Source organism: Pseudoduganella buxea (assembly GCF_009720835.1).
In the GTDB taxonomy this organism is placed as follows: domain Bacteria; phylum Pseudomonadota; class Gammaproteobacteria; order Burkholderiales; family Burkholderiaceae_D; genus Rugamonas; species Rugamonas buxea.
In genome coordinates this window covers 55,525-112,612 of sequence record NZ_WNKZ01000004.1, presented here as the reverse complement: position 1 = coordinate 112,612, position 57,088 = coordinate 55,525, and the positions used below count along the sequence as shown (strand labels likewise).

Annotated in this window: 48 protein-coding genes, 1 tRNA gene and 1 pseudogene (2 of these 50 running past the window's edge); 19 read left to right on the top strand and 31 right to left on the bottom strand. The window is 65.7% G+C overall.

The genetic code is table 11. The annotated features are described in order from the left end of the window. Positions 1-3,558, bottom strand: partial view of a DUF3683 domain-containing protein gene (locus GM672_RS02940; RefSeq protein WP_155469022.1) — the 5' portion only. 456 nt of this gene lie to the left of the window's left edge; 3,558 of the gene's 4,014 nt are visible here — the first part of the coding sequence; the start codon lies at positions 3,556-3,558; its stop codon lies off the left edge, out of view. A gap of 238 nt (positions 3,559-3,796) precedes the next feature. Next, the gene (locus GM672_RS02935; protein WP_155469021.1) at positions 3,797-4,291 is read right to left on the bottom strand and encodes a YqaA family protein; all 495 of its coding nucleotides are present in this window, start codon (positions 4,289-4,291) and stop codon (positions 3,797-3,799) included. Positions 4,292-4,519: 228 nt separating this feature from the next. Here GM672_RS02935 and ilvA point away from each other — a divergent pair. The 4 genes and pseudogenes from ilvA to hprK form a co-directional block, all read left to right on the top strand. Beyond that, positions 4,520-6,058: pseudogene (gene ilvA / locus GM672_RS02930) on the top strand (threonine ammonia-lyase, biosynthetic); the annotation flags it as partial. Positions 6,059-6,193: 135 nt separating this feature from the next. After that, the gene (gene queF, locus GM672_RS02925) at positions 6,194-7,027 is read left to right on the top strand and encodes an NADPH-dependent 7-cyano-7-deazaguanine reductase QueF (protein ID WP_155469019.1); all 834 of its coding nucleotides are present in this window, start codon (positions 6,194-6,196) and stop codon (positions 7,025-7,027) included. A gap of 317 nt (positions 7,028-7,344) precedes the next feature. After that, the gene (locus tag GM672_RS02920) at positions 7,345-7,827 is read left to right on the top strand and encodes a PTS sugar transporter subunit IIA (protein ID WP_155469018.1); all 483 of its coding nucleotides are present in this window, start codon (positions 7,345-7,347) and stop codon (positions 7,825-7,827) included. 33 nt (positions 7,828-7,860) lie between these two features. Then, complete coding sequence (hprK, locus tag GM672_RS02915) at positions 7,861-8,796, top strand: HPr(Ser) kinase/phosphatase (RefSeq protein ID WP_107144010.1); 936 nt, start codon at positions 7,861-7,863, stop codon at positions 8,794-8,796. Positions 8,797-9,070: 274 nt separating this feature from the next. Here hprK and GM672_RS02910 read toward each other — a convergent pair whose 3' ends face one another. Both GM672_RS02910 and GM672_RS02905 read right to left on the bottom strand, forming a co-directional pair. Continuing rightward, positions 9,071-9,415 carry a hypothetical protein gene (locus GM672_RS02910; RefSeq protein ID WP_155469017.1) on the bottom strand — a complete coding sequence of 115 codons (345 nt, stop codon included), beginning with the start codon at positions 9,413-9,415 and terminating at the stop codon, positions 9,071-9,073. 7 nt (positions 9,416-9,422) lie between these two features. Then, complete coding sequence (locus GM672_RS02905) at positions 9,423-10,592, bottom strand: DesA family fatty acid desaturase (protein ID WP_155469016.1); 1,170 nt, start codon at positions 10,590-10,592, stop codon at positions 9,423-9,425. 272 nt (positions 10,593-10,864) lie between these two features. Between GM672_RS02905 and GM672_RS02900 the strand changes: the two genes are divergently transcribed. The 3 genes from GM672_RS02900 to rapZ are packed head-to-tail and all read left to right on the top strand — an operon-like array spanning position 10,865 to position 13,473. Further along, positions 10,865-12,259: a cation:proton antiporter gene (locus GM672_RS02900; protein WP_229427722.1), complete on the top strand. Its 1,395-nt coding sequence runs from the start codon at positions 10,865-10,867 to the stop codon at positions 12,257-12,259. A 58-nt stretch (positions 12,260-12,317) separates the two neighbouring features. Beyond that, the gene (locus GM672_RS02895) at positions 12,318-12,557 is read left to right on the top strand and encodes a hypothetical protein (protein ID WP_155469015.1); all 240 of its coding nucleotides are present in this window, start codon (positions 12,318-12,320) and stop codon (positions 12,555-12,557) included. A gap of 52 nt (positions 12,558-12,609) precedes the next feature. Beyond that, on the top strand, positions 12,610-13,473 hold the full coding sequence (rapZ, locus tag GM672_RS02890; RefSeq protein ID WP_155469014.1) for an RNase adapter RapZ: 864 nt from the start codon (positions 12,610-12,612) through the stop codon (positions 13,471-13,473). 10 nt (positions 13,474-13,483) lie between these two features. Here the strand turns inward: rapZ and GM672_RS02885 are convergent, their stop codons facing one another. From GM672_RS02885 to GM672_RS02845, 9 genes are all read right to left on the bottom strand, one after another. Next, positions 13,484-14,467 carry an amidohydrolase family protein gene (locus GM672_RS02885; protein WP_155469013.1) on the bottom strand — a complete coding sequence of 328 codons (984 nt, stop codon included), beginning with the start codon at positions 14,465-14,467 and terminating at the stop codon, positions 13,484-13,486. A 10-nt stretch (positions 14,468-14,477) separates the two neighbouring features. Beyond that, entirely contained in the window at positions 14,478-15,563 is a 1,086-nt protein-coding gene (locus GM672_RS02880; RefSeq protein ID WP_155469012.1) for an enoyl-CoA hydratase/isomerase family protein, read from the bottom strand. Positions 15,564-16,328: 765 nt separating this feature from the next. Next, positions 16,329-16,679, bottom strand: coding sequence for a ribosome hibernation-promoting factor, HPF/YfiA family (hpf, locus tag GM672_RS02875; RefSeq protein ID WP_155469011.1), 351 nt, complete (start codon positions 16,677-16,679; stop codon positions 16,329-16,331). A gap of 83 nt (positions 16,680-16,762) precedes the next feature. Beyond that, positions 16,763-18,235 (bottom strand): RNA polymerase factor sigma-54, encoded by a 1,473-nt coding sequence (locus GM672_RS02870; protein ID WP_155469010.1) that lies wholly within the window; start codon positions 18,233-18,235, stop codon positions 16,763-16,765. A gap of 19 nt (positions 18,236-18,254) precedes the next feature. Beyond that, a complete protein-coding gene (lptB, locus tag GM672_RS02865) occupies positions 18,255-19,025 on the bottom strand; it encodes an LPS export ABC transporter ATP-binding protein (RefSeq protein ID WP_229417525.1) in 771 nt (256 codons plus the stop codon). 2 nt (positions 19,026-19,027) lie between these two features. Continuing rightward, positions 19,028-19,597, bottom strand: a complete 570-nt coding sequence (gene lptA / locus GM672_RS02860) for a lipopolysaccharide transport periplasmic protein LptA (RefSeq protein WP_155469009.1) — start codon at positions 19,595-19,597, stop codon at positions 19,028-19,030. A gap of 9 nt (positions 19,598-19,606) precedes the next feature. Further along, on the bottom strand, positions 19,607-20,209 hold the full coding sequence (lptC, locus tag GM672_RS02855) for an LPS export ABC transporter periplasmic protein LptC (RefSeq protein WP_155469008.1): 603 nt from the start codon (positions 20,207-20,209) through the stop codon (positions 19,607-19,609). A 9-nt stretch (positions 20,210-20,218) separates the two neighbouring features. Then, on the bottom strand, positions 20,219-20,758 hold the full coding sequence (locus tag GM672_RS02850) for a KdsC family phosphatase (RefSeq protein ID WP_229417524.1): 540 nt from the start codon (positions 20,756-20,758) through the stop codon (positions 20,219-20,221). Beyond that, the gene (locus GM672_RS02845; protein ID WP_371867018.1) at positions 20,758-21,780 is read right to left on the bottom strand and encodes a KpsF/GutQ family sugar-phosphate isomerase; all 1,023 of its coding nucleotides are present in this window, start codon (positions 21,778-21,780) and stop codon (positions 20,758-20,760) included. The genes GM672_RS02850 and GM672_RS02845 overlap by 1 nt, the downstream gene beginning before the upstream one ends. A gap of 97 nt (positions 21,781-21,877) precedes the next feature. On the opposite strand from GM672_RS02845, the gene GM672_RS02840 reads away from it, so the two are divergent. After that, positions 21,878-23,857 (top strand): monovalent cation:proton antiporter family protein, encoded by a 1,980-nt coding sequence (locus GM672_RS02840; RefSeq protein ID WP_155469006.1) that lies wholly within the window; start codon positions 21,878-21,880, stop codon positions 23,855-23,857. After that, entirely contained in the window at positions 23,854-24,135 is a 282-nt protein-coding gene (locus tag GM672_RS02835) for a YnfA family protein (RefSeq protein WP_155469005.1), read from the top strand. The genes GM672_RS02840 and GM672_RS02835 overlap by 4 nt, the downstream gene beginning before the upstream one ends. A 48-nt stretch (positions 24,136-24,183) precedes the next feature. Here the strand turns inward: GM672_RS02835 and GM672_RS02830 are convergent, their stop codons facing one another. Beyond that, positions 24,184-25,179, bottom strand: coding sequence for an OmpA family protein (locus tag GM672_RS02830; protein ID WP_155469004.1), 996 nt, complete (start codon positions 25,177-25,179; stop codon positions 24,184-24,186). Between the two features lie 189 nt (positions 25,180-25,368). On the opposite strand from GM672_RS02830, the gene GM672_RS02825 reads away from it, so the two are divergent. From GM672_RS02825 to GM672_RS02815, 3 genes are read left to right on the top strand one after another with little or no spacing between them, the layout of a single operon-like run. Then, positions 25,369-26,472 carry a catalase family protein gene (locus tag GM672_RS02825; RefSeq protein WP_155469003.1) on the top strand — a complete coding sequence of 368 codons (1,104 nt, stop codon included), beginning with the start codon at positions 25,369-25,371 and terminating at the stop codon, positions 26,470-26,472. Positions 26,473-26,491: 19 nt separating this feature from the next. Beyond that, positions 26,492-27,100: a hypothetical protein gene (locus GM672_RS02820; protein WP_155469002.1), complete on the top strand. Its 609-nt coding sequence runs from the start codon at positions 26,492-26,494 to the stop codon at positions 27,098-27,100. Continuing rightward, positions 27,087-28,463, top strand: coding sequence for a Dyp-type peroxidase (locus GM672_RS02815; RefSeq protein WP_155469001.1), 1,377 nt, complete (start codon positions 27,087-27,089; stop codon positions 28,461-28,463). Before GM672_RS02820 ends, GM672_RS02815 begins: the two co-directional genes overlap by 14 nt. On the opposite strand, the gene GM672_RS02810 is transcribed toward GM672_RS02815, so the two are convergent. The 3 genes from GM672_RS02810 to GM672_RS02800 form a co-directional block, all read right to left on the bottom strand. Further along, positions 28,464-29,600 carry a GGDEF domain-containing protein gene (locus GM672_RS02810; protein ID WP_155469000.1) on the bottom strand — a complete coding sequence of 379 codons (1,137 nt, stop codon included), beginning with the start codon at positions 29,598-29,600 and terminating at the stop codon, positions 28,464-28,466. It lies immediately after the preceding gene. Between the two features lie 8 nt (positions 29,601-29,608). Beyond that, positions 29,609-30,460: an MOSC domain-containing protein gene (locus tag GM672_RS02805; RefSeq protein WP_155468999.1), complete on the bottom strand. Its 852-nt coding sequence runs from the start codon at positions 30,458-30,460 to the stop codon at positions 29,609-29,611. A gap of 174 nt (positions 30,461-30,634) precedes the next feature. Then, a complete protein-coding gene (locus GM672_RS02800; RefSeq protein WP_155468998.1) occupies positions 30,635-32,212 on the bottom strand; it encodes an NYN domain-containing protein in 1,578 nt (525 codons plus the stop codon). A 104-nt stretch (positions 32,213-32,316) separates the two neighbouring features. Between GM672_RS02800 and GM672_RS02795 the strand changes: the two genes are divergently transcribed. Next, on the top strand, positions 32,317-32,913 hold the full coding sequence (locus tag GM672_RS02795; RefSeq protein ID WP_229417523.1) for a nuclear transport factor 2 family protein: 597 nt from the start codon (positions 32,317-32,319) through the stop codon (positions 32,911-32,913). Then, positions 32,913-34,154 carry a glycosyltransferase family 4 protein gene (locus GM672_RS02790; protein ID WP_155468997.1) on the top strand — a complete coding sequence of 414 codons (1,242 nt, stop codon included), beginning with the start codon at positions 32,913-32,915 and terminating at the stop codon, positions 34,152-34,154. The genes GM672_RS02795 and GM672_RS02790 overlap by 1 nt, the downstream gene beginning before the upstream one ends. A 57-nt stretch (positions 34,155-34,211) precedes the next feature. On the opposite strand, the gene GM672_RS02785 is transcribed toward GM672_RS02790, so the two are convergent. Both GM672_RS02785 and ychF read right to left on the bottom strand, forming a co-directional pair. Then, on the bottom strand, positions 34,212-39,860 hold the full coding sequence (locus GM672_RS02785; RefSeq protein ID WP_155468996.1) for a type I secretion C-terminal target domain-containing protein: 5,649 nt from the start codon (positions 39,858-39,860) through the stop codon (positions 34,212-34,214). 229 nt (positions 39,861-40,089) lie between these two features. Continuing rightward, positions 40,090-41,181 (bottom strand): redox-regulated ATPase YchF, encoded by a 1,092-nt coding sequence (gene ychF, locus GM672_RS02780; RefSeq protein ID WP_155468995.1) that lies wholly within the window; start codon positions 41,179-41,181, stop codon positions 40,090-40,092. Positions 41,182-41,384: 203 nt separating this feature from the next. On the opposite strand from ychF, the gene GM672_RS02775 reads away from it, so the two are divergent. Next, positions 41,385-42,668, top strand: a complete 1,284-nt coding sequence (locus GM672_RS02775) for a cyclic di-GMP phosphodiesterase (RefSeq protein ID WP_155468994.1) — start codon at positions 41,385-41,387, stop codon at positions 42,666-42,668. Beyond that, positions 42,665-44,317 carry a PAS domain-containing sensor histidine kinase gene (locus GM672_RS02770; protein WP_155468993.1) on the top strand — a complete coding sequence of 551 codons (1,653 nt, stop codon included), beginning with the start codon at positions 42,665-42,667 and terminating at the stop codon, positions 44,315-44,317. Before GM672_RS02775 ends, GM672_RS02770 begins: the two co-directional genes overlap by 4 nt. Positions 44,318-44,349: 32 nt before the next feature. Here the strand turns inward: GM672_RS02770 and pth are convergent, their stop codons facing one another. The 9 genes from pth to GM672_RS02725 all read right to left on the bottom strand — a co-directional run bounded on the left by pth (position 44,350) and on the right by GM672_RS02725 (position 51,331). Next, positions 44,350-44,934 carry an aminoacyl-tRNA hydrolase gene (gene pth, locus GM672_RS02765; RefSeq protein ID WP_155468992.1) on the bottom strand — a complete coding sequence of 195 codons (585 nt, stop codon included), beginning with the start codon at positions 44,932-44,934 and terminating at the stop codon, positions 44,350-44,352. Positions 44,935-44,974: 40 nt separating this feature from the next. Then, on the bottom strand, positions 44,975-45,394 hold the full coding sequence (locus GM672_RS02760) for a YeeE/YedE family protein (RefSeq protein ID WP_155468991.1): 420 nt from the start codon (positions 45,392-45,394) through the stop codon (positions 44,975-44,977). Between the two features lies 1 nt (position 45,395). After that, complete coding sequence (locus GM672_RS02755; protein WP_155468990.1) at positions 45,396-45,830, bottom strand: YeeE/YedE family protein; 435 nt, start codon at positions 45,828-45,830, stop codon at positions 45,396-45,398. A 100-nt stretch (positions 45,831-45,930) separates the two neighbouring features. After that, positions 45,931-46,530: a 50S ribosomal protein L25/general stress protein Ctc gene (locus tag GM672_RS02750; RefSeq protein WP_155468989.1), complete on the bottom strand. Its 600-nt coding sequence runs from the start codon at positions 46,528-46,530 to the stop codon at positions 45,931-45,933. Between the two features lie 175 nt (positions 46,531-46,705). Then, a complete protein-coding gene (locus tag GM672_RS02745) occupies positions 46,706-47,656 on the bottom strand; it encodes a ribose-phosphate pyrophosphokinase (RefSeq protein WP_155468988.1) in 951 nt (316 codons plus the stop codon). A 152-nt stretch (positions 47,657-47,808) separates the two neighbouring features. After that, positions 47,809-47,885 (bottom strand) — tRNA-Gln (locus GM672_RS02740). A 110-nt stretch (positions 47,886-47,995) separates the two neighbouring features. After that, a complete protein-coding gene (gene ispE / locus GM672_RS02735) occupies positions 47,996-48,868 on the bottom strand; it encodes a 4-(cytidine 5'-diphospho)-2-C-methyl-D-erythritol kinase (protein WP_155468987.1) in 873 nt (290 codons plus the stop codon). Beyond that, positions 48,865-49,479, bottom strand: a complete 615-nt coding sequence (locus tag GM672_RS02730; RefSeq protein ID WP_155468986.1) for an outer membrane lipoprotein LolB — start codon at positions 49,477-49,479, stop codon at positions 48,865-48,867. The genes ispE and GM672_RS02730 overlap by 4 nt, the downstream gene beginning before the upstream one ends. A gap of 7 nt (positions 49,480-49,486) precedes the next feature. Further along, on the bottom strand, positions 49,487-51,331 hold the full coding sequence (locus GM672_RS02725) for a tetratricopeptide repeat protein (protein WP_155468985.1): 1,845 nt from the start codon (positions 51,329-51,331) through the stop codon (positions 49,487-49,489). Positions 51,332-51,481: 150 nt separating this feature from the next. Between GM672_RS02725 and mutM the strand changes: the two genes are divergently transcribed. Genes mutM through mutY form a run of 3 tightly spaced genes read left to right on the top strand, consistent with a single transcriptional unit; the run spans position 51,482 to position 55,400 of the window. Further along, entirely contained in the window at positions 51,482-52,315 is an 834-nt protein-coding gene (gene mutM, locus GM672_RS02720; RefSeq protein ID WP_155468984.1) for a bifunctional DNA-formamidopyrimidine glycosylase/DNA-(apurinic or apyrimidinic site) lyase, read from the top strand. 22 nt (positions 52,316-52,337) lie between these two features. Beyond that, on the top strand, positions 52,338-54,260 hold the full coding sequence (locus GM672_RS02715; protein ID WP_155468983.1) for a dynamin family protein: 1,923 nt from the start codon (positions 52,338-52,340) through the stop codon (positions 54,258-54,260). Positions 54,261-54,278: 18 nt separating this feature from the next. Next, on the top strand, positions 54,279-55,400 hold the full coding sequence (mutY, locus tag GM672_RS02710) for an A/G-specific adenine glycosylase (RefSeq protein ID WP_155468982.1): 1,122 nt from the start codon (positions 54,279-54,281) through the stop codon (positions 55,398-55,400). On the opposite strand, the gene GM672_RS02705 is transcribed toward mutY, so the two are convergent. The 3 genes from GM672_RS02705 to aroKB form a co-directional block, all read right to left on the bottom strand. Then, positions 55,397-55,663, bottom strand: coding sequence for a hypothetical protein (locus GM672_RS02705; protein WP_155468981.1), 267 nt, complete (start codon positions 55,661-55,663; stop codon positions 55,397-55,399). The two genes, mutY and GM672_RS02705, sit on opposite strands and share 4 nt — an antisense overlap. 110 nt (positions 55,664-55,773) lie before the next feature. Further along, positions 55,774-56,919 (bottom strand): deoxyguanosinetriphosphate triphosphohydrolase, encoded by a 1,146-nt coding sequence (locus tag GM672_RS02700; protein WP_155468980.1) that lies wholly within the window; start codon positions 56,917-56,919, stop codon positions 55,774-55,776. Next, positions 56,916-57,088 carry the final stretch of a bifunctional shikimate kinase/3-dehydroquinate synthase AroKB gene (gene aroKB, locus GM672_RS02695; protein WP_155469050.1) on the bottom strand. Its footprint extends 1,450 nt past the window's final position, so the window shows 173 of its 1,623 coding nt (coding positions 1,451-1,623); the start codon falls outside the window, past its right edge; it ends in the stop codon at positions 56,916-56,918. Before aroKB ends, GM672_RS02700 begins: the two co-directional genes overlap by 4 nt.

Genomic DNA, 57,088 nt, shown 5'->3' with positions numbered 1-57,088 from the left:
CAGCAGGTATTCATGGATGTCCATGATGCGGCAGCCGGGGAAGATCTTCTCGAACTCGTAGCTCGACAGCTGGTCGTAGCAGGTACCGCAGGACACCAGCACCGTCTTGATGTCCAGGTAGTTCAGGGTATTGGCCATGCGGTGGAACAGGACGCGGTTATCCGTCATCATCTTCTCCGCCTTGTCGTAGTCGCCCGAGCCCCGCTGCGGATAGCCGCAGCACAGGTAACCGGGCGGCAGGACCGTCTGCACGCCCACTTCCCACAACATGGCCTGCGTGGCCAGGCCCACCTGCGAGAACAGCCGCTCCGAACCGCAGCCGGGGAAGTAGAACACCGCCTCCGTGTTGGCGTTGGTCTTCTTCGGATCGCGGATGATCGGGATCATCTTGTTGTCCTCGATGTCGAGCAGCGCCCGCGCTGACTTCTTCGGCAGGTTCCCCGGCATCTTCTTGTTGATGAAGTGGATCACCTGTTCGCGCACGGGCGGCTTGCCCGTCGTTGGCGGCGGTGCCTTGGTCTGCTGGCGCGCCACCTTCTTGAATACCTCGTTGCCCAGGCGCTGCGCCTTGTAGCCCCAGCCGATCATGGTCTGGCGCGCCGCGTTGATGGTGCCCGGGTCGGTCGCGTTCAGGAAGAACATCGATGCCGCCTTGCCCGGATTGAAGCTGCGCTTGTCCATCTTGCGCAGCAGGTTCCGCATGTTCATCGACACGTCGCCGAAGTCGATGTTGACGGGGCATGGCGTCACGCACTTGTGGCACACGGTGCAGTGATCGGCCACGTCCTCGAACTCTTCCCAGTGGCGGATCGAGATGCCGCGGCGGGTCTGTTCTTCGTACAGGAAGGCTTCGATCAGCGAGCCGGTGGCCAGGATCTTGTCGCGCGGCGAGTACAGCATGTTCGCGCGCGGCACGTGGGTCGAGCAGACCGGCTTGCATTTACCGCAGCGCAGGCAGTCCTTGATGCTGTTGGCGATTTCACCGATATCGCTTTGCTGCATGATCAGCGATTCGTGGCCCATCAGGCCGAAGGAAGGGGTATAAGCGTTCGAGAGGTCCGCATCCATGCCGGGCAGGTTCAGCAGCTTGCCCTTGTTGAAGCGCCCTTCCGGATCGACGCGCAGCTTGTAGTCGCGGAATTCGCTGATTTCTTCCTCGGTCAGGAATTCCAGCTTCGTGATGCCGATGCCGTGCTCGCCCGAGATGACGCCATTGAGCGAACGGGCCAGCTTCATGATGCGGGCCACGGCCTGGTGCGCGTCCTGCAGCATCTCGTAATGGTCCGAGTTGACGGGCAGGTTGGTGTGCACATTGCCGTCGCCGGCGTGCATGTGCAGGGCCACGAAGACGCGGCCGCGCAGGATGGTCTTGTGGATGGCCTGGGCTTCGTCCAGCACCAGCTTGAAGGCGGCGCCGTTGAAGATCTGGCGCAGCGGCGCGCGCAGTTCCTGCTTCCAGCTGATGCGCACCGTGCGGTCCTGCACGACGTCGAACAACGTCGCTTGCGGCTGGCTCTGCAGGCGTGCTTCGAAGGCCGGCGCCAGTTCTTGCAGGCCCAGCTGGTACAGCTCCAGGCGCGCCGTGTCGAGCGGCTGGTCCAGGTTGGCCAGGATATAGGTCCAGCGGGCCTGCACCTGTTCGATCAGGGCCAGCGCCTGCTGCGGGCGTTCGCCCAGCATCTCGGCATCGCCCACGCGGTCGTCCGAGGCGTCGTCGCTCTTGCCCACCGGCAGGTTACCGGCCACGAAGAAGTCGCGCAGCGCATCGGCGAACTGCAGCTTGTTCTTCACCGACAGCTCGATATTGATGCGCTCGATGCCGTCCGTGTACTCGCCCATGCGGTTCAGGGGAATGACGACGTCTTCGTTGATCTTGAAGGCGTTGGTGTGCTTGGCGATGGCCGCCGTGCGGGCGCGGTCCAGCCAGAACTTCTTGCGCGCTTCCGCGCTGACGGCAACGAAGCCTTCGCCCACGCGGGTGTTCGCCAGGCGCACCACTTCCGAGGCGGCCATGGCGACGGCATCCTCGTCGTCGCCGACGATGTCGCCGAACAGGGCCATCTTCGGCAGCACGCCGCGCTTGGACTTGGTGGCATAGCCGACGGCGCGCAGGTAGCGCTCGTCCAGGTGTTCCAGGCCGGCCAGGCGCAGGGTGGCGAACTGCTCGCCCTTGGCGGGCAGGCCGTCCAGGTAGTCCTTGATCTCGACGATCGACGGAATGGCGTCGCGGGCCTGGCCGAAGAACTCCAGGCACACGGTGCGCGTGTGCTTCGGCATCTTGTGCAGGATCCAGCGGGCCGACGTGATCAGGCCGTCGCAGCCTTCCTTCTGGATGCCCGGCAGGCCGGCCAGGAACTTGTCCGTGACGTCCTTGCCCAGGCCTTCCTTGCGGAACTTGCGGCCGGCGATCTCCAGGATCTCCGTCTTGAACGGCGCGCCCCTGGCTTCGCCCTTCGCGTTCGGGTGGGTCCACTCCAGCTTGAAGCGGGCCAGCGGCGTGTCGTGGATCTTCGACAGGTTATGGTCCAGGCGCGTCACTTCCAGCCAGTCGCCGTTCGGATCGACCATGCGCCACGAGGCCAGGTTGTCCAGCGCCGTGCCCCACAGCACGGCCTTCTTGCCGCCCGCGTTCATGGCGATATTGCCGCCGATGCAGGAAGCGTGGGCAGACGTGGGGTCGACGGCGAACACGAAGCCGGCCTTCTCGGCCGCTTCCGATACCTTGTTCGTGATGACACCCGCTTCCGAATAGATGGTCGCGTAGTCGCGCTCCAGGCCGGGCAGCACCTTCATCTCGACCTGGCCCAGGGTCAGCAGTTTTTCCGTGTTGATGACGGCCGACATCGGGCTCAATGGAATCGCGCCGCCCGTGTAGCCGGTGCCGCCGCCGCGCGGGATGATGGTCAGTCCCAGCTCGATACAGCCTTTCACGAGGCCCGCCATTTCCTCTTCCGTGTCCGGCACCAGCACGACGAATGGGTACTCGACGCGCCAGTCGGTCGCGTCGGTCACGTGCGAGATGCGGTGCATGCCGTCGAAGCGGATATTGTGCTTGTCCGTGTAGCGGCCCAGCACCTTGGTGGCGCGCTTGCGCAGGTCGTACATCTGGCGGAATTCCTCGCCGAAGTCGGCCACGGCGCGGTTGGCGGCAGCCAGCAGCTTTTCCACCGTTTCGCGGCGCTTGGCAGCATCGCCCCCCGCTTCGTCGGCATCGACCGTCGTGCGGCGCTTGTCCACTTCCGACAGGCGGTGGTGCAGCGCATCGATCAGGGCCTGGCGGCGCTTCGGGTTGTCCAGCAGGTCGTCCTGCAGGTAGGGGTTGCGGCGCACCACCCAGATATCGCCCAGCACTTCATACAGCATGCGGGCGGAGCGGCCCGTCTGGCGCGCGCTGCGCAGCTCGTCCAGCAGCCGCCACGACTCTTCCCCCAACAGGCGAATAACGATTTCGCGGTCGGAAAACGACGTGTAGTTATAGGGGATTTCACGCACCCGGCTGGGTGCATGACCGTCGGGCGATTCGGCGAGGAGGGCCTGGATATGTGCTGGGGCGTTCATTATGCTGACAGACAGAAGACGCTAAGAGGGTTCATTCTAGCGTATTGCGGCGCACAACGCGGCAACAGCCCTAGGTTGGCGCGGGGTTCCGTTAACGTCACTTGTCCAAATATTATTTGGAGGAAATGAAAACTCGTCGATCGGCGTTACGAATTACCGCCTTTGAACAGCGAAAATTCGTGGTAATTGCGAAAAGGCAAAATTAGCTGCACTGCCAACAAGGCGCTTCGGCCTCCCTTCAGCCGCCCAGCATGTGGATCAGTCCCTGCCAGAACCCGTCCGGTACGTACAACAGCGCGGCCGTCATCGTCACGTAGCGCGCCAGCTTGCCGATGGCCATGTAGCCCACGGCCGGCCAGAACGGCAGCTTGAGCCAGCCGCCCAGGGTGCACAGGGGGTCGCCGATGCCGGGCACCCAGGACAGCAGCATGGTCTTGGCGCCATGGCGGGCCAGCCAGCCGAACCAGCGGCTCTCGCGCTCCTTTGCGAACGCCGCCTTGGCGTAATAGCCCATCCAGTAATCGGCAATGCCGCCCAGCGTGTTGCCGCAGGTGGCCACCAGGATGGCGGGCCAGAACATGGCCTCGTTGGCCTTGACGACGGCAAACACGGCCGGCTCGGAGCCCAGCGGCACCAGGGTGGCAGAGACAAAACTGATGATGAAGACGGACGTCAGCCCCACTTCCGGCGCGGCCAGCACGGCCAGCAGCCAGTCGATGACCGACTGGATCATGGCGCAAGGTGGATCGTGTTGGCGATCATGTTGGCAGGCATGGTGCGGAGACGATCATCGGGAACTTTGAAGGCAGCGTGGGGAGTCCATTATAATGAGTTGCACCCAGCACATCCCGCACGAATGAACAGTCCGCGCAGACCCGCACGGCCCTGGCTTCGTGCCCGCCCGGTTACCCGCCGTTGACATGCAGTCTCACACCGGAACGATCCGGCCAAACCGACTTCGAAGACCATGACAATCGACTACCTGAAGAAAATCCTGACCGCGCGCGTCTACGACGTCGCTTCCGAAACGCCGCTGGAATTGGCGCCGACCCTGTCGCAGCGCTACCAGAACCGAATTTATTTCAAGCGCGAGGACGTGCAGGACGTGTTCAGCTTCAAGGTACGGGGCGCCTACAACAAGATGGCCCACCTGTCGGAAGCGCAGCTGAAGCGGGGCGTCATCTGCGCCTCGGCCGGCAACCACGCGCAGGGCGTGGCCCTGTCCGCAGCCAAGCTGGGTTGCCGGGCCGTCATCGCCATGCCGACGACGACGCCGACGGTGAAGATCGACGCCGTCAAGGCGCGCGGCGGCGACAATGTCGAAATCGTGCTGCACGGCGAGTCGTACACGGATGCCTACAACCATGCCTTGATCCTGGAGCAGGAACAGAAGCTGACCTTCGTCCACCCCTTCGACGATCCGGACGTGATCGCCGGCCAGGGCACCATCGGCATGGAAATCCTGCGCCAGCATTCCGGCCCCATCCACGCCATCTTCTGCGCCATCGGCGGCGGCGGCCTGATCTCGGGCGTGGCGGCCTATGTCAAGGCGGTGCGCCCGGACATCAAGATCATCGGCGTGCAGACGCTGGACTCCGACGCCATGGCCCGCAGCCTGAAGGCGGGCGAACGGGTCACCCTGCCGGACGTGGGCTTGTTCTCGGACGGCACCGCCGTGCGCCTGGTCGGCGAGGAAAACTTCCGCCTGGCGCAGCAGTACGTGGACGACATCATCATCGTCGACACGGATGCCATCTGCGCCGCCATCAAGGACGTCTTCACCGACACGCGCTCCATCCTGGAACCGGCCGGGGCCCTGGCCATCGCCGGCGCCAAGGCCTATGTCGAGCGGGCCGAGCTGACGGCCAATCCCATCAAGAACGAAACCCTGGTGACGATCGCCTGCGGCGCCAACATGAACTTCGACCGGCTGCGCTTCGTGGCCGAGCGCGCCGAGCTGGGCGAGTTCCGCGAGGCCGTGTTCGCCGTGACGATGGCCGAGCAGCGCGGCAGCTTCAAGCGCTTCTGCTCGCTCGTCGGCCCCCGCAACGTGACGGAGTTCAACTACCGCATCAGCGACAAGGACGAAGCCCACGTCTTCGTCGGTATCCAGATCGCCGACCGCAACGAGTCGACCGCGCTGGCGCGCCGCTTCGAGGAGCACGACTTCCGCACGCTGGACCTGACCAACGACGAGCTGGCCAAGACCCACCTGCGCCACCTGGTGGGCGGGCGCAGCGCACTGGCGAAGGACGAGCTGCTGTACCGCTTCGAATTCCCGGAACGCCCGGGCGCGCTGATGCGTTTCCTGGACAGCATGGCGCCGAACTGGAACATCTCGCTGTGCCACTACCGCTCGCAAGGCGGCGACGTGGGCCGCATCCTGATCGGCCTGCAGGTCCCCCCGGAAGAGATGGACGAGTTCGCCAACTTCCTCGCCACCCTCGGCTACCGCTACTGGGACGAAACGCAAAACCCCGTCTATAAACTGTTTCTGTAAAAATGGGGACAGACCCCATTTTTCGGGCAATAGTTGCTCATAAATTGGGGTCTGTCCCCATTTTATGAGCAACAGCGGGCGGGGGCGATTTGCGCTACCATGGCGGGCTTTGATGCTGACAACCGCAGGCCCGCCATGACGAATACCGCTGATCAATCTCCCCTGGGGAAAAACTCCGCTTACCGTACGGATTACGCGCCGGAATTGCTGTTCCCTATCGCGCGCCAGGGCAAGCGCGATGAGCTGGGCCTGTCCGGCACCCTGCCCTTCTTTGGCGTGGACGTGTGGAATGCCTACGAGCTGTCGTGGCTGAACATGCGGGGCAAGCCGCAGGTGGCCGTGGCGCGCATTACCGTGCCGGCCGATTCGCCGAACATCATCGAATCGAAGTCCTTCAAGCTGTACCTGAACTCGTTCAACCAGACCCGCCTGGGCGGTCCGGACGCGCTGCGCGAACTGCTGCAGCAGGATTTGTCGGCCGCCGTCGGCGCCAACGTCCACGTCGTACTGACGATGCAGGAAGATTTCGGCACGCTGCAGATGGGCGAGCTGGACGGCCTGCTGCTGGACCGCCTCGATATCGAAGTGGACAGCTATTCTCCCCAGCCGGAACTGCTGAAAGCCAATTTCGACGAACTGCCCGTCGAGGAAACCCTCGTGTCGCACCTGCTGAAATCGAATTGCCTCGTCACGGGCCAGCCGGACTGGGGCAGCGTGCAGATCATTTATTCCGGCCCCCAGATCGACCAGGAAAGCCTGCTGAAATACCTGATCGGTTTCCGCGAGCACAACGAATTCCACGAACAGTGCGTGGAGCGCATCTTCACGGATATTCTGCGCCAGTGCCGTCCCCAGCACCTGACCGTGTATGCCCGCTATACCCGGCGTGGCGGTCTTGATATCAACCCATGGCGCACCAACTGCACCACAGCGGGCCGACCGTCCAATCTGCGCAACGCAAGGCAATAAATTGTGCCCCATCAAAACTTTTGCATGGGCAATGTGCTCAGCCTCAGGTGGATCGGGGTAGGATTGTTGTGAGCACGAAAAAATTGGTTGCAGCTGTAATTGCCGAGCAAAAACCGGCGATCGCGGCGGTTTTAACGTACAAATAGCGCATTTTGGCGATATTGCAATTTTGTTAGTTTGTTTGTTGCTTTAGCACAGCGCCGGAACCCGCCAGTACGCCAGCCGGGCCGAGCAATTTCAAGTTACACGACGGACAAAGAGGCCTATAATTCTGCTCGCCAGTCCCTTTTGTGCGCCGCACCATATCACGTCGCGTTATGAACAACCTGAGTAAAATCCTATCGCCCGAGAACGTCCAGCTGGATCTGGAAGTCTCGAGCAAGAAGCGCGCTTTCGAGCAAGCCGGCCTGATCTTCGAGAACAATTGCGGCATTGCCCGGTCTACCGTGTCGGACAACCTGTTCGCGCGCGAGCGCCTCGGTTCGACCGGCCTGGGCCATGGCGTCGCCGTGCCGCATGGGCGCATCAAGGGCTCGAAGAGCCTGAAGACGCCGCTGGCGGCCTTTGTTCGCCTGGCAGAGCCGATCCCGTTCGAATCGCCCGACGGCAAGCCCGTCAACCTGCTGTTCTTCCTGCTGATTCCGGATCACGTGACCCAGCAGCACCTGGAAATCCTGTCAGAAATCGCCGAGATGTTTTCCGACGACGGCTTCCGCACGGCGCTGGCCACGGACCCGGACGCGGCGTCGGTGTACCGCCGTATCGTCAATTGGCAACCCAGCCTGCAGGCGGCGGGTTAAACTTAGGGATCGACATTTTCCACAGGTAACATCATGTTGCAATCTCCACTGACGATCCAACGGCTGTACGACGATAATCGGGAGACTTTGCAACTTGGCTGGTTCGCCGGCTTTCCCGGCGGCGAACGGCAAATCTCGGGTGACGCCGCTTCAGCCGCGGACCAGGTGGGCCACCTGAACACGATCCACCCGGGCCGCATCCAGGTCTTCGGCCACCAGGAAATCAACTATTACCACCGCCTCAAGGCGCTGACCCGCGCCCACGTCATCGGCGAGTTGATCGCCGGCGGCCCGCCCGCGCTGATCATTGCGCAGGGCCTGGAAACGCCGCCCGACATCCTCGCCATCTGCGACGAGAAAAACATCCCGCTGTTTTCCACGCCGCTGCCGGCCGCGCAAGTGATTGACTTCCTGCGCGTCTACCTGTCGAAGAAGTTGGCACAACGCATCATCATGCATGGCGTGTTCATGGACGTGCTGGGCGTGGGCGTGCTGATCACGGGCGACTCCGGCCTCGGTAAAAGCGAGCTGGGCCTGGAACTGATCTCGCGCAGCCACGGCCTGGTGGCCGACGACGCGGTGGAGTTCTCCCGCATCGCGCCGAACATGATCGAGGGCCGCTGCCCGCCCCTGCTGCAGAACCTGCTCGAAGTGCGCGGCCTGGGCCTGCTCGACATCAAGGCCATCTTCGGCGAGACGGCCGTACGCCGCAAGATGCGCCTGAAGCTGATCGTCCACCTGGTGCGCCGCTCGGCGTTGGAAGAGGAAGTGGAACGCCTGCCGTTCCAGTTCCCCACCGAGGACGTGCTGGGATTGCCGATCCGCAAGGTCGTCATTCCCGTCGCCGCCGGCCGCAATATCGCCGTGCTGCTGGAGGCGGCCGTGAGGAATACCATCCTGCAGCTGCGGGGGATCGATACCTTGCAGGAGTTCATGGAACGCCAGCGCCAAGCAATGAGTGGCGACTAAAGTCGCCCTCATTGCGAGGCTGGTAAGGAGCGTGCGCTTGCAGGCGCACGCCGTTCCGCTGGCGCCGAGCCGTGCTCGCCGAAACCCCAGCTTCACCAGAGACAGGCGATGAGCGGCGACTCGGGTTGCTGAACGAGCTCATCGTGGCGAGATCGGTGCCTGACCCCGATGTTGACACGGGCTCTGCCGTTCGTCCGCGCGGTATTTCCTGGAAACAGGGGACTGTCCCCGGTTTTGGTGCCATCAACGGCGAATGCCTGGTGCAGGGCGGCCGCTACATCCTCTCGCTCACCTTCCCCACATACGCCAGCGCATCCTCCAGGAGTTCATAGCGATATCCACCAAACAGGTAGTAGCCGTCGGCGAAGCCGATGCCGGCCGGGGCCATCAGGGCTTGCTGGGCGGCGTCCGGTTGCAGCGGTGCTTCCCAGCGGGGCAGGAAGGCGGGGTCGGGTTTGAAGCCGGGGCGCTGCCGGTCCAGTTGGGCGTAGCGCAGGGCATCGTCGAGGCGGTCGTAGCGGTACTGGCGGTACAGGTAGCGGCGGCCGTCGAAGGCGATTTCGCAGCGCTCGGCCAGCTTGCGCGGATCGTCGGCCGGGTCCATGGCGCCGGGACTCATACGGGGTTCATATATAGCTGCGCAGGCGCAGGGCGTAGCGCCGCAACGGTTCGCAGGCCGACGCTTCGGCCCGGGCGCACCAGCTCTTCAAGGTCTCAAGCAGTTGCTCGGGGCTGGCGTGCGAACGGCGCCACAAGGTGGCCAGTTCGCTGCGCAGCTCGTGGATGTGGCGCAGCAGCTCGCTGTGCGCCAGCACCTGTTGCAAGCGATGGGCCTGCTCACCGCTGAGGTAGCCGGGATCGCGGTGCAGCAGCCGCCGCGCGCCGCGCCACAGGGCCGGATCGAAGCGGCGCAAGGTCGCCGTCTCCTGGCGCCACACGCGCTGCAGTGCCCCGCTCAGTTCGGCCATGACGCGGGCACGGTTGGCCAGCACGATGGCCAAGGTGCGCATGTCGACATCGGTCTTGCCGGCGGCCCGCTGGGGTGGCGCCGGCAACGGCCGCACCCGTGCCAGGCCCAGCGCGCGCAGCAGGCAGATATACAGCCAGCCGGCGTCGAATTCATACCACTTGACGGACATCCTGGCCGAGCTGGCGAAGGCATGGTGGTTGTTGTGCAGCTCCTCGCCGCCAATCAGCAGGCCCAGCGGCAGCAGGTTGGTGGCCGCTTCCGGGCAGTCGAAATTGCGGTAGCCCCAGTAGTGGCCGGCGCCGTTGATGACGCCGGCTGCCAGCACGGGAATCCACAGCATCTGCACGGCCCACACGGTGGCGCCGATGACGCCGAACAGCAGCAGGTCCAGCACCAGCAGCGCGCCGACGCCCTGCCATGTATAGCGGCTGTACACGTGGCGCTCCACCCAGTCGTCCGGCGTGCCGGCGCCGTAGCGCTCGATAAGTTCCCGGTCCGCCGCGGCGCTGCGGTACAGCTCGGCACCTTGCAGCAGCACCTTGCCGATGCCCAGCAGGACGGGACTGTGCGGGTCCCCCGGCCTTTCGCAATGGGCATGGTGGGCGCGGTGGATGGCCACCCATTCGCGCGTGACCATGCCCGTCGTCAGCCACAGCCAGAACCGCAGCAGGTGACTGATAACGGGATGCAATGTTACCGCACGGTGCGCTTGCGAACGGTGGAGAAAGACTGTCACGCCGATAATGGTCACATGGGTCGTGACCAGCGTGTACAGGACGATGGATGCGACCCCGGCCTCCGTGAGGCCCGTGGTAAGAAATTCCATGCTGGTACTCCGTCAATCTCATCGGACCACGGCGCGGCCCGTATGACGACGCTTCGAGTCTACGCCTGCGGCGCCGCCACGAGCAATGAATTTCGCAGCGTGCGCCATGGCCTGGCGGCAGCACGCGTTCACCGCACGTCAATGTGGCTTCCATTGCGGCATACCGTGTTACGCTGGTGTGACAAACAATACCCGCAAGTCCAGGCCGGAAGTCATCATGCAAAGGCAAGTCGAACGATCATGGTACTGAAGAAGGCGCAGCATCCGCCCCAGTGGGCCACGCATCCGGCGCGGCGCGGCCAGTTCGCGCCGCCACCGCCTCCACCAACCTTGCTGCCAGCGGCGCCCGCGCATTGAACCCGGCCGGCGACACCCCCATCGTAAGCGTCATGGCGAATTACCAGTGGTTTTTGCTGCTGGGTTTGCTGATGCTGGCACGCGGCCTGTGGGGCACGCCGATCTCCCGCCTGCCCTTCACGTCGGCCATCATCTACCTGGCCATCGGCATCGTGCTCGGTCCGGTCGGCCTGAACCTCTTCGCCTTCGATATCTTCTCCGCCGCGCCCCTGCTGGAAGTGCTGACGGAAGTGGCCGTGCTCATTTCCCTGTTTTCGGCCGGGATCAAGATGCCGGTACCGTTCAGCATGCGCCGCTGGGGGCCGCCGATCCGGCTGGCCTGGCTGGCGATGGTGCTGTCGGTCGGCCTGATTGCCCTGTTCTGCTGCATGGTGCTGGACATGCCGCTGGGCGCCGGCATCCTGATGGGGGCGCTGCTGGCGCCGACCGATCCCGTGCTGGCTTCGGATGTGCAGCTGCGCCACGCCGGCGACGACGACCCCTTGCGCTTCACCCTCGGCTGCGAGGCGGGCATGAACGACGGCAGCGCCTTCCCCTTCGTGATGCTGGGACTGGGCCTGCTGGGCCTGCACGACCTGGGCCAGTGGGGCATGCGCTGGTTTGCCGTCGAGCTGATCTGGGGCACGCTGGGAGCGATCGTCATCGGCGTGGCCTGCGGCGCCGGGCTGGCACGCCTCAATTTCAGCCTGCGCCGCAGCCGGCCCGGCCACGAGGTGCTGGACGACCTGATGGGGCTGGGCCTGATCGGCGTCGTCTACGGCCTGGGGCTGGCCGCCCACGTGTGGGCCTTCCTGGCCGTGTTCTGCGCCGGCGTTGCCCTGCGCCAGACCGAACAGATGCTGGCGCGCCGCACGGCCGCGCAAGTGGCCGCCACGACGCCGCTGACGCAGGAAGAGGCGGAACAGCAGACCCCGGAAACAGTCAGCGCCAACACCTTGCTGTTCAAGGAGCACCTTGAACGCCTGTCGGAACTGACCCTGGTGCTGCTGCTGGGCGGCGCCGTGACGACCTTGCTGTTCGACTGGCGCAGCTGGGCGGCGGCCCTGTTCCTGTTCTTCATCGCCCGCCCCGTCAGCGTGCTGGTGGCGCTCAAGGGCAGCCACACCAGCCCGCGCATGCGCGTCATCGCCGCCTGGTTCGGCGTACGCGGCATCGGTTCCCTGTACTACCTGATGTACGCGATCAACCATGGCCTGCCACCGGCGCTGGCCCAGGACCTGATCAACCTGACCCTGGCCGTGATCGTGCTGTCGATCGTCGTGCACGGCACCAGCGTCACGCCGCTGCTGGACCGCTTCTGGCGCAAGTAACACTATCCGAGGGCATACCAAAGGCAGTCCCACGCAGGACTGCCAGGGAGAGGCGAGCATGACAGGACAGACCTATCGGGGTCATCGTATCGACGTCGTCGCGATTGCCGCGCCGGACGGACACGGCTACGAACTGACCATAACCGACGAGGCAACGGGAGCCCAACGCCAGCGCCTGCTCCAGCCGGCCGGGACCTTTCGCAGCCGCGAAACGGCGCATGACCACGCCTTTGCCGCCGCGCGCGCGTGGATCGACGGCTCGCCGCTGCACTGGCCTTTCGCCCCGCCCCACACGTGATCCGCGACGGCACCGGTGCGAAGCGCGCGAGGTTTTCAGGTATCATGCGCGCATGCGTATCGTCCTCATTACCGGCATTTCCGGCTCGGGCAAATCGGTTGCCCTGAATGTTCTCGAAGACACCGGCTTCTACCCCGTGGATAACCTGCCGCCGGCGCTGCTGGCCAGCCTCGTCGCCACCTTGTGCGAGGAAGGCACGGCGGCGCTGGCCGTCTCGGTCGATGCGCGCAGCGCGGCCTCGCTGGCCACGCTGCCGGGCGATATCCGCAAGCTGAAAGAACAGGGCCATGACGTCAAGGTGATGTTCCTGACGGCGAACACCCACTCGCTGGTGGCGCGCTTTTCCGAGACGCGCCGCAGCCACCCGCTGTCGCACGAACTGCATCCGGGCCAGAATCCGGCCGCCCGGCGCACGCTGATCGAATGCATCCAGGAAGAGCGCGAGCGCCTGTCGGCCATCGAACAGCTGGGCCACGTGATCGACACGTCCGAGCTGTCGGCCAACAAGCTGCGCGGCTGGATCAAGGACCTGGTCGAAAGCGAGAACGCGCCGCTGACCCTGTTCTTCGAATCGTTCGCCTTCAAGGTGGGCGTGCCGCAGGATGCCGACTATGTGTTCGACGTGCGCGCCATCCCGAACCCGTATTACGACCTGACCCTGCGGCCCCTGAACGGCCGCGACGCACCCGTGATCGCCTTCCTCGATGCCCAGCCCAGTGCGGAAGAGATGTTCCGCGACATCCGCGCCTTCATCGAGAAATGGCTGCCGGCCTTCAAGAAGGACAACCGCAGCTACCTGACGGTGGCGATCGGCTGCACGGGCGGCCAGCACCGCTCGGTCTACATGGCCGAACGGCTGGCACAGTATTTCAACGACGCCGAGCGCGTCGTCCTGCGCCACCGCGAACAGGCCTGAGCGCCGCGGTTCATTTCAAATACGGCGCCACGTTGTCTGCGATGCGCGCCAGCTCCCCTTCCTTCAACGGCAACTGACAGAACGCGGCCCAGCCTTCGCGCGGGCGCAGGTTGGTGCCCGATGCCGCATCCGATCCATACAATATCCGCTCCACGCCTATCTGGCGGATGCGCTGCACCAGCCTGGCCGCGTCCTGCGGCTTCATGTCCGGCCGTGCCAGCGACGCCACGTCAAACAGCAGGCGGCGCGCATGCCGGTCATGCTTCGCCACCGCGTCGGCCAGTACGCCCAAGGCTTCGTCGGACGGTGCATCGTCATAGCCCGGCCCCGTGCCGGCCATGTGCGCCACCTGCACCGTGACGTCGGGCGCAGCCGGGAGTACTTCTTCCAGGAAGACGCGGGCCTGGGCCGCGCCATAGGGCCGGTGCTTCGACACGGAAGCGCGCAGGTGCACGGCGATGGCCATGCCGTGCCGGTTGGCGGCGGCGAAGACGGCCTTCAGGCGCTGCGCATGTTCCGGCAGTTCCAGCTGCACGTCCGAATTGCCGAAGTGGAGCTTCAGGCCGTGGCGCAGCTGCGGGATGGCGGCGCAGCGGGCCAGTTCTTCCAGCGCGTAGTCCTTCAGCGGATTGACGCTGCAAAAGGCACGCAGGCGCTGCGGGAACAGCGCGGCCTGGGCGCCGTTCCAGTCGTTCTCGGCGCGCACCTTGGTGTATTCGTCATCGATCTTGCGCGACGGGCTGCCATAGACATAGGCCACCGACAGCAGCACCGCCTTGCCGATGCCGGCCGCATCGAGCAGCGCGATGACATCGGCGGCGCCGATCGACGGCGGCCCGCCACCGGCACCCGTATCGAGCAGGCGCGCCATGGCGGGGCTGAACAGGTGCTGGTGGTGGTCGGCCGCCGGCGCCGGCACGCCGGCGCTCCATGCGGGCAGTGCGGGTGAGCCGGCGGCGGCGCACAGCAGTTTCAGGATGGTGCGACGCTGCATGGAAACCTCGTCAATCCAGGTGGCGCAGGGGATGCGCATGGTCCGGCCAGGCCGGTTCGAAAAAGCGCGCCACCATGGCCTCGGTGACGTCGCCCAGCGCCGGCGGATTCCAGCGCGGCGCATTGTCCTTGTCGATCACCAGCGCGCGCACGCCTTCGAGCACTTCGCCATGTTCGAAGGTGCGGCGCACCACGCTGCGCTCCATGCGCAGGCAGCCCGCCACGTCGAGGGCGGCGCCACGGCGCAGCAGTTCCAGGGTCACGCACATCATCAGCGGCGAACGCTGCGCCATCGCGGCCAGCGCGGCGCGGGCGAACGGGTCGTCGTCGCCACGCAGCGAATCCATGATGGCGGCCACCGTCGGCAGGCCGAAATGGCGGTCGACCAGCGCGCGGTTGGCCTGCAGCGCGCTGGCGCCGGCGCTGTCGCGCAAGGGCCGGGCGAACGTGGCGATGGCTTCGCGCAGGCCGCCGCCGGAGGTGGAGTCGATCAGGTCGGACAAGGCCGGCAATTCGCCGTCGGGCACGAAATGGTCGGCCAGGTTCAGGTACAGCGCATCGGCCGCGCCCACCGTCAGGCCCGTCAACCCGAGGTAGATGCCCAGGTGGCCGGGCGCGCGGGACAGGAAGTGACTGCCGCCCACATCGGGGAACAGGCCGATATTCACTTCCGGCATGGCCATCTTCGTGCGGCTCGTGACGACGCGCACGGCGCAATCGGGGCCGCCCTGGGCCACACCCATGCCGCCGCCCATGACGACGCCGTCCATCAGCGCGATATACGGTTTCGGATAGAAGTGGATCAGGTGATTGAGCGCGTATTCCTCGGTGAAGAAGTCCTCCAGCAGCGCACTGCCGCCCTGCGGCGTGGCGCGCCCGGCATCATGGAAGAAGCGGATATCGCCACCGGCGCACAAGGCCTTCTCGCTGGTGGAGCGCACCACCACGGCCGCCACGCCGGCATCGCCGCGCCACTGCAACAACGCCGCCGTCATCGCCCGGACCATGTCCAGCGACAGGGAATTCAAGGCGCGGGGCCGGTCCAGCGTGATGAAGCCGGTACCGTTTTCAACGCGGATCAGGACGTGTTCGCTCATGGCAGTCGTACAAAAAGAAGAAGCCCCATTCTAGCGCGGCCCCTGGCGAATATTGTGCTGAAAGGAGGCGGCGGAACGGGCAAGCATTGCCGATGCGGCATCCGCGCGACAGAAGAGCTCGTGTCGAGAAACGTGCCTGACCCCGATGTTGACACGAGCTCGGCAGTAGTTGCGCATCAGTTCGTGTCCATGTCGGGGCAATCGACTGCCGAAGGCAGGAGGGAAACGCAACTGCCGAAGGCAGGAGCCGGACATGACGGACGTATCGGGTGCCTCCGAATTGGTAATGTGTCGAGAAACGTGCCTGACCCCGATGTTGACACGAGCTCGGCAGTAGTTGCGCCTCAGTTCGTGTCCATGTCGGGGTCTGAAGGGAGGCAGCGGCTTGCATGTCGCTGGCCGCTGCGTCGGCGAGGAGCTGCGCTCCCCGAAACCCCTCCTTCGCCCCCAAGGTGGACACAAGCCCAACCGTAGAGGGGAAATCGACTGCCGAAGGCAGGAGGGAAACGCAACTGCCGAAGGCAGGAGCCGGACACGACGCACGTATCGGGTGCCTCGGAAATCGTAATGAGCGTCGTCAGGTCGCGTTGAGGAACGGAGCTGTACTTTACGTACAGCGAGTACCGGAGACGCGCACCTGGCGAGGCGCAATAGATTTACGAGCGCCCCATCCACAAGCGAGGGGCAACAGCTTTACGAGCGCCCCATCCACAATGCAAAAAAGGGCGCTTATCGCGCCCTTTTAGCCGGTACTACACTGCCGCCTTATGCGGCCGGAATTTCACTTTCCGTCAGGTGCTTGATGGACTCATGGTTGTGAGTCTGCACCTTGTCCTTGTATTTCATGACCGAGCGGTCCAGTTTATCGATCAGGGTGTCGATGGCCGCGTACAGGTCTTGTGCCACGCTCTCCACAAAAATGGTCTTGCCGGACATGCGCAGATTGATCTCTGCCTTTTGACGTTTCTCTTTCTCGGTGAGGTTATCTACAGTCAGGATCACGGCAACATCGATCACTTGATCGAAATGACGTTTTACTCGCTCCAGCTTCGTCTGCACGTATTCGCGGATGGCTGGGGTAACGTCGATATGGTGTCCACTGATGGTGAGATTCATACACACTCCTAAAGATGATGTCGCTCTAAGGTTCGTGCGTTGGACCGCCGAGAAAAATCCGGCGGCGCAGAGGAACCCATGCACTACAAGGACTTGCGGAGGCTGACGGGAGGAATTTTCAATGCTTCGCGATACTTGGCAACAGTTCGTCGCGCAATCACCATGCCTTGTTCTCCCAGCATGTCCGCAATCTTACTGTCGGATAAAGGGTTCTTCGGGTCTTCGGCTCCTGTGAATTGCACGATCAGCGCACGGATCGCAGTCGAGGAAGCTTCCCCACCAGCTTCGGTCGCGACGTGGCTGCCAAAAAAGTACTTCAACTCAAACATGCCATGTGGGGTCAGCATATATTTCTGAGTTGTCACCCGAGAGATGGTGCTCTCGTGTAGCCCCAGTGTATCAGCTATTTCACGCAACACAAGGGGCCTCATTGCCACCGCGCCATGCGAGAAAAAGTTCTTCTGCCGCTCGACGATGGCCTGGGCCACACGGAGAATCGTGTCGAAGCGCTGGCGCATATTCTTGATCAGCCATTTCGCTTCCTGCAGCTGGGCGCTCATCTGCCCTTCGCCCTTGCCCTGCTTGAGGAGACTCGCATACAGCGCATTGACGCGCAGGCGCGGCATCACGTCGTTGTTCAACGTGACGGCCCAGCCGTTGCGGCTGCGTTTCACAATCACATCCGGTACGACATAGTCTGACACGTCGGATGCAAACGCGGCGCCCGGATGGGGGTTGCACTGGCGGATCACGGCCTGGGCTTCGCGCAGGTCCTCGTCGTCGCAGTCCAGCGCTTTTTTCAGCTTGTTGAAGTCGCGCTGGGCAAACCAGGCCAGGTGTTTTTCGACGATGCACAGGGCCATGCGCCGCGTCACCAGGGGCACGCCGGGCATCTTGCGGATCTGCAGGGCCAGGCATTCGGACGCATTGCGCGCACCCACGCCGACGGGGTCGAAACTCTGCAGCAGCGCCAGCGCCGTGCGCAGTTCGTCCAGTTCTACTTCCAGCTCTTCGGGCAGGCGCTCGTGGATTTCTTCCAGGCTCTCCTCGAGGTAGCCGTTCTCGTCCAGTGCATCGACGATCAGTTCCACCAGCGCGCGGTCGCGCGGCTCCTGCACCGTCACGCGCATCTGCTCCATCAGGTGCTCGCGCAACGACTGGTGGCTCGCTTCCAGCTGGGGCCTGGCGTCGTCGTCCTCCGGGGCCTTGCCGCGGCCCGCGTCGCTCCAGTCGGTATCGCCTTCGGGCGCGTGGTCGCTGTCGCCGCCTTCGTAGTTGTCGCTTTCGGCCGGGGCCGGCGCGTCGGCCTGCTGCTGGGACGGCCCTTCGGCGGGGGCGTCGGGCGCGCTTTGCTGGCCGATGGCGCCGTCAGCCAGCAGCCGCAGCGATCGGTCGAGGGGATCGTCGAGCCGTTCCAGCAGCGGATTATCGGTCAGCAGCTGTTCCAGTTCCTGATGCAGTTCCAAGGTCGAGAGCTGCAGCAGCCGGATCGACTGCTGCAGTTGCGGGGTCAGCGCCAGGTGCTGCGACGTTCGAAGTTGCAAGGACTGTTTCATGAGCGATCAAATTAGCCAGTTACATGCGGAAGTGTTCACCCAGATAAACGCGGCGCACCGACTCGTCGGCGATGATGTCATCGGGGCGGCCGGAGGCCAGGACGCTGCCCTGGTTGATGATATACGCGCGGTCGCAAATGCCCAGCGTCTCGCGCACATTGTGGTCGGTGATCAGCACGCCAATCCCCCGTTCCTTGAGGAAGCGCACGATCCGTTGAATCTCGATCACGGCGATCGGGTCGACGCCGGCGAACGGCTCGTCCAGCAGCACGAAGCGGGGGTTGGTGGCCAGCGCGCGGGCGATCTCCACGCGCCGGCGCTCGCCGCCCGACAGCGACAGCGCCGTGTTCTCGCGCAGCTTCTCGATCTGCAGGTCGGCCAGCAAGGTGTCGAGCCGTTCCTCGATCTGCGCCTTGGTGAGCGCCTTGCCGTCCACCTTCTGGATCTGCAGCACGGCGCGGATATTGTCTTCCACCGTCAGCTTGCGAAACACCGACGCTTCCTGCGGCAGGTAGGACAGGCCCAGGTTGGCGCGTTTGTGGATCGGCAGGCTGGAGATGTCGGTGCCGCTGATGTCGATGGTGCCGGCGTCCGACGCCACCAGGCCGACGATCATGTAGAACGACGTCGTCTTGCCGGCGCCGTTCGGTCCCAGCAGGCCCACCACCTCGCCGCAGGCCACCTGCAGCGACACGTCGTGCACCACCTGGCGCTTGCCGTAGCTCTTGGCCAGTCCGCGCACGATCAGCGTGCTGCCGCAGTTGTCGACGGCCATGTTCGTGTCCGCCATCCTTATTTCCCCGCCGCCGGTGCCGCCGGGGCTTCCGGTTCCGTGCGTTTCGGCTGGATCACCATGGTGCCGCGGCCGGCGCCCGGCTTGTTTACGCCCGTATTCGTGTTGCGCACGCTGAAGTACTCCTTGCGGCTGTCGTAGGAGATGAATTCACCCTCCACTTCGTCGCTGGGCTTGTTGCCTTCCAGGCGGCGGATCTTGGCGCGGGTGTAGAGCTTGACCAGTTCGGCCTTCTCGTCGTATTCCATGCGTTCGGCCTCGCCTTCCATCCACTGGTCGCCTTCGCCGTCGCGCTTCTGCCGGAACGACACCTTGCGGTTGCCGCCGCCCGTCAGCGTCGCCACCTGGTAGCCGTCCGGCGTGTAGGTGACGACGGCCTTGTCGGCCTTCATCAGCAAGGTGCCGCGCTTGAGCGTGACGTCGCCCGTGAAGGTGTAGATCTGCTTGACGTCGTCCGCATCGAGGGTGCCGTAGTCGATCACCGTCTTCTGGTACGAGTCGGCCTTTTCGGCCGCGGCGAATCCCGCCACGCCCAGCAGCAGCGCTGCGGCCAATATGAGTTTCTTCATGTGTCCATCCTATTTTGTCTGTTGCCCGCGTGGCGGATACACGATGGTGCCGCGCCCCGTCAATTGCAACTGGCGCGTTGCGTTGTTGGCGCGCATGCCGGTGCCCGTCGCCGTGGCCGCGCCCAGCTGCATCTGCACGGGCTGGTTCGTTTCCATCCGGTCTTCCTCGGGGAAGATCGTCAGCGCCTGGGTGCGCAGGTGCATTTCCTGCGCCGTCTTCGATGGCGCGCGGTCGATGCGCACGTTGTCCATCAGGGTCACGCGCGTGTTGTCCTGGTCGACGCGGGCCCGCTCGGCGTGGATTTCCATCGGCTCGCGCTCGCCCGCCAGGCTGCGCACGACGGGTCGCACGATGTCGGACGAGTCGTCCACGGGCCGGTGCGTCAGCTTGTCGCCGGAGATGATGTAGCTGGGCTGCCCCGTCTTGGTCATGCGCACGAAGGAAAAGCCCTCGACGATGTAATCGGGCTCGTTGACCTTGATCCCGGCCTGCATCTCGTCACCTGCCCGGTTCATCAGCTCGACCAGCGAGAAGCTGCCGACCGCGCCGAACAGGGCCAGCACGAGGCCGATCGACAGGCGGTAACGGTGGGCCATCCTTTGATTGCGCATTGCGATTCCTCAGACCAGAAACTGGGCCATGATCTTGTCATAAAGGCCCTGCGCGCGCAGCACGAATTCGCATACTTCGCGCACGGCGCCACGCCCGCCATGGTGTTCGGTGACGAAATGCACCCGCTGCAGCACTTCCTGGCGCCCGTTCGGCACGCCCACGGCCAGGCCCACCCGGGCCAGGATCGGCAGGTCGACGACGTCGTCGCCGATAAAGCCGACCTGCTCGTTCGTCAGGCCCAGCTGCGCCACCAGCGCGTTGAAGGGCGTGAGCTTGTCATGCCCGCCCTGGTGGACGAAATCGATGCCCAGGTCCCTGGCCCGTGCCGTCACCTGGGGCGAACGGCGCGCGCTGATGATGGCCGTCTGGATACCCGCTTCCTGCAGCAGCTTGATGCCCAGGCCGTCCTGGACATTGAAGGTCTTGAAGGCCTCGCCGTCGGCGCCGTAGTGCAGGCTGCCGTCGGTCAGCACGCCGTCGACGTCGAAGATCATCAGCTTGATGCCGGCGGCCCGTTCCACGTTCTGCAAATCCATCGCGGCCGCCATCAGATCACCTTCGCGCGCGTCAGGTCATGGATGTGCAGCGCGCCGGCCAGCCGGCCGTCGTCGTCCACCACCAGCATCTGGTTGATGCGGTACTGCTCCATGATCGCCACGGCATCGACGGCCAGCTTGTCCGGGCCGATGGTGCGGGGGTTGGCGTGCATGACGTCGCCAATGATCACCTTGCTGAAATCCTGCACCTTGTCGATCATGCGGCGCAGGTCGCCGTCGGTGAACACGCCGACGGGGCGATAGTCGTCATCCACCACGGCCGTCATGCCCATGCCCTTCTGCGTGATCTGCATCAGCGCATCGGGCAAGGCCGTGGCCAGGCCCACGGCGGGAATCGCGTCGCCGCTGCGCATGACGTCGCGCACGTGGGTCAGCAGGCGCCGGCCCAGCGCGCCGCCCGGGTGCGAGCGGGCGAAGTCTTCTTCCTTGAAGCCGCGCAGGTCCAGCAATGCCACGGCAATCGCGTCGCCCAGCGCCAGGGTCACCGTGGTCGATGCCGTCGGTGCCAGGTTCATCGGGCAGGCTTCCTTGGCCACCGACACGTCCAGGTGGACGTCGGCCAGGCGCGCCAGGCTCGATTCGGGCTTGCCCGTCATCGAGATGACGGCGCCGCCCATGCGCTTGACGACGGGCAGGATCGCCATCAGCTCGGCGCTTTCGCCGGAATACGAGATGGCGATGAAGGCGTCGTCCGGCGTGACCATGCCCAGGTCGCCGTGGGCCGCTTCGGCCGGGTGCACGAACAGGGCCGGGGTGCCGGTCGAGGCCAGGGTCGCGGCGATCTTGCGGCCGATGTGGCCGGATTTGCCGATGCCGGATACGACAACCCGGCCCTTGCAGTTCAGCAGCAAGGAGACGGCTTGCCCTACGCTCTCGTCCGTTGCCAGGCGAGCATGCAGCGCGATCAGCGCGTCGGCCTCGATTTGCAGGGCTTCGCGTGCCAGTTCCAGCGCGCGGCTTGCGGTTGTAGCATCAAAAGCTTTCAGCATTGTTTTTTCATGGGTTACACTCATGCCGAAAGTATAGCCGAATTGGGAAAGCAAAAAACTTGCCAGATGTTACAAAAAACTTCCCAGGCCGCGCCGATGCGTGCGCCGCAGATCCCTATCGATGTTCTCACCCCTTGAACTGACCCTTCTCCTGTTGGGCAGCGCGGTGCTGGGCGTCGTTGCCTTCCGCATGCTGCATCTGCCGCCCATGCTGGGCTACCTGGCCGTCGGCATCCTGATCGGGCCCCATGCGCTGGGGCTGGCCGAGGAAAGCCACGCCACCGCCTCGCTGGCCGAATTCGGCGTCGTCTTCCTGATGTTTTCCATCGGGCTGGAATTCTCGCTGCCGAAACTGAAATCGATGAAGGGCGTCGTATTCGGGCTGGGCATGGCGCAGGTGACGCTGACGATTGCCGCCACCGTGCTGTTCGGCTGGGTCTTGAGCTACACCCTGCCGCCCGTGATCAAGGTCAGCTGGCAGGCCTCGTTCGCCCTGGGTGGCGCGCTGGCCATGTCGTCCACGGCCATCGTCGTCAAGATGCTGACGGAGCGGCTGGAACTGGAGTCCGAGCATGGCCGCAAGATCATCGGCATCCTGCTGTTCCAGGACCTGGCCGTGGTGCCGCTGCTGATCCTGATTCCCGCGCTGGCGCGCAATCCCGACAACCTGCTCGAAACCCTTGGCTGGGCCGCGCTGAAGGCGGCGGTGGTGCTGGCCCTGCTGCTGGTGTTCGGCCAGAAGCTGATGCGCTGGTGGTTCACCATCGTCGTCAAGCGCCGCTCGCAGGAGCTGTTCATGCTCAACCTGCTGCTGGTGACCCTTGGCGCGGCCTGGATCACCGAGCGCGCCGGCCTGTCGCTGGCGCTGGGCGCCTTTGTGGCCGGCATGCTGATCTCCGAGACGGAATACAAGCACCAGGTGGAAGAAGACATCAAGCCCTTCCGCGACGTGCTGCTGGGGCTTTTCTTCATCACCGTGGGCATGCTGCTCAATGTGCAGGTGGTGATGGACAACTGGTGGCTGGTGCTGGTGCTGCTGATCGTGCCGGTGCTGATGAAGTTCGCCCTGATCGCCGGCCTGGCCAAGGCCTTCGGCGCCTCGGACGGCGTGGCCATGCGCACCGGCCTGGCGCTGGCGCAGGCGGGCGAATTCGGCTTCGTGCTGCTCAACGTGGCCGGCGGCATGGAGCTGGTCGACCCCTTCGTGATCCAGGTGGTGCTGGCGTCGATGGTGCTGTCGATGCTGGCCGCACCCTTCCTCATCGAGCAGTCCGACCGGCTGGTGCTGAAGTTCTCCAGCAACGAGTGGATGATGCAGTCGCTGAACCTGACGAAGATCGCCGCGCGCACGATGTCGACGCAGAAGCACGTCATCGTGGCCGGCTTCGGGCGCAGCGGGCAAAGCCTGGCCACCCTGCTGCAGGAAGAGAAGATCGAGTACCACGCGCTCGACCTGGACCCGACCCGCGTGCAGGAAGCGCAGCTGGCCGGCGCCAACGTGTCCTACGGCGACGCCGCCCGGCGCGAAAGCCTGGTGGCGGCCGGCATCTACCGCGCCAGCGCCCTCGTCATCACCTATGCCAGCACCCAATCGGCCCTGAAGGTGCTGCACCTGGTGCACGAACTGGCGCCGACCCTGCCCGTGATCGTGCGCAGCCACGACGACACGGACCTGGACCGCCTGAAGGCGGCGGGAGCGGCCGAAGTGGTGCCGGAACTGATGGAGGGCAGCCTGATGCTGGCCTCGCACGCGCTGGTGATGCTGGGCGTGCCGCTGCGCCGCGTGGTGCACCGGGTGCAGGCGGCCCGCGAGGAACGCTATGCGTCGCTGCGCGGCTATTTCCACGGCATCAGCGACGTCGGCGACGATACGGAGATGGTGCGCCTGCATACGGTGACGCTGTCGGACAACGCCGGCAGCATCGGCAAGGCGCTGGGCGACATGGATGTCACCGCCGTGGGAGCCGAGGTGACGGCCATCCGCCGCGGCAAGACACGCCTGGAGGCCTTGCCGGCCACCGTGCTGGCCGCCGGCGACGTCATCGTCTTGCGAGGCGGCGCCCAGGCCGTGGCGCGGGCCGAGGGCCTGCTGCTGGAATGACGGAACTGCTCCGCGTCTGCGCCCTGTTCGCCGTCACCGCGCTGGCCGAAATCGCCGGCTGCTACCTGCCCTGGCTGGTGCTGAAACAGGGCCGCAGCGCGTGGCTGCTCGTGCCGGCGGCAGTGTCGCTGGCCCTGTTCGCGTGGCTGCTGACCCTGCACCCCAGCGCCGCTGCCCGCACCTACGCCGCCTACGGCGGCATGTACATCGCCGTGGCGCTGGCGTGGCTGCGCGTCCTGGCCGGCATGGCCGTCATCGCCCTGCAGCCCCGCGGCTGACGGGGTTTGTTGCTCGAAAAATGGGGACAGACCCCATTTTTTCGGCAATTATTGCTTGACCAGCTCGACCCGGCGATTCTTTTCGCGGCCGGGGTCGGCGTCGTTCGACGCGACCGGCGCGTACGAGGCGATGCCCTTGGGGCTCAGGCGCTTCGGATCGATCCGGTAGTCGGCCGCCAGCACTTTCACCACCGAGTCGGCGCGCTTTTGCGACAGGTCGATATTGTGCGCCAGCGTGCCCTGGTTGTCCGTGTGGCCCACGACGAAGACCTTCAGCTTCGGGTCCTGCTGCAGCAGCTTGGCCATCTCGGCCAGCGCGGGCTTCGAGTCCGGCTTGACGTCAGCCTTGTCGGTGTCGAACAGCACGCCGTAGATCGCCACCTTGCCGTCCGCGGCGATGCTCTTGGCCATGTCGGCAGCGTTCAGGCTGGCCGTCACCTTGCCCGTTTCCATGGCCTTGCCTTCGACGATGGCCAGGTGGATGCCGCCGTTCTGCTTGCCCACGGGCGCCGTCACATATACCGCCACGTGCACTAACGAGCCGTCCGGCCGGGTGCCCTTGGCCAGCAGGTAGCGCATGTTCTCGCGGCCGAAGTTGAAGGGGCCGACGTAGGAACCCTTGATGTAGTTGTTCGACAGGCGCTGGTACCAGTAGCTGCCGAAGGTGCGGCCGCATTCTTCCTTGGCGCAGGCGAACAGCGTCTTCAGCCCGGCCTTCTGCAGGGCCGCCTCGTAATTGCGCATCACTTCCAGGGTCGAGCGGTCGTTCGGGAAGTTGTAGGCCAGCCGGGTGTAGCGCCCTTCGAGCTTGATGAGGTTTTCGAAGCCGTCCTCGCCCTCGTTCCGGCGCCCGCGCTTGCCGGCAGGGAGCGTCGTTTCGTCATATTCCTTGAAGCCGTAGCCGACCAGTTTGGCGCCGTCGAAGCGCGACAGCAGCGGGTGGTCCTGCACGCCCTGGATGACATCCTCGGCAGGCATCTTGGCCTGGGCAAAAGGGGCCGCGGCGGCGCACAGCAAGATGGCAAGTGCCTGGTAATGACGCATGGTTGTCCCGGTCGGTCGTGAATGGAGAGCACGATTGTAGAGCCGCATTGCCTTATTTGCAACAAGGCCGGAAGGCGACATCCGGCACTCTAACGGTTCTCGCCACCAATAGTCTAGAAGGCCCACTCTACCGGACGTTACAAACGTGCTTCCTATACTGGCTCGACCGTAACCGCCAGAAGGAATCTGATGAGTCACGTCAAACCGACTTATGTACGCTACACCGAAGGCCTGGAAGTGAAGCAGGCCAACGAAGACGCCACCATCGACGCCATCGTCGAATCGATGCTGCGCGTGAACACCAAGGTGTTCGACAAGCATCGCCATGCCACCCGCGACGCCCATGCCAAGAGCCATGGCGTGCTCAAAGGACACATCGACGTCTACGACAAGCTGCCCGAGCCGCTGCGCCAGGGCGTCTTCGCCTCCCCCGCCACCTACCCCGTCGTGCTGCGCCTGTCCACGGCGCCGGGCGACCTGCACAGCGACCGCATCGCCGCTCCGCGCGGCATGGCCATCAAGCTGCTGGGGGTGCAGGGCACGCAGCTGCTGCCGGGCCGGGAAGCTGCCCGCACCCAGGACCTGCTGCTGGTGAACCACCCCGTCATCGCCTTCGGCCACGCGGCCGCCTACCTGAAGACGCAAAAGCTGCTGGAACAGCATGCGGACGATCCGGAAGCGGTGCGCCGCATCCTGGCCGCCGTGGCCCATGGCGGCAGCAAGGCGCTGCACCTGCTGGGCATCGAGAACCCCGTCATCGACACGCTGGGCGCGCCGAACAACCATATCCTGGGCGAGACCTTCTACAGCATGGCCGCCATCCGCTACGGCGACTACGTCGCCAAGGTGTGCGCCGCGCCGCTCAGCGACAACGTGCGCGCCCTCACCGGACAGCCGCTGCGCGACGACGCGGGCGACTCGGAACTGCGCGACCTCGTGGTCGATTTCTTCCGCACCCAGGGCGCCGAATACGAGCTGCGCGTGCAGCTGTGCACGGACATCGAAAAGATGCCGATCGAGGACGCATCGATCCGCTGGGACGAGAACGACTCGCCCTACCTGCCGGTGGCGAAACTGACGCTGCCGGCGCAGGAAGCGTTCAGCCCCGCGCGCCGCGTGTTCGCCGACGACGTGCTGTCCTTTAACCCCTGGCAGGGCGTTGCCGCCCACCAGCCGCTCGGCTCCATCATGCGCGCCCGCATCCGCGCCTACGAAACGTCGAGCCGCTTTCGCCACGAGATGAATGCGCAGCCGCGCATCGAAATCGACGACCTGGCGCAAGTGCCCGACTGACCTCATTCAAGGAAGCACCATGCAAGAACAAAAAACCACCGATCTCGCCGCCATCAAACGTACGGTCGAGGAAACCCTCGGCGACGCACCGCAACTGCTGAAACTGGCGCTGGAAAACATCCTGCGCGAGCACGATCCCCATGCCGACGCCGAACCCGGTTCGGCCGGCCGCATCGGCCGCCAGTCCGGCAAGGTGTCGGAACTGACGGCGATCGCACCGTTGAAGCCGGGCGGTGCCGACCGCCTGCGCCGCATCTTCAAGCTCGTCAACGGCAACTTCGCCGGCGCGCAGAAGGTCGCCACCCTGCACGACATGCGCTTCGTCTTCTTCGAGAACGATACGAAGATCCTGTTCGCCACCACCTACGACGGCGACTGGGACACCTATATCGAGGATTTCGCCACCAAGATTCCCGACCTGATGGACCTGCTGTTTTCGTCTGTGGAGGGCTGGCCCGGCATCAAGGACCCGGGGGTGAAGGACTTCATCGCCAGCCACCAGCTGACGGCCGATGGCTGGTACGTGGCCAATCCGCACCTGTCGGTGGTGGACACGCGCCGGCTGCAGCGCATCAACGACGCATTGCAGGAATTCCTGGACAAGGTGAGCGGCCATGTCGATTCTTGAGAAGGTCAAGGCCCTGGTCCACCACGAAGCGCCGGGCGCGCCGCTGGAGCTGGACGACATCCAGGCCACCGTGCTGTTCGACCGCCCCGATCCCTACTTCGGCACCCACGTGCTGCTGCGCTTCGACAGCGCCGCCGGCGGGCGCGCCCTGCTGGGCAGTCTGGCGCCGCATGTGCGCAGCGCAGCCGATGCCCGCGACAATACCGAGGCATGGATCGCCGTGGCCCTGAGCCACGCCGGCCTGCGCGCGCTGGCACTGGACGAGGCGCTGCTGGCGAGCTTCCCGGCCGCCTTCAGCGCGGGCATGGCGGCGCGCGCCGACCGCCTGCAGGACACTGGACCGAACGCACCGGAGACGTGGGAAGCGCCCTTCGCCGGCGGCCAGGTGCACCTGGCCGTGTCGATCTTCGCGCCGGACGAAGCGTCGTGGCAGGCTGCGATGGCGACGGCGCGCGAGCAGTTCGCCAGCATGCGCGACGTCACCGTACTGGCTTCGCACGACTTCGGCGCCCAGCCGGACAGCCGCAACGCCTTCGGCTACCGCGACAACATCAGCAACCCCGCCATCGAAGGCGGCACGGCCGACACGTGGCCCGGCCAGGGCCGGCCCATCAAGGCCGGTGAATTCATCCTGGGCTACCCCGGCGAAGCGGGCGTGCCGCTGGCGCAGCCGGGCACGGAAAGCGAGCCGCTGGGGCGCAACGGCAGCTATGTGGTGCTGCGCAAGTACCACACGGACGTGGCCGGCTTCAACCGTTTCCTGCGCGAGCATGGCGGCGACGCGGACGGCCAGGAACTGCTGGCGGCCAAGCTGGTGGGCCGCTGGCGCAGCGGCGCGCCATTGACCCTGGCGCCGGAACGCGACGATGCGGCGCTGGGCAAGGACCGCCAGCGCAACAACGACTTCACCTATGAAGACGACCAGGAAGGCCTGAAGGTGCCGCACGGATGCCACATGCGGCGCATGAATCCGCGCGACAGCAAGCTGGCCATCCTGACGGACGTGAACCTGCACCGCCTGTCCCGGCGCAGCACCACCTTCGGCCCGCCCTACGACCCCAACCTGCTGGAGGACGACGGCGCCGAGCGGGGCCTGTTCTTCATCGGCCTGTCGGCCAAGGCCGCCGAGACGATGGAATTCATGCAGCAGGAGTGGATCAACCACGGCAACTTCATCGACCTGGGCGAGGAACGCGACCCGCTGGTGGGCCAGCAGCCCGACGGCGCCACCTTCACGCTACCCGAACGGCCCGTGCGCCGGCGCATCCACGGCATCCACAGCTTCTGCACCTTGCGCGGCGGCGAGTACCTGTTCATGCCCGGGCTGCGGGCCTTGCGGCGGCTGGGGGGCCTGGACGGCTGATCAGTCGGGCGTGTACCGCACCACCCGGTTGCGCCCGCCGGATTTGGCCAGGTACAGGGCCTCGTCGGCCTGCGAGATCAGTTCCAGCGCGGCCGCTTCGGCGGGCCCGTCGCCTGTCTGGTCCAGGCTGGCCACGCCGATCGAGCCCGTGATCGACAGCTGCACGCCGCCGGGCAGGCCGATCATCGAGGCAGCAATGCCGGCGCGGATGCGTTCGGCCACGAAGGCGGCACTGTCCAGGTCCGCGTCGATCAGCAGCACGACGAACTCCTCGCCGCCGAAACGGGCCAGCGCGTCGGACAGGCGCAGTTCGGCCTTGATGCGGCCCGCCACTTCGCGCAGCACCTCGTCGCCGCCCTGGTGGCCGACGGTGTCGTTGACGCGCTTGAAATGGTCGATATCGATATACATGAACGAGATCGTGTACTGCTGCCGCCGCGCCCGGGCGATTTCTTCCAGCAGGCGCCGGTCGATGTAGCGGCGGTTATACACGCCCGTCAGCGAATCGGTCAGCCCGATGTACTTGAGCATCTCGTTGCTGATGACGTTTTCCAGGCAGATGGCGATGATCGATGCCATGTGCTCGATGAAGTCGGTGCCCAGGCTGGGCGTGAAGCGGGCCGGGTCGACGCTGCCCAGGTTCAGGGTGCCGATGACGCGCTTGTTGCGCAGCAGCGGCACGATGGCCACGCTTTGCAGGCGCTGGGCCGGCTGCGGGAACTGCCGCGCATGCCGGGCCGGATCGTACATGCCCAGCACGGGCTTGGGCGGCGGCGACAGGGTCTGGCGCGGCCCCATGTCGAAGCCCAGCTGCTCGACCCCCGGCTCGAACAGCAGGTCCGGGAAGGCGGCGAAATCGACGCCCAGCTTTTCCATTACCGTGTGGATGTCGGCATCCTCGTCGATCAGCGACAGCGTGACGGCGTCCAGTTCCGAGATGGCCGGCAGCGAGCGGAAGATGCTGCCCACCAGCTCGGGAAAACTGGTGGCGCCGACGATCTCCAGGTCGAAGGCCTGGTGCCGCGTCATGATGGAATGATTGCGTTCGGCCTGGTCGATCATATAGGCCATGCGCGTGCGCAGCATCTGGTTTTCGGCCGCCAGCGCGGTGGGCGTGGCCGTGTCGTTTTGCGTCATGGGCTCGCTCAGAATGCCAGGGTGACGGCGACCTGCTGGCCTACCTGTACACGCTGGCCGTCGCCGGCCAGCAGGATATTGTTCATGCCGAAGCACACGGCGCCATCGACTTCGGGCTTGCTGCGGTAACTCTGCAGGATGTCGAGCGGGTCGGGACCGAATTCGCCCCGCTCCTGGTCGATCGACGGCATCGGGCAACGGGGACAGGGCTTGACCGGTTTCAGCACGGCCTCGCCAATCGTGAAGGTGTCGACGTAATCTTCCTCGAAGGCTTCGATGCCGTCCAACACGATGTTCGGACGAAAGCGGTTCATCGGCAGTGCATCGCGCCCCGCCGCCACCAGCTTGCCGTTCAGGTCGCGCAGCGATTCGGCGCCGATGACGAGCACGGGATAACCGTCCGAGAACAAGGTGGGCGCCTCGACGCCGCCGGTCCATTTCGGGTTGGCCAGGCGCCGCGCGTCCGGGTGAAACCGCACCAGCCGGCACGGCACGCCCAGGTAGTTGCTGAACCATGCCGCCGTCAGCGCATCGCAATCGTAGGCCTTCAGGCGGTGCTCGAACACCGTCACGTCCAGCGTCGCCGCACTCTCCGGATCGGGCAGCCCCAGGGGAATCTCCAGGCGCAGCATGCCGGGCGCGCGCAGTTCCAGGGTGTCGGCCTTCAGGCGCGGCACGACCAGAGCCATTTTCGGATGTTCGCGCTGGGTCAGGAACTGGCCATCGGCATCGACGACCATCCATTCACGGTCGTAGATCTGCTCGGTCATCAGGCCAAAGCTGGTCAGGGTGGCCGCGCGCAGGGCCATGCCGGCGCACGACTTGATGGGATACAGGGTGAGTTCGGACAGTGTCGCCATGAGGATGCCGCCATATTGATGCGTAAACCCCAGTATGGCAGCAAAGCGCAAGCCAGTAAATCGGCATGCTGCCCCGCGGCGGGACAGGTTTGGCCGATACAACGGCGCGCCCGCGGGGGTGGACCCGGCAGACGCGCTGTGGGGCAAGGTGCCGGCGGCGGCCGGCACGGCAAGTCAGCCTTCGGCCTTCGGCTTCGGCTTCCTCGGCAGGCGGCTGCGGGCCGGCGCCTTGTGGGTGCCGGGCTTGCGGCCCTTCTTGGCACCACCGGCCTCCGTGTCCGCGGCGTCGCCGGCGGCCGTCACGGCCTCGGTTTCGCTGTCGGGCACCGCGGCGGCAACCGGTGCCGGTTCAGGCGCCGGGTCGGCTGCCGGTTCAGGTACCAGCACGGCATCGACCGCGTCGGCGGCGTCGGCCGCAGCCTTGGCGACCTTGCTGGTGCGGGCAGGCTTCTTGGCCGCCGGCTTGCGCGGGCTGCGTGGGCGCTTGGCCGGAACTTCGGTGACCGCTTCCTGCACGTCGTCGGCAGCGTCGGCATCGCCTTCGTCAGCGGCCGGCTGGCTGGCCGGCCATGGCGACGGCATGCTGTCGTCGTCCAGCGTCACATCGGCCGGGGCCGGCGCCAGGTCGTTCAGCGCATCTTCGGCCGAACGCACTTCGGCGGCATAATCCTGCGCCGCCGCTTCCAGCGCCACGGCCACTTCCTGCGCTTCCAGGTCGACCATCGGCTGGGCAGCCGCATCGGCCGGTTCGGCACCGCCGCGGCGGTTGCGGCCACCACGGTTGCCACGGCCACGGCCGCGGCCTTCCTGGCGTGCTTCCCGCGCCTCGCGCGTTTCGCGTGCTTCGCCGCGCACTTCCGCTGCTTCCTGGCCCTGCTGCTCGGCCGGCTCGCGCGCCTCGGTCTCGGCGCTCGTGTCCGCGCCAAGCGCCTGGGCCGGCTGGCTGCCGCGGTACACGTAGGCACCGGATTTTTCATCGCGGCCGAATTCGAGCAGGCCGCGCGCCTTCATTTCCTCCAGCAGGTTGCCGAAGGTGCGGAAGCCGTAGAACGATTCGCTGAAATCGGGCTTGCGGCGCTTGATCGCTTCCTTCAGCACGGAAGCCCAGATCTTGCCGCTGTCGCCCCGTTCCGTCACCAGCGCGTCGAAGGTCTCGTAGGCGATATCGACGGCCTGGTTGCGGCGCTTGTCCATTTCGTCGCGCTTGCGTTTTTCCTCTTCGGGCGAGCGCTTGGGCGGCTGCTCGCGCGGATCGCGCTTGGCGTTGCGGCTCTTCTCGCGCACCAGGTCGTCGTAGAAAATGAATTCGTCGCAGTTCGCCACCAGCAGGTCCGACGTGGAATCCTTGACGCCGACGCCGATCACCTTCTTGTTGTTCTCGCGCAGTTTCGACACCAGCGGCGAGAAGTCGGAGTCGCCCGAAATGATGACGAAGGTGTTGACGTGGGCCTTGGTGTAGCACAGGTCGAGCGCATCGACGACCATGCGGATGTCGGCCGAGTTCTTGCCGGACATGCGCACATGGGGGATTTCGATCAGCTCGAAGTTCGCTTCGTGCATCGGGCCCTTGAAGCCCTTGTAGCGGTCCCAGTCGCAGTAGGCCTTCTTGACCACGATGCTACCCTTGAGCAGCAGGCGCTCGAGCACTGGCTTGATATCGAATTTTTCGTAGTTCGCGTCGCGTACGCCGAGTGCGACGTTCTCGAAGTCGCAGAACAGGGCCATGCTGACATTGTCGTTGGATGAAGCCATGAGTCTCTAGGTAGGGAGGGAACGGGCCGATTATACAGGCGCATTGGCCCGGGCCGCGCGCTGGTGTATTCTGCGCAGTTCCAGCTCAACTTGGAGGAATCACGATGACGTCACCGCTGATGCGAATCGGCGCGGCCGCCCTGGCCGCGCTGCTGTGCGGTCCCGCGTCGGCGCAGGCCGGCACCGAAGCAAAGCTCGACAACCGCAGCGTCAAGGCGGGCCTTGCGGCGCAAGGCGCCGATGCCGATACCGATACCGATTTTGTGCGGCGGGTCGGCGCCTTCCTCGACGGCTGGCATGACGACGCCGCCCACACGCGGCCGGCCTACTTCGACAAGATGGCGCCGCAGGGCATCTACATCGGCACCGACAAGAGCGAAATCTGGACGCGCGACCAATTCAAGGCCTGGGCCGCGCCCTACTGGAAGGCCGGCAAGGCCTGGTCGTTCAAGGCCAGCAAACGCAACGTCTACTTCTCGCCGGACCGCCGTTATGCCTGGTTCGACGAGCAGCTCGACACCCAGATGGGCACCTGCCAGGCCAGCGGCGTGCTGCGCAACACGGGCGACGGCTTCCTGGTCGAGCACTACCAGCTGTCGCTGGCCGTGCCGAACGCCCTCAACGCCGGCTTCGCGAAAGCCATCGCCGATTACGAGCAACGACAGGCGAAGACCGACAAGGCAAGGACGACGGCACGGTAATGGCAAGGATTCTCTTCATCCACCAGAACTTCCCCGGCCAGTTCCGCCACCTGGCGCCCGCACTGGCGGCCGACGGCCACGAAGTGGTCGCGCTGGGCATGACCGACCAGGCCGAGGCCCTGCCCGGCGTGCGCTACCACGTGCACCAGGCCAGGGTGCCGGCCGGCGCCCAGCAGCAGGCGCCGCAGTTGCGCGACCTGTTCAGCAAGATCCTGCGGGGCGAATCGTCCGCGGCCGCGCTGGCACGCCTGAAGGCCGAAGGCTTCACGCCCGACATCGTGTTCGTGCACCCGGGCTGGGGCGAGGCCCTGTTCGTCAAGGACGTGTTCCCCCGCGCGAAGCTGCTGATCTACGCGGAATACTATTACCAGGGTGAAGGCGGCGACTCGCATTTCGATCCGGAGTTTTCCGGCACGCCCGACCTGGACAGCCTGCAGCGCCTGCGCATCCGGAACACGCACCTGCTGCACGCCATGTCCGTGGCCGATGCCGCGCTGTCGCCCACGCTGTTCCAGCGCGACCGCCATCCCGACTGGTTCCGCCAGCGCATCGCCGTGATCCACGACGGCATCGACACGGACCGCTTCCGCCCCGACCCGGCCGCGCGCGTGACGCTGTCGTCGGCCGGTATCGTGCTCAAGCCCGGCGACGAAGTCGTCACCTTCGTGTCGCGCCAGCTGGAGCCTTACCGGGGCTATCACATCTTCATGCGCGCGCTGCCCGAGCTGCAGCGGCTGCGGCCGAATGCGCGCATCGTCATCGTCGGCGCCGATGGCGTCAGCTATGGCGCCGCGCCGCCGGCGGGCAAGACGTGGAAGGCGATCTTCCGCGACGAGGTGGCGCCGCGGCTGGACATGTCGCGCGTGCACTTCGTCGGGCGCCTGCCGCACGCCCTGCTGACGCAGTTGATGCAGGTATCGGCCGTCTACACCTACCTCACCTATCCGTTCGTGCTGTCATGGTCCTTGATGGAGGCGATGAGCACGGGCTGCCTGATCGTGGGCTCGCGCACGGCACCGCTGGAGGAAGTGATCCGCCACGGCGAGAACGGCCTGCTGACCGATTTCTTCGACCACGAGACGCTGGCCGGCACGGTGGCCGATGCGCTGGCGCGGCGCGACAGCCTGGCGCACTTGCGCGAGGCCGCCCGCCGCACCATCGTCGACGGCTACGACCTGCACCGGCATTGCCTGCCGGCGCAGAAGCGCTTCGTGCTGGACCAGGCCCTCGGCGGCAGCTAGCCGGCGGGCGCCAGCGGCGCCGCGCGAGGGTGCAACCGCGCGATGGCGGCCGCACTGTCAATGGACGAACGCGATGTGCTCCAGCGTGACGGGCACGCCCGTTACCGTGGCAATCTGCACAAGCTCGCCGGCGACGATGGCACTGTCGTCGCCATCGCTGGTGTACAGGAAGACGCCCGACGTCTTGCCGCTTTGGGCGACGAACAGCATGGTCGGATAGGCCACTTGGCCCTGGTGCGGCATGCCGATCGCCTTGACCAAGTCGGCCGGCGTCAGCGCCGCGAGCTTGCTCTTGACCAGCACCAGTTCCACATCGGTGCCGAAAGCGCCCGGTGCCGCCAGTTCGACAGCGCTGTCGATGGCGCCGTTGCCGTTACCGATCATGGCATCGATGACGAGCCAATCGCTGCTGTCGAAGTCGAGCACGGCATCGTTGCCGAAGCCGACGATGAAACTGTCGGCGCCGGCGCCACCGGTCAGCCGGTCCGCGCCCATGCCACCGTCGAGGATGTCGTCGCCCGCGCCGCCGCCCAGTATGTTCGCAGCGGCATTGCCCACCAGCCAGTTTGCTTCGCCGTTGCCGGCCAGGCCGATCGCGCCCGCCGACGTGACGGTGGCGTTTTCCACGTGCGCCGACAGCGTGTAGCTGCCCGAGGCAAGGGCCACATCGACGCTGTCGTTGCCGTTGCCGGCCAGTTCGACGATGACATCCGTGGCCACGTCGACCGTGTAGCGGTCGCTGCCGTTGCCGCCTTCGATCGTGTCGCTGCCGCCGAGACCGTTCAGGATGTCGTCCGCTCCGCTGCCGATCAGCGAGTCATTGAATCCGCTGGCAACGCCCGACAGCGCCGCGGTCCAGCTCAGCGTGCTGCCATCGCCGAACTGGACGCGCTCGATGCCACGCACGGTCACCTTCGCGAGGCCGGAGCCGGACTGGAACAGCGTGTCCGTCGGCGAAACGCGGGTGATCGTGTAGTACCACGGCAGCTCCGCAAGGACGAGGGTGTCGTCGCCCTTGCCGCCATCGATGGTATCGGTGCCGGTATGGCCGCACAGGGTATCGTTGCCGTCCATGCCCAGCAGGCGGTCGTTGCCGCCGCTGCCGTCGATGCGGTTGCCCAGCGCATTGCCCGTACCCGCCAGGCCGCTCTGCCATTCGCTGGCCAGGTTCTCGACGTGGGCGCCAAGCGTGTAGCTGGCCAGGCTGGTCGATACGGTATCGGTGCCGCCGTTGGCCAGTTCGGTCACGCTGTCGCCGGCCGCGTCGACGCGGTAGGTATCGTCGCCGCTGCCACCTACCAGCTTGTCCGCGCCCAGGCCACCGTCGAGCGTGTCGTCGCCGGCACCGCCCGTCAGGGCATTGGCGGCGCCGTTGCCCACCAGCGTATTGGCCGCGCCGTTGCCCGTGATGCCTGCGGCTCCCTTGCCCGAAACGGTGGCGTTCTCGATATTTTCCGACAGCACATAGGTGCCGGCGGCCAGTGCCACATCGACGTGGTCGATGCCTTCGCCGGCCTTCTCGATGACGATGTCGCCCGTGCTGTCGACGGCGTAGCGGTCGTAACCCTGGCCGCCGCTCATCGTGTCGCTGCCCGCAAGCCCGTCCAGCTCATCATCGTTGGCCGTGCCCGTGATGACGTCGCCGAACTTGCTCGGCCGGTTCAGCAGCAGCGAGGCAAGATCGACTGTGCCGCCAAGGAACTGGAGCTTCTCGATGCCCCGCAAGGTGACGGCCTGGTCCGGGCCGGTCAGGACGGTGTCGGTGGCGCTCGTACGCGTCACCACATACTGATAGCCATAGCCCAGCAGGATGGCCGTGTCGCCATCGCCGGCGCCGCCGTCGAGCGTGTCGTTGCCCGCGCCGCCGGCCAGGGTGTCGTCGCCGCCCAGGCCGGCCAGGCTGTCGCCACCGCTGCCGCCTTCGATGCGGTTGGCCAGGATGTTGCCGGTGCCGGCAAAGCCGGCCGTGCCGTCATACGTCAATTGTTCGACCTCGGCTGCCAGCGTGTACTTCGACAGGCTTGCCACCACCGTGTCCAGGCCCTCGTTTGCCCGTTCGGCCACGCTGTCGCCCGCCGCATCGACGCGGTAGGTATCGTCGCCCAGGCCGCCCGAGAGCTTGTCCGCCCCCGCGCCGCCATCGAGCGTGTCGTTGCCGGCGCCGCCCGCCAGGACGTTGCTGGCGCCGTTGCCGGTCAGCCGGTTGGCCACGGCGTTGCCGGTCAGGCCCACGGCCCCCTTGCCCGTGGCGATGGCGTGCTCGACGTGCTCGCCCAGGGTGTAGCTGCCCGAGGCGAACGCCACCTGCACCGTATCGTCGCCCTGCCCGGCCAGCTCGACGACAACGTCGCCCACCGTTTCGACCGTGTACAGATCGTCGCCCTCGCCGCCGGACAGCGTATCGTTGCCGCCCAGGCCGACCAGCGTATCGGCGTTGGCCGTGCCCGTCAGCAGGTCGGCCAGCGGGCTGGCCGTGTTGCCCAGCAAGCTGGCCAGCGTGAAGTAGCCGTCGAAGAACTGCACCGCCTCGATGCCGCGCAGGGTGACAGTCTCGCCTTCCCGTGCCACGATGGTGTCGGTGTTGTTCGGCCGCGATATCGTGTAGGCGCTGCGGGCGCCCAGCAGCGCGACGGTGTCGATGCCCTTGCCGCCGTCGAGGGTATCGTTGCCGGACAGGCCGGCCAGCGTGTCGTTGCCATCGGCGCCGGACAGCACGTCGGCCTGGTCCACGCTGCCGCTGATCAGGTTGTCGCCGGCGTTGCCGGTGCCAGTGAATGCGCCTGCGCCGTTGTAGACGAGCGCTTCCACATTGGCCGTCAGCGTATATTTCGCCAGTTCCGTCATGACGGTATCGATGCCTTCGCCGTCCAGCTCGGTGACGATGTCGCCGGCATCGACGATATACAGGTCGTTGTCCGCGCCGCCGGCCAGGCGGTCGGCGCCGGCGCCGCCATCGAGCGTATCGCTGCCGCCCTTGCCGGCCAGGACGTTGGCGGCGCCATTGCCGCGCAACAGATTGGCCGCCGCGTTGCCGGCAATGCCGATCGCCAGGATGCCGGCGGCGGCGTAGCCTTCTTCCACGTGTTCGCCCAACTGGTAAGGCTGGGCGGCGGCAACGGCCACGCGCACGGTATCGTGGCCGGCGCCCTCTTCCTCGACGACGAGCGCGCGGGCATCGTCGACAAGATAGGTGTCGTCGCCGGCGCCGCCGATCAAGGTGTCGCGTCCGCCGAAGCCTTCGAGCACGTCGGCGTCGGACGTGCCGGTGATGACGTCGTCGCCCAAGCCCGGCAGGCCTTCGAGCAGCTGCGCCAGCGTGTACGTTACGCCGTCCATGTCGAATTGCTCGACATCGCGCACGCGGATCGTGTCGCCCGTGGCGATGGCGGTCAGGACGATGTCCTCCCGGCTCCAGCGGCTGATCGTGTACTGGTCACGCGCGGCCAGGCCGTCGATGCCGTCCGTGCCGGCGCCGCCGTCGAAGAACTGGGTGCCGGTACCGGCATTGAGCATCCAGTCATCGCCGGCACCGCCGATGAATGCATCGTTTCCGCCCCTGCCGGTGAAACTGTCATTACCGGCGCCACCGTGGAAGGTTTCGCCGCTGGCGTTGCCGCTGAATCGATTGTCGAGCGCATTGCCGGTACCCTGGAAACCATCCTCCCAGGTGCCGTGCGTCAGGTGTTCCACGTTGGTGGGCAGCGTGTAGGCAGCCGCCGTCACGCGCACGGTATCGATGCCGCCATTGACGGCTTCCGTCACTACGTCGCCAGTCGAGTCGACCATGTAATAGTCGTTGCCGGCCCCGCCGGCCAGCGTGTCGTTGCCGCCCATGCCATCCAGGTAGTCCACGCCCGCCGTGCCGGTCAGCTTGTCGTTACCGTCGGTGCCCGCCATTGCCAGCAGCGACGCGAGCGTGTGCACGCTGTTGCTGAAGACGATGGTTTCGACATTGGTCAGCGTTACGGTGCCATCGGCCGACGTCAGGTGCAAGCTCTGTCCTTCGCGGGCCAACTGGTACTGGTTGCGCGCGCCCAAGCCCTGGACCGTGTCGTTGCCGGCGCCGCCATCGATGGCATCGCTGCCGCCGCCGCCCACCAGCACGTCGTTGCCGGCGCCGCCATCGATGGCGTCCCTACCGCCGCCACCGGCCAGCACGTCATTGCCGGCGCCGCCAGCCAGGGTATCGTTCATGGCGCTGCCGGTGATGGTGTCATTGCCGGCCGCGCCATCGACCTCGCCGGTCGCCGTCATGCTGATCTGGTTGTCCAGTTCATTGCCCCAGGCCCGGCCGGAATAGCCGTCCAGGACGAGATTCTCGACGTTGGCGGCCAGCGTGTACGTGGCCTGGTTGGAACTGAAGTACTCCGGGTGCAGCCTGAATGTGTCGATGCCTTCGCCGGCGCGTTCGATGACGACGGTGCCGGTCGTGCCCAAGTATTCGTCGTTTCCGGCGAACCCGGTCAGGGTGTCGCCCTTGAGGCGGGCGAACAGCCTGTCGTTGCCCAGGCCGCCAAAGAGCCGGCTCGGCCAGCTGCTATAAGGGGCCCCCTCACTGATACCCAGGTGGTTATCCAATGTCAGCGCGGAGAGCTGCACGTTCTTCAGCGTGATCACCGTCGTCATCGAATAGTAGCTGCTGCTGCCGTCACGATCGTACCGGATCAGGACATCGGCGCCGGACTGCTCGAACTTCAGGAAGTCCACGCCACGCTCGCCGGTAGTGTAGATGTCACGCAGCGCGTAGCGCAGGTCGAGCTTGTCGCCCCCGTCACCAGCCTGGAAATCCGTGACGACGGTCGAGCTGTAGGTCGACAGAGAAAAGACGTCCCGGCCGGTGCCGCCGGAAATGACGCCCCCGCTCGAATCGATGACATCGTCGCCACTGCCACCGTTGATCGTCGCCGTGTCGTAGTAGGACGACAGCGTGTCGTTGCCGGCCCCGCCGTCGAGCAGCGCACCGCTGCCGGTCAGCCTGTCGTCGCCGTCGCCGCCGAGCAGCGTACCGGCACCGTCGAGCGTATCGTTGCCCGCACCACCGTCGAGCCTGCTCACGCTCGCGCGGTCGCCGCTGAGGGAATCGTTGCCGGCGCCACCGATGAGGGTGTCGTTACCACCCCAGCTGAGCAAAGTATCGTCGCCCTCCCGGCCGTCGAGGATGTCCCTGAACGGGCTCCCGGTCAGATAGTCGTTACCCTCCGTCCCCGGCATGCTTGCGCCATCGACCGGGGCCAGCCGCCCCGATGGATCGAGACGGTGCAGGAAATTGTCTGCCGTCAGGGTAGCAGCCTCGACAGTTTTCAAGGTGAGGACCGTGACTGCTGCCTGATCCTGCCAGTACGGGCTATGGAACTGCAGCAGCGTATCGGTGCCGGATTGGACCAGCGCCAGGTAGCTGATGAAGGGATTGCCGCCCGTGTATTGGTGGTAGAGGCTGGCGTAGTTCAGCAGATTGCTGGCGTCGATCACGTCGCCGCCGGCACCGGCCTGGAAATCGGTCACCGTGTAGTGCTGCGTGGCGAAGGAGCCGCTAATGAAGGTATCGCTGCCCAGCCCACCGGTGGCGGAATCGCCGCCGGTCGCGCTGATCGTGTCGTTGCCGGCACCCCCCTGCAACAGGTCGAAACCGCCGCTGGCGGCAAGGTAATCGTCGCCGTCGCCGCCGAGAATGGTTTCGCTTGAGGGGGTGCCGGTGTATTTCGTCATGGTAGGAGCAGGAAAGAGGGTTCAGCCGCGGCACAGGCCGGCGCAGGACGGTATCCCGGCCAGCATCGCCAAAAAAGTCACAAATAGTAACATATGTTAAAAATCTGCAATCTATCCAATTCTCACTATTTATTGCGGAAATATAAAATCCCGCTGGGCGGGCCGGGCACAACAAAAAAGCCGCGTTTCCGCGGCTTTTCTACAACGCCAACAGCTTGCTATGCAGGCATCAGACGTTGAACAGGAAGTTCAGCACATCGCCATCCTTGACGACATATTCCTTGCCCTCGGCGCGCATCTTGCCCGCTTCCTTGGCGCCCGCCTCGCCCTTGAAGGCGATGAAGTCGTCGAAGGCGATGGTCTGGGCGCGGATGAAGCCACGTTCGAAGTCGGTGTGGATGACGCCGGCCGCTTGCGGTGCCGTGTCGCCCACGTGGATGGTCCAGGCGCGCACTTCCTTGACGCCGGCCGTGAAATAGGTCTGCAGGCCCAGCAGCTTGAAGCCGGCGCGGATCAGGCGGTCCAGGCCCGGTTCGTCCATGCCCATGTCGGCCAGGAAGGCGTGCTTGTCTTCGTCGTCCAGGTCGGCGATTTCCGCTTCGATGGCGGCGCAGATGGCGACGATGGGGGCGTTCTGCGACTTGGCGTAGGCCGTCAGCTGGTCCAGCAGCGGGTTGTCCTTGAAGCCGCTGTCGGAGACGTTGGCCACGTACATGGCCGGCTTGGCCGTGATCAGGCACATCGGTTTCAGCAGCGCCATCTCGTCGTCGGACAGGCCCAGCGCGCGGATCGGCTCGGCGTTGTTCAGGTGCGGCAGGATTTTTTCCAGCAAGGTCACCAGCTTGGCGGCATCCTTGTCGCCGGAACGGGACTTCTTGTTCTCGCGGTGGATGGCTTTCTCGACGGCGCTCATGTCGGCCAGCGCCAGCTCGGTCTGGATGACGGCGATATCGTCCAGCGGGTTGACCTTGCCGGCCACGTGGATGACGTTCTCGTCCTCGAAGCAGCGCACCACGTTGACGATGGCGTCCGTTTCGCGGATGTGGGCCAGGAACTGGTTGCCCAGGCCTTCACCCTGCGACGCGCCCGCCACCAGGCCGGCGATGTCGACGAATTCGACGATGGCATTGACGATGCGCTCGGGCTTGACGATGTCCGACAGCTGCTTCAGCCGCGGATCGGGCACTTCGACGACGCCCACGTTCGGCTCGATGGTGCAGAACGGGTAGTTTTCGGCGGGGATGCCGGCCTTGGTCAGCGCATTGAAAAGGGTGGACTTGCCGACGTTGGGCAGGCCGACGATGCCGCATTTGAGACTCATGGAATTCCTTGTTAAATGTGAATGCCGCCGCCGGGCGCGTGCACACCGCTTGTGTGCTTTCCGTAACGCAGGGGCTGGGGAATGTGCGCATTATAGCGCCCCGCCGGGCCCGGATCTTCGCCACATCGATGATTCCTTGGGGCAATTATGGCGTACACTGGGGCCAGGAACGCCGCACTGGCGCTCCCAGGCAGGAGAAACCCATGGACGACAGCCACAGAGACGAGCAGGTTACGATGGACCGGTTGTGCATCGGCCTGTACGTGGAGCTGGACCTGAAATGGTTCGAGCACCCGTTCACTTTCAGCCGCTTCAAGCTGAAAAGCGCGGAGCAGATCGCCACCTTGTGCGCGCTGGGCCTGGCCAGCGTGCGCGTCCACCCCGACCTGTCGGACGTGCGGCCCCTGCCGCCGTCGACCCAGCCGGTCGCGGCGCAAGCGGCCGCCCCGGCACCTGACGCCCCCGCCCTGCAGGCCAAGCTGGCGATGGTGGAACGGCTGCGCGTGCTGCGCGCCAGCACGGTGCGCGTCGAGCGGGCCTGCGCCGACACGACGCGCCGCATCCACGCCATCGAACGCCAGCTGTTCGCCCGCCCCGAGGACAGTGCGCGCCAGGCCGTCCAGCTGGTCGGGCAGATCACCGAGTCGATCCTCGACGCGCCCGAGCTGGCGATCCACGTGATGGGCGACGCCGCCGGCGGCGAGGACACCTGCTGCCACGCGCTGAACGTGACGATGCTGTCGTTGATGATGGCGCGCGAGATCGGCCTGCCCCAACCCGTGGCCGCCGCGCTGGGACTTGGCGCGCTGCTGCACGATGCCGGCTGCCGCACCATCCCGGAACGCCTGCTGACGGCCCCGGGCCCGCTGACGGCCAGCGAACAGCACCTGTTCGAGCTGCATCCCCGCTACGGCGTGGATCTGGTGCAGGGCATGCACGGGGTCGACGGCATCAAGGCGGCCGCCGGCGTCATCGGCGAACACCACGAGCGCTTCGACGGCAGCGGCTATCCGGGCGGACTGCGCGGCGAAGCGATCGGCCTGCTGGCGCGCATCGTCGCCATCGCCGACCATTACGACGAAATGTGCAACCCCGTCGACCTGGCCGCCGCGCAGACGCCGCACGAGGCGCTGTCGACGATGTTCGCGAAGCACCGCGCCCGGTTCGATCCGAAACTGCTGCAGGTGTTCATCCACTGCCTGGGCGTGTACCCGCCCGGCACCCTGGTGCAGCTGTCGAACGGCATGCTGGGCATGGTCAGCACCGTCAACACGGCGCGGCCGATGAAGCCGATGCTGGTGGTGTTCGACCCGGGCGTGCCGAAGCACGAAGCCATCGTCGTCGACCTGGAACGGGACGGTGAACTGAACATCGTGCGCGCCGTGCGGCCGGCCCAGGTGCCGCCGGCCGTGGTGGCCTACCTGAGCCCGCGCCGGCGCGTCAGCTACTATTTCGATGCCGGCCAGCCCGGCGCCGCCGCGCCATGAACGACCTGGCCCAACTGATGCTCGACCACAGCGCCAGCCTGATGCTGCTGGTCGAGCCCCGCACCCTGCGCATCGTCGGCGTCAACCGCGCCGTCGAACAGCTGCTGAACTACACGAAGGAGCAGCTGCTGGCGATGGCCATCACCGATATCGACAGCGCCCTGCAGGACCTGTTCTACTGGGAAGACGTGCGGGGCGGGCGCCACGCGGACATCGAAAGCCAGGATGGCCAGTACCGCCGCGCCGACGGCGAGCTGCTGGCGGTATCGAAATCGGTGCGGGCCTTGACGCACGATGGCGCCGTGCTGATGCTCGTGTCGGCGCGCGACGTGCAGCACGAGCACAAGCTGGAAGACGTGCTGGCGCAGACCTTGTCGCAGCTCCAGGCCACGCTCGAATCGACCGGCAACGGCATCCTCGTGATCGACTGGCACGGCCGCATCGCCAGCATGAACCGGCTGTTCAGCCGGATGTGGGCGATTCCCCAGAATTTGCTGGATGGGCAGGACGATGCCGGCATCCTCGACCATCTGTGCGGCGCCGTGGCCGAAGGACCGACCTGCCGCGCGCGGCTGCAGCAGCTGGTCGACGAGCGCGCGACGGTAGACCGCTTCCACCTTGCCAGCGGGCGCGTGTTCGAATGCACGTCGCGTCCGCAGCGGCTGGGCGAACGCATCATCGGGCGCGTGTTCGGCTTCAACGACATCACGCAGCGCGAGCAGGATGAAGCGGCGCTGCGCGAATCGCGCGACCAGCTCGAGGCGCGCGTGGTGGAACGCACGGCCGCGCTGCAGACGGCCAACGCCACCTTGCACGAGGAGAAGGCACGGCAGGAAGAACTGATCGGCAAGCTGGGGGCGGCCCAGATGCAGTTGCTGCAGGCCGAAAAGATGGCGTCAGTCGGCCTGCTGGCGGCCGGCGTGGCGCACGAGATCAACAATCCGATCGCCTTTGTCAGCACCAATGTCGGCACCTTGCAGGTGTATGCGCAGGGGCTGCTGAAACTGCTGGAGGCCTACGAGGCAATGGACGGCGCACTGGCAGCGCCGGACCTGGCGCGGGTCGACACGATCCGGCAGGAGATCGACGCGGCCTGGCTGCGCGAGGATATCGGCGCGCTGCTGACCGAATCGATGGAGGGCCTGAAACGGGTGAAAAGCATCGTCCAGGACCTGAAGGATTTCTCGCACGTGTCCGAGTCGCAGCGCCAGTGGGCCAATGTGGAACGGGGCCTGGACAGCACCTTGAACCTGGTCGCCAACGACTTGAAATACAAGGCCGACGTCGTCAAGGACTACGCCGGCGTGCCGGAAATCGAATGCCTGCCGTCGCAACTGAACCAGGTCTTCATGAACCTCATGATCAACGCCGGCCACGCCATCGCGGAACGGGGATTGATCACGGTGCGCACCGGTTTCGATGCGGCCACGCTGTGGGTCGAGATCGAGGACAGCGGCGCCGGCATCGCGCCGGAACACCTGTCGCGCATCTTCGAGCCCTTCTTCACGACCAAGCCGGTCGGCAAGGGCACGGGCCTGGGGCTGTCGCTGTCCTACGGCATCGTGCGCAAGCACGGCGGCACCATCGAGGTGCGCAGTGAACCGGGCCAGGGCTCGCTGTTTCGCGTGACCTTGCCGCGCCAGGCGTGATCAGGCTACCGGCCGGCCGCGATCAGGCCCGATCAGGCCGTGTGCAGCGCCGTCGTCGCCAGCGCCATCTTGCCGGCCACGGCCAGCGGAATGACCTTCAGGCTCTTCTCGATCGCTTCGTCGATCAGGAGCTGCTCCTCGCGGCGGGGCCGGTGCAGCACGAAGTCGGCCACGTTCTGCGCCAGGTTCAGGGTGCGGGGGTGGCCGATGCCCAGGCGCAGGCGCCAGTAGTCCTGCGTGCCCAGGGCCGCCGTGATGTCCTTCAGGCCATTGTGCCCGCCGGAGGAACCGCCCTTCTTCAGCTTGGCCGCACCGGGCGGCAGATCGAGTTCGTCGTGCACGACGAGGATTTCGTCCGGATTGATCTTGAAGAAGCGCGCCAGGCCGCCGACGGACTGGCCGGAGCGGTTCATATAGGTTTGCGGTTCCAGCAGCCACACTTCCTGGCCGCCGATGCTGCCTTTCGCGGCCAGCGCGTTGAAGCGGCTTTCGCGCTGAAGGAAGGTGCCGGGCATGCCGCGGGCCAGGTTGTCGACCAGCCAGAAGCCGGCGTTGTGGCGGGTTTGTTCGTATTCGGCTCCGGGGTTGCCGAGGCCGACGATCAGGCGGATGGTCATGGCGCGAAGGTGGGAAGAAAAGCGGGATTATCCCGGAGTTTCACCGCCCACGCCACCATTCGGGAATCTCGTACAGCACCATCCCCACCAGCATGGCGATGAAGAAGGGCCACACCGCCGTGCCGGCCATCGACAACGACGCCAGCGCTGGGCCGGGGCAATAACCGGACAGGCCCCAGCCGACGCCGAAGGCGATGCTGCCGCCCACCAGGCGCCCGTCGATGCGGCGCGCCGTCGGCAGATGCAGCGGCTCGCCCTGCAAGGTGGTGCCGCGCCGGCGTGCGAACTGGAACGCCGGCAGCGCCACCAGCAGCGCGCCGCCCATGACGAAGGCCAGCGACGGGTCCCAGCGGCCGGCCACGTCGAGGAAGGCCGTGACCTTGGCCGGGTCGGTCATGCCGGAGAGGATCAGGCCGAAGCCGAACAGCAGGCCGGCAAGCAGCGCAATTGCATTGGGCATGTCAGGCTCCTGTCACGTGACGCATCACGAAGACCGTGACGGCCCCCGCCAGCATGAAGCAAGCAGTGGCCGCCGCCGAGCGGGGCGACAGCCGTGCCAGGCCGCACACGCCGTGCCCGCTGGTGCAGCCGCCGCCATAGCGCGTGCCCAGGCCCACCAGCAGCCCGGCCACGACCAGCATCGCGGTGCCGGCCACGGGGCGCACGGCCGGCAATGCCGTCACGCCGCTCCACAAGGGCGCTGCCAGCAACAGGCCGGCAAGGAAGGCCAGGCGCCAGCGGCGGTCGTGGCGCGGCGCACGCAGCAGGCCGCCGAGAATGCCGCTGATGCCGGCGATGCGGCCGTTGAGCAGGATCAGCATGGCTGCGGCCAGGCCGATCAGCATGCCGCCGGCCAGCGAGGTCCAGGGGGTGAAGTGTTGCCAGTCGATGATCATGACAGTCCTTTCGCGTTTGTAGGGAACAGTATGCGCAAAAAAAAACCCTGCCGCAGCAGGGTTTTTGCGTTTGCCGCGCGAACGCGGCAAATGGTCGAGATTACTTCTTCTCTTCGGTGGCGGCCGCGTCGGCGGACACCTGGCCGGCCGGTACCGAAGCGGTAGCGACGGTCAGGTTGTTGCCGTGCGTCAGGGCCGACACGCCTTCCGGGAAGGTCAGGTCGGAGATGTGCAGCGTGGTGCCGACATCCATCGTCGACAGGTCGACGGAGATGAATTCCGGCAGGGCCGACGGCAGGCACGAAACTTCGATTTCGTTCAGCACGTGGCTGATCGTGGCGCCGTGCAGCTTGACGGCTGGCGACACGTCGGCGTTTTCGAAGTGCAGTGCCACTTTGACGTGGATCGGCTGGTTGGCGTCGACGCGCTGGAAGTCAGCGTGCAGGACCAGTTGCTTGTATGCGTGCATCTGGAAGTCGCGCAGCAGCACTTTCTGTACCTTGCCGTCGATTTCCAGGTCCAGGATCGAACCGTGGAAAGCTTCTTTTTTCAGCGCGTGGTACAGCGCGTTGTGGTCCAGGGCGATCGTCACGGGGGCTTCGGCGCCGCCGTAGATGATGCCAGGGGTTTGGCCGGAAATACGCAGGCGGCGGCTCGCACCCGTGCCCTGCAGTTCGCGTTTGAATGCAACAACTTTCATTTGATACTCCAAGAGAGTTCAGGACTTGCGCCCCGAGTTATAAAGCCTCCCGCGACCAGGATGGCTTCGAAATCGGCAGTGCGCGGCATATTGATTGCACGCTGCCGGATAAAACGCAGCGGCGCGCCGGTCGAAAACCGGGCGCGCCGCCATAAATACCGATCGTTCGCGGTGTTTAGTCGACGAACAGGGAGATCACGGAATCGCCCTTGATGATGCGCTTGAACGTCTCTGCCAGCAGCGGTGCGCAGGTCAGTTGACGGATCTTGCCGCAGGCACGACCGGCGTCGGACAGGGGAATCGTGTCCGTCACCACCAGCTCGTCCAGCGAGGAATTGGTGATGCGTTCGATTGCCGGGCCGGACAGCACAGGGTGCGTGCAATACGCGATGACTTTCTTGGCGCCGCGTTCCTTCAGGACTTCGGCAGCTTTTACCAAGGTGCCGGCGGTATCGACCATATCGTCCATGATGACGCAGTTGCGGCCTTCGACGTCGCCGATGATGTTCATCACTTCGGAAACGTTGGCTTTCGGACGGCGCTTGTCGATGATGGCCAGGTCGCAGCCGAGGCGCTTGGCCAGCGCGCGGGCGCGGACCACGCCGCCGACGTCGGGCGACACCACCAGCAGGTCCTGGTGATCTTTTTTCTGCAGGTCGCCCAGCAGGATCGGCGACGCGTAGATATTATCGACGGGAATATCGAAGAAGCCCTGGATCTGGTCGGCATGCAGGTCCATGATCAGGACACGCTCGACACCGGCTTTTTCCAGCATATTGGCGACGACTTTAGCCGAAATGGCCACGCGGGCGGAACGCGGGCGGCGATCCTGGCGGGCGTAACCAAAGTAAGGAATGGCGGCCGTGATGCGGCCAGCGGATGCGCGTTTCAGGGCATCGACCATCAGGATCAGTTCCATCAGGCTGTCGTTGGTGGGCGCGCAGGTCGATTGCAGCACGAAGACGTCTTTACCGCGCACGTTCTCGTTGATTTCGACCATTACTTCGCCGTCCGAGAATTTCGAAACGACCGCTTTGCCGAGGGGGATGCCGAGATTTTTTGCGACCCCTTCTGCCAACGCAGGATTAGCGTTGCCGGTAAAAACCATCAGGTTTTCGTAAGCCATGGGAGTCCCAGGAAGGTAAGCATTGACTTGAATACACCGGAACGAATCCAGCATGTGAAAAAAAACGGAATAAAAAAGCCCCGGCTCGGCAGGGGCATTTTTTTGTTTTACTTCGGCTGGAGCCTGCGCATCGACAGACCGAAGAAAATTGGTGGCAGGGGAACAAGGATTCGAACCTTGGTATGCCGGAATCAAAATCCGGTGCCTTAACCAGCTTGGCGATTCCCCTACGCTTGACTGACTGCTTTCTGTCAGATGGCGAGCATTATACTGCATCTCCAACATAAAGCCAAATCTTTTTACGTTTCACAACTTTCAGTGCCGATATTCACTTGAACATCATGACAGCATCGGATGGCGTTCCAGCGCTTTCGCTTTCCAGCCGTTCCAGGCGGCGGGTACTTTCGCAAGTACCGCATCGACCTGTTCCTCGCTGTCAAACGCGCAGAACACACAAGCTCCGGAGCCAGTCATCCTGGCATCGCCGTACGCCCCCAGCCATTCTACCGCCTCTGCCACCGGCGGGAACAAGCGGGAGGCCACTTGTTGTAAATCGTTCTTTCCAAACCCGCCCAACTGACTTCGTTTTGCGTAGTGCCTGGAAAAGTCCGCCATTATGACGAGCGGCGTGTCCCTTGTCAAATGTTCCGATGAAAAAATCTTTGCGGTGGGCACTGAAACACCCGGCTCGATGACGAGATACCAGCAGTCGGGCCCGTCCACCTCGTGCAGGGCCTCGCCCACGCCTTCAGCGAAAGCCGTGCGGCCGAACAGGAAGAACGGGATGTCCGCGCCCAGCGGCAGGCCCATGTCCATCAGTTCCTGCTGCGACAGGCCGCCCTGCCACAAGGTGTTCAGCGCCATCAGCGTGGTGGCCGCGTCCGACGAGCCGCCGCCCAGGCCGCCGCCCATCGGCAGGATCTTGTCGATGGCGATATCGACGCCGGGCGGCGTGCGACCCGTGCGGCGGATCACCTCGGCCTGCAGCAGGCGCGCGGCGCGCACGATCAGGTCCGATTCCTCCGGCACGCCCGGCACGTCGGTGACGCGGCAGATCGCGTCGTCGTCGCGCAAGGTGAAGTGCAGCAGGTCGCTCCGGTCGATCAGCTGGAACGCCGTCTGCAGCAGGTGGTAGCCGTCGGCGCGGCGCCCCGTCACGTGCAGGAACAGGTTCAGCTTGGCCGGGGCCGGGCAGTCGAGCAGCTGCCTCATTGTCCGGCCGCCGGGTCGATCACGATACGGATGGCCACTTCCTCGATGTCGCCGCCGGCGCCGCGCGCGGCGTCGATCCTGCGTGGCCTGGGCGGGCTGCTGCCTTCCTGCCACGACACGAATTCGAGCTTCCAGCCGTCCTGCGTGGTGACCTTGTTCCGTGCCGGGCTGGCTGCGAAGCGCTGGCCGCCCGCGGCCGTCGCATAGCCCTGCAGCCAGTCGCGCAGGCCGGAAACGGGCAGCGGCCAGCCCAAGGTCTGCGCCGACAGCGTGTCGATATCGGGCGCGCTGCGGGGCGCCTCCTTGCCTTCGCGGTAGGTTGCTTCCTGCGGCGTGACGGTGATGGCGGCGATCTGCTGGCCCAGCGGCGAGGACAAGGTCACGTCCGTGCGCGGCCCCTGCTGGTGCCAGGCGAATTTGCCGGACAGCGATTCCTGCTTGCCCTGCTTGATGTAGTTGACCGACAGGCGCCCCGCCAGGTCGACGACGTCGTTGTAGGGTGCCACGCTGGCGGTCGACAGCGGCGCCGTCGCTGTCGTGGCGCAGCCGGCCAGCAGCGCGGCGGCGCAGACGACGAGGGAGCCCACGCGGGGTTTGATGCAGTGCTTCATACGATCCTTAGATACTGGTGTTCAGGCGCGCCAGCGTGTCGCGCAGGGCGTCGCTCTTCGGGTCCTTGGCGCGGGCTTCGCGCCACAGCTTCTGCGCCTCGGCATGCCGGCCCTGCTGCCACAGCACTTCGCCCAGGTGCACGGCGATCTCCGCGTCGTTGCGCAGCGCGTAGGCCTGGCGCAGCGTTGCTTCCGCCTCCTTCAGGCGGCCCATGCGGAATTGTACCCAGCCCATGCTGTCCATGATGTACGGATCGCCCGGCGCCATCTTCAGGGCCTTCTCGATCAGCGCGTGGGCTTCTTCCAGGCGCACGCCGCGCTCGGCCAGCGAGTAGCCCAGCGCATTGTAGGCATGGTGGTTCTCCGGCACCGCTTCCATCACCTTGCGCAGGGCTGCTTCCATTTCGTCCGGCTTGCCCTGTTTTTCGGCCGCCAGCGCGAAGTCGTACATCAGGTCCGGGCTGTCCGGGAAGCGCTTGACGGCGTCGGCCAGCAGCACATAGGCTTCGGCGCCCCGCCCCGCGTCGCGCAGCAGCTGGCCCTCCGTCTGCATCACCTCGGCCTGTTCGGCCGGATCGACGGCACCGATCTCGCGCAGCTGCTTCAGGGCCCCTTCCAGGTCGCCCTTCTTCGACGTCAGGTGGGCGCGCTTGAGCTGCGCCGTCAGGGCCAGGCGCGCATCGGCGCTGTCGACCTTGTCCAGCCAGGCGATGGCGCCATCGAGGTCGCCCCGCTCCTCGGCGATCTGCGACAGCAGCATGATGGCCTTCGACGCATCGCCCCGCTCCTCGCGTTCGTCGTCACCCTCGTCCCCGTCGCTGGCCTTCTGCACCAGTTCGACGTGGCGGCGCAGGTACTGCTCGGCCGCATTCGGATCGTTGGCCTGCACGGAGATGATGCCCAGCGCGTACAGGGTGGCGGGGTTGTCCGGCTGGTCCTTCAATATCGCCTCGAACTGGGTGCGGGCCCTGTCGTAGCGCTTCTGCTCGACCAGCATGCGGGCATAGGCCGCACGCACTTCGCGTGCACCGGGATTTTTCGCCAGGAAGCCGGCGAACAGCTGGCCCGCCGCATCGGCATCGCCCAGCACCTGCGCCATCGTCAGCACGGCCAGCTCCGAGTCGCCCTTCAGTTCCAGCGCGCGGCGCGCCTCGCGCAGGGCGCGGTCCTTGTCCTCGGCGGCATAGGCTCCCTGGGCCAGCACCAGGTGGCTTTCCATCATGTCGCCATACGGCGCCAGCACGCGCTCCATCAGCGCAAACGCCGCCTTCTTGTCCTTGGCGCGCAGCAGGTACTGCTGCATCTGGAACATGACAAGGCCCCGGGCCTGGGGCGGCGCACCGTTCAGGCGCTGGGCGAACACCTGTTCCGATTCGCTCAGGTCGTCGCCCAGCACGGAAAAGCCGAGGAAGTACTGCACCGCCTCGTCCGAGTCGGGGGCCAGCTCGCGCCACAGGCGGATCGCGGCCAGCGCCTCGTTGCCCTGCTTGGCCGCCAGCGCCATCTCGGCCGAGCGGCGCGCCAGGCGCGGATCGCGGGTCTGCTGGGCCAGCACCATCATGCCCACATAGGCGCTTTGCCATTGGCCCCGCTTGAAGTCCAGCTCGGCTTTTGTGAGCTTATAGAACAGGTCGCTCGTCAATTCGACGGTGGGCAGCTTTTCATCCTGCCGCAAGGTGGCGGCCATGGCATCGGCCCCGGTGGCGGCAGCGGCCGCGCTGGCACCGTTGTCGGCGGCCGGCGTGGCGGCCGGACCGGCTGGTGCGTCCCCGTCCGCTGCCTGTTTTTGCGGCGCAACAGCGCACGCGGACAGCAGGGCCGACAGGGTTACAATGGCGAATGCGTTTTTCAAGGTGGATCCTGCTTAGTCGGGCTCGATCCCTGATTTTACGCCAACCCACTGCTTTCAACTGTTTGCAGGTGTAACAGATGCTTGACCGGAATAAACTTGAAACGCCCTTTTCCGGCCCGCCCTGCCGCACCGCGAGCGACCCGATCCCACATGCCAGAATTACCAGAAGTTGAAGTGACCCGGCGCGGTGTCGCGCCCCACCTGGAAGGGCGCGCCGTGCGCGACGTGGTACTGCGCCGCGCCGGCCTGCGCTGGCCCTTCCCGGCCGGCCTGCCGGCCATGCTGGCGGACCGCACCGTGCTGGCCACGGGCCGGCGCGGCAAATACCTGCTGGTGGAGTTCGAGCACGGCACCCTGATCATCCATCTGGGCATGTCCGGCCACCTGCGCGTGCTGCCGCCGGGCGTGCCGCCGGAGAAGCACGACCATTTCGACATGGTGGTGGACGGCCCGGCCGGCCCGCAGGTGCTGCGCATGACGGACCCGCGCCGCTTCGGCGCGGTGCTGTGGCACCCGAAGGACGACGGCGACATCGACGCCCACCTGCTGCTGCGCGGCCTGGGCGTGGAGCCGCTGGGGCCCGATTTCACGGGCGAGCTGCTGTACCGCCACACGCGCGGGCGCAGCGCGGCCGTCAAGCAGGTGCTGCTGGCGGGCGATATCGTCGTCGGCGTGGGCAATATCTACTGTTCCGAAAGCCTGTTCCGCGCCGGGATCAACCCGAAGACGCCTGCCGGGCGCATCGGCCTGGCGCGCTACGAGCGGCTGGCCCAGGTGATCCGCGAGGTGCTGGCCGAAGCCATCGTCCAGGGCGGCAGCACCTTGCGCGACTTCATCGCCGTCAACGGTCAATCGGGCTATTTCCAGCAGTCGTATTTCGTCTATGATCGTGCCGACGTGCCGTGCCGCGTGTGTACCACGCCGATCCGGCAGATCAAGCAGGGACAGCGTTCGACGTTCTATTGCATCAAGTGCCAAAAATAAGAAGCAAGGGACAGGGGAAACCATGGTCAGGGATCTGGAACAGTACAGCGCATGGCGCCAGGGCGTGGTGGCGGCCCTGCAGGACTACCGTGCCTGGGTCACGGCCGCCGGCCTGATCGACGGCGCCACCGAGCAGCGCATCGCCGCCACCCTGGCGCGGCTGGCGGACGACAAGCTGTCGGTTGCCTTCGTGGCCGAATTCTCGCGCGGGAAGTCGGAGCTGATCAACGCCATCTTCTTCGCCGACTACGGCCAGCGCATCCTGCCGTCGGCCGCCGGGCGCACCACGATGTGCCCCACCGAGCTGTCGTACGACCCGGCCCAGCCGCCGTCGATCCGCCTGCTGCCCATCGAGACGCGCGCCACCAACCTCTCCACCAGCGACTACCGCGACGATACCCGCGCCTGGACCGTGCTGCCGCTGAACGTCGACGCGGCCGACGAGATGCACGAGGTCCTGCGCCAGGTCAGCCAGACCACCCACGTGCCGATCGACGAAGCGCAGCGCTACGGCCTGTACGACCCGGACGACCCGGACCTGCCCGTGACATTGAACGAGGCCGGCCAGGTCGAGATTTCGCGCTGGCGCCACGCCATCATCAACTTCCCCCACCCCCTGCTGCGCCAGGGCCTGGTGATCCTCGACACGCCCGGCCTGAACGCCATCGGCACGGAGCCGGAACTGACCCTGAACCTGATTCCGCAGGCCCATGCCGTGCTGTTCATCCTGGCGGCCGACACGGGCGTGACGAAAAGCGATATCGAGGTGTGGCGCGAGCATATCGGCGCCGGGGCCGGCCGCCTGGTGGTACTGAACAAGATCGACGGCATGTGGGACGCGCTGCGCTCGGAGGAAGAAGTCGAGGGCGAGATCGTGCGCCAGCAGGAGCACGTGGCCCACCTGCTGGGCGTGGCCTCGCGCCAGGTCTTCCCCGTCTCGGCCCACAAGGCCCTGGTGGCGAAGATCACGGACGATGCGGACCTGCTGGCGCGCAGCCGCATCGGCGAACTGGAAGCGGCCCTGTTCCAGGAACTGATCCCGGCCAAGAAGGACATCGTGCGGCGCCGCCTGGCCGACGACCTGCAGTCGCTGAACGGGGCCCAGCAGGCACTGCTGGCGGCGCGCATGCGCGGCATCGCCGAGCAGCTGCATGAGCTGCGCAGCCTGCGCGGCAAGAACCAGAACGTGATCTCCCACATGATGCGCCGGGTCGACGCGGAGAAGAAGGAATTCGACGCCAGCCTGTTCCGCCTGCAGGCCACCCGCGCCGTGTTCACGCGCCTGTCGACGGAGCTGTACGGCACCCTGGGCATGGACGTGCTGCGCGACCACGTGCTGCAGGTGCGCGAGGCCATGGGCCGCAGCCGCTTCTCGACCGGCATGCGCGACGGCGTGCGCCTGTTCTTCGACAGCGTGCAGGCCGAACTGGAAGCGTCCGAGCGCAAGGTGGTGGAAATACGCGACATGATGGAAGTCATGTACCGCAAGTTCTCGGGCGAGCACGGGCTGTCGATCGCGCTGCCGGCGCCGTTCTCCCTGGCCAAGTACCGCAGCGAGATTTCGGAAGTGGAAGCAATCTACCAGAAGCAGTTCGGCACGGCCACGCTGTTGATGACGAGCCGCGTGGTGCTGATCGAGCGCTTCTTCGACACCATCGCCTCCCAGGTCAAGCGCTGCTTCAAGGCCGCCAATGCCGATGCCGAAGGCTGGCTGAAGGTCATCATGGCGCCGCTGGAGGCGCAGATCCGCCAGCACAAGGAACAGCTGAAGCACCGCCAGGCGTCGATCCAGCGCATCCACGATGCCGCCGACTCGCTGGAACAGAAGATCGAAGCGTTCGAAGCGGGCCAGGCCACGCTGGAACAGCAAAAGGCGCGGCTGGCCGAACTGGCCGGCGCCATCGGCGCGGCCATCGATGCCGAACGCATCGCCATCGCCGCCTGACTCACCAAAGGATCAAGCTTGCAGTACGACGATTTGCACGACCCCACGTTTTCGGCCACCCTGATCGGCTGGCAGAAGCAACATGGGCGCCACACCCTCCCCTGGCAGAATACGCGTGACGGCTACCTGGTCTGGCTGTCCGAAATCATGCTGCAACAGACCCAGGTCGCCGCCGTGCTGGGCTACTACGCCCGCTTCCTGGAACGCTTCCCCACCGTGCACGCGCTGGCCGCAGCTCCCGTCGAGGACGTGATGGCGCAGTGGAGCGGCCTGGGTTACTACACGCGCGCGCGCAACCTGCATAAATGCGCCCAGCGCGTCGTGGCCGAATACGGCGGCGTGTTCCCGGCCGACCCGGCCCTGCTGGCCGAGCTGCCCGGCATCGGCCGCTCCACGGCGGCGGCCATCGCCGCCTTCGCCAGCGGCACGCGCGCGGCCATCATGGACGGCAACGTCAAGCGGGTGTTCGCGCGCGTGTTCGGCATCGATACCTACCCGGGCGAACGCCGCACCGAGGAAGCCATGTGGCGCCGCGCCGAGGCACTGCTGCCGGACCGGGATATCGAAGCGTACACGCAAGGCTTGATGGACCTGGGCGCGACCCTGTGCACGCGCAGCAGCCCCGATTGCCACCGCTGCCCGATGCAGCCACGCTGCGTGGCCTACGCGACGGGCCGCGTCAATGAACTGCCCGTGCGCAAGCCGAAGAAGGCCACGCCGGAAAAGCACGCCGCCATGCTGCTGCTGGTGCACGGCGGCCACGTGCTGCTGGAACAGCGGCCCGACGCCGGCATCTGGGGCGGCCTGCTGTCGCTGCCGGAAGTGGATGGCCATGTGCTGGCCGACGACGAGAACATGCCGGAGATCGACCAGCAGGCCGTGGCCCGTGCCGTGCAGCCCTTCGGCGTGGCCGAATCGCAGGAACGCTTGCACACGGTGACGCACGGCTTTACGCACTACAAGCTGCATATCGCGCCGCTGCTGATCACCCTGGCGCAGCGCGCGCCGCTGGCGGGCGAAGGCCGTTATGTGTGGATGGAGACGGCGGCCATCGGCGCGGCGGCCCTGCCCGCGCCCATCAAGAAACTTCTGCTGGCCTTGTTGGACACGACGGCCCACGCGCAGCAGCGCATGTTCTAGAGAAATTTGCCGGCCGTGAAGGCCACGGCCGCCAGGGACACGGACGTGGCGAAGAACCAGCGCACGAGACGGCTTTCCATCTCGGCCGTGTTGGCATCGAGACGGCTGAAGCGTTCCAGCACCTTCAGCTCCATCTTGACGATGTCTTCCTTGGTGGAATAATTGGAGACAATGACGGCGACATCGCGCTCGATGGCGGCCAGGCGCCGGTCGTTGCCGTTCGTGTGGCTGTGCGGTCGTTGCAGGTTCGAATCGACTTCCATGGTGACTCTCCGTTGGTGACGCCGACAGGGTCGCCGAACTTCCGGCTGTGTCCATGTTCGGCGCGACCAGGCGGCAAGTCAAGCGGATTGCTTGTCCAGCCTGACGATAATCAGAGTTCCTCGAGAGAATACAAACGGCTGTGCTCGCGGATCGCGTAGCGGTCCGTCATGCCGGCAATATAGTCGGCGATGCGGCGGGCCTGGCGGGTAGGGTCGATGCCGTCTGCCCCGGCCGCTTCGCGATAATCCGGCGGCAATAGCTGCGGGTCCTGCGTAAAGGCTTCGTACAGCTCGCGCACGATGCGGCTGGCCTTCAGGCGCATCCGGTTGACCTTGTAGTGGCGGTACAGGTTCTCGCGCAGGAAGCGCTTGAGCTCGGTGGCATCCTTGCGCATCGGGTCGGAGAAGCGGATCAACGGCGGTGCCGCGCGCACTTCGTCGATATGGCGCGGGGCCGCTTCGGCGATGCGCGCGCCGGAGGTGACGATCAGGTCGTCCGCCAGCGCCGTGATCAGGCGCCGCAAGGTTTCGTAGATGGCGCGCCGGCCCGTCAGGCCAGGGAAGGCCGTCTGCACGTCGCGCCACAGGCGGCCGAAGAAATCGACCTGCTCCATCTGGGCGATCGTGATCAGGCCGGAGCGCAGGCCGTCGTCGATATCGTGGCTGTTGTAGGCGATTTCATCGGCCAGGTTGGTCAGCTGGGCTTCCAGCGACGGCTGGGTGCGGTCGAGGAAGCGCTGCGCCACGTCGCCCAGCAGCCGCGCATTGTGGGCCGAGCAGTGCTTCAGGATGCCTTCGCGCGTCTCGAACATCAGGTTCAGGCCGTCGAAGGCGCCGTACTGTTCTTCCAGGTGGTCGACCACGCGCAGGCTTTGCAGGTTGTGCTCGAAGCCGCCGTGCGCCGTCATGCATTCGTTCAGCACGTCCTGGCCCACGTGGCCGAACGGCGTGTGACCCAGGTCGTGGGCGAGCGCGATGGCTTCCACCAGGTCCTCGTTCAGGCGCAGGTTGCGCGCGATCGAGCGGCCGATCTGTGCCACTTCCAGGCTGTGCGTCAGCCGGGTGCGGAACAGGTCGCCCTCGTGGTTCAGGAATACCTGGGTCTTGTATTCGAGCCGGCGAAACGCCGTCGAATGGATGATGCGGTCGCGGTCGCGCTGGAACTGACTGCGCGACGCGTGCGGGGCCTCGTCGAAATGGCGGCCGCGCCCCTGGTCCGAATGGGCGGCGTAGGGCGCGAGCGCGTCTTCCATCATGCCTCCAGGCTGGCCGCGATGGTGTCCAGCAGCGCTTCCTGCGGCGCGCTCGTGACGACGGCGCTGCCCAGGGGTTTCAACAGGATGAACTTGATGGCGCCGCCTTCGTTCTTCTTGTCCACTTCCATCAGCTCCAGCCAGCGCGCCGTGCCCAGGTCGGGCGCCGTCA

Excerpts from the sequence above, each read along its gene's own strand:
- GM672_RS02935 (WP_155469021.1), bottom strand. The coding sequence starts at position 4,291 with ATGATCCAGTCGGTCATCGACTGGCTGCTGGCCGTGCTGGCCGCGCCG.
- queF (WP_155469019.1), top strand. The coding sequence starts at position 6,194 with ATGACGAATACCGCTGATCAATCTCCCCTGGGGAAAAACTCCGCTTAC.
- GM672_RS02920 (WP_155469018.1), top strand. The coding sequence starts at position 7,345 with ATGAACAACCTGAGTAAAATCCTATCGCCCGAGAACGTCCAGCTGGAT.
- hprK (WP_107144010.1), top strand. The coding sequence starts at position 7,861 with ATGTTGCAATCTCCACTGACGATCCAACGGCTGTACGACGATAATCGG.
- GM672_RS02910 (WP_155469017.1), bottom strand. The coding sequence starts at position 9,415 with ATGAGTCCCGGCGCCATGGACCCGGCCGACGATCCGCGCAAGCTGGCC.
- GM672_RS02905 (WP_155469016.1), bottom strand. The coding sequence starts at position 10,592 with ATGGAATTTCTTACCACGGGCCTCACGGAGGCCGGGGTCGCATCCATC.
- GM672_RS02895 (WP_155469015.1), top strand. The coding sequence starts at position 12,318 with ATGACAGGACAGACCTATCGGGGTCATCGTATCGACGTCGTCGCGATT.
- rapZ (WP_155469014.1), top strand. The coding sequence starts at position 12,610 with ATGCGTATCGTCCTCATTACCGGCATTTCCGGCTCGGGCAAATCGGTT.
- GM672_RS02885 (WP_155469013.1), bottom strand. The coding sequence starts at position 14,467 with ATGCAGCGTCGCACCATCCTGAAACTGCTGTGCGCCGCCGCCGGCTCA.
- GM672_RS02880 (WP_155469012.1), bottom strand. The coding sequence starts at position 15,563 with ATGAGCGAACACGTCCTGATCCGCGTTGAAAACGGTACCGGCTTCATC.
- hpf (WP_155469011.1), bottom strand. The coding sequence starts at position 16,679 with ATGAATCTCACCATCAGTGGACACCATATCGACGTTACCCCAGCCATC.
- GM672_RS02870 (WP_155469010.1), bottom strand. The coding sequence starts at position 18,235 with ATGAAACAGTCCTTGCAACTTCGAACGTCGCAGCACCTGGCGCTGACC.
- lptB (WP_229417525.1), bottom strand. The coding sequence starts at position 19,025 with ATGGCGGACACGAACATGGCCGTCGACAACTGCGGCAGCACGCTGATC.
- lptA (WP_155469009.1), bottom strand. The coding sequence starts at position 19,597 with ATGAAGAAACTCATATTGGCCGCAGCGCTGCTGCTGGGCGTGGCGGGA.
- lptC (WP_155469008.1), bottom strand. The coding sequence starts at position 20,209 with ATGCGCAATCAAAGGATGGCCCACCGTTACCGCCTGTCGATCGGCCTC.
- GM672_RS02850 (WP_229417524.1), bottom strand. The coding sequence starts at position 20,758 with ATGGCGGCCGCGATGGATTTGCAGAACGTGGAACGGGCCGCCGGCATC.
- GM672_RS02845 (WP_371867018.1), bottom strand. The coding sequence starts at position 21,780 with ATGAGTGTAACCCATGAAAAAACAATGCTGAAAGCTTTTGATGCTACA.
- GM672_RS02840 (WP_155469006.1), top strand. The coding sequence starts at position 21,878 with ATGTTCTCACCCCTTGAACTGACCCTTCTCCTGTTGGGCAGCGCGGTG.
- GM672_RS02835 (WP_155469005.1), top strand. The coding sequence starts at position 23,854 with ATGACGGAACTGCTCCGCGTCTGCGCCCTGTTCGCCGTCACCGCGCTG.
- GM672_RS02830 (WP_155469004.1), bottom strand. The coding sequence starts at position 25,179 with ATGCGTCATTACCAGGCACTTGCCATCTTGCTGTGCGCCGCCGCGGCC.
- GM672_RS02825 (WP_155469003.1), top strand. The coding sequence starts at position 25,369 with ATGAGTCACGTCAAACCGACTTATGTACGCTACACCGAAGGCCTGGAA.
- GM672_RS02820 (WP_155469002.1), top strand. The coding sequence starts at position 26,492 with ATGCAAGAACAAAAAACCACCGATCTCGCCGCCATCAAACGTACGGTC.
- GM672_RS02815 (WP_155469001.1), top strand. The coding sequence starts at position 27,087 with ATGTCGATTCTTGAGAAGGTCAAGGCCCTGGTCCACCACGAAGCGCCG.
- GM672_RS02810 (WP_155469000.1), bottom strand. The coding sequence starts at position 29,600 with ATGACGCAAAACGACACGGCCACGCCCACCGCGCTGGCGGCCGAAAAC.
- GM672_RS02805 (WP_155468999.1), bottom strand. The coding sequence starts at position 30,460 with ATGGCGACACTGTCCGAACTCACCCTGTATCCCATCAAGTCGTGCGCC.
- GM672_RS02800 (WP_155468998.1), bottom strand. The coding sequence starts at position 32,212 with ATGGCTTCATCCAACGACAATGTCAGCATGGCCCTGTTCTGCGACTTC.
- GM672_RS02795 (WP_229417523.1), top strand. The coding sequence starts at position 32,317 with ATGACGTCACCGCTGATGCGAATCGGCGCGGCCGCCCTGGCCGCGCTG.
- GM672_RS02790 (WP_155468997.1), top strand. The coding sequence starts at position 32,913 with ATGGCAAGGATTCTCTTCATCCACCAGAACTTCCCCGGCCAGTTCCGC.
- GM672_RS02785 (WP_155468996.1), bottom strand. The coding sequence starts at position 39,860 with ATGACGAAATACACCGGCACCCCCTCAAGCGAAACCATTCTCGGCGGC.
- ychF (WP_155468995.1), bottom strand. The coding sequence starts at position 41,181 with ATGAGTCTCAAATGCGGCATCGTCGGCCTGCCCAACGTCGGCAAGTCC.
- GM672_RS02775 (WP_155468994.1), top strand. The coding sequence starts at position 41,385 with ATGGACGACAGCCACAGAGACGAGCAGGTTACGATGGACCGGTTGTGC.
- GM672_RS02770 (WP_155468993.1), top strand. The coding sequence starts at position 42,665 with ATGAACGACCTGGCCCAACTGATGCTCGACCACAGCGCCAGCCTGATG.
- pth (WP_155468992.1), bottom strand. The coding sequence starts at position 44,934 with ATGACCATCCGCCTGATCGTCGGCCTCGGCAACCCCGGAGCCGAATAC.
- GM672_RS02760 (WP_155468991.1), bottom strand. The coding sequence starts at position 45,394 with ATGCCCAATGCAATTGCGCTGCTTGCCGGCCTGCTGTTCGGCTTCGGC.
- GM672_RS02755 (WP_155468990.1), bottom strand. The coding sequence starts at position 45,830 with ATGATCATCGACTGGCAACACTTCACCCCCTGGACCTCGCTGGCCGGC.
- GM672_RS02750 (WP_155468989.1), bottom strand. The coding sequence starts at position 46,530 with ATGAAAGTTGTTGCATTCAAACGCGAACTGCAGGGCACGGGTGCGAGC.
- GM672_RS02745 (WP_155468988.1), bottom strand. The coding sequence starts at position 47,656 with ATGGCTTACGAAAACCTGATGGTTTTTACCGGCAACGCTAATCCTGCG.
- ispE (WP_155468987.1), bottom strand. The coding sequence starts at position 48,868 with ATGAGGCAGCTGCTCGACTGCCCGGCCCCGGCCAAGCTGAACCTGTTC.
- GM672_RS02730 (WP_155468986.1), bottom strand. The coding sequence starts at position 49,479 with ATGAAGCACTGCATCAAACCCCGCGTGGGCTCCCTCGTCGTCTGCGCC.
- mutM (WP_155468984.1), top strand. The coding sequence starts at position 51,482 with ATGCCAGAATTACCAGAAGTTGAAGTGACCCGGCGCGGTGTCGCGCCC.
- GM672_RS02715 (WP_155468983.1), top strand. The coding sequence starts at position 52,338 with ATGGTCAGGGATCTGGAACAGTACAGCGCATGGCGCCAGGGCGTGGTG.
- GM672_RS02705 (WP_155468981.1), bottom strand. The coding sequence starts at position 55,663 with ATGGAAGTCGATTCGAACCTGCAACGACCGCACAGCCACACGAACGGC.
- GM672_RS02700 (WP_155468980.1), bottom strand. The coding sequence starts at position 56,919 with ATGATGGAAGACGCGCTCGCGCCCTACGCCGCCCATTCGGACCAGGGG.